The following is a 54554-nucleotide window of genomic DNA, read 5'->3' on the forward strand; positions in this document are numbered from 1 at the left end:
CGGTGGTGCCTTCCATCAGCTTGAGCAGCGCCTGCTGCACGCCCTCGCCCGACACGTCGCGGGTAATCGACGGATTTTCGGCCTTGCGGCTGATCTTGTCGATCTCGTCGATATAGACGATCCCGCGCTGCGCCCGCTCGACATTATAGTCCGACGCCTGGAGCAGCTTGAGGATGATGTTCTCGACATCCTCGCCGACGTAGCCGGCTTCGGTAAGCGTCGTGGCGTCCGCCATGGTGAACGGCACGTCCAGGATGCGCGCCAGCGTCTGCGCGAGCAGCGTCTTGCCGCAGCCGGTGGGGCCGACGAGCAGGATGTTGCTCTTCGCCAGCTCGACATCGGCGCCCTTGGCGCCATGGTTGAGCCGCTTGTAGTGATTGTGCACCGCGACCGAAAGCACGCGCTTGGCCTGCTTCTGCCCGATCACATAATCGTCGAGCACGTCGCAGATTTCCTGCGGCGTCGGCACGCCGCCGTCCTTCTTCGAGACCAGCGCGGACTTGGTCTCCTCACGGATGATGTCGTTGCAGAGCTCGACGCACTCGTCGCAGATGAACACGGTCGGTCCCGCGATCAGCTTGCGGACCTCGTGCTGGCTCTTGCCGCAGAACGAGCAATAGAGCGTGCTCTTCGAATCACCGCCGTGGAGATTAGGCATTCATTCCATCCTTGGCGCCACAGGGACGCGCTAAATCACCCGCCATCCTACACGCGGGGTACCATCCGGCAATCCAAAATCGGGCGCGGTTCGTCCCGCTTTCGGGGGGCGCTGCCGGCCGCGCCCACCCTCCGATAAAAACTAGAGAAAAAGCGTTAAGTTGCCGCTGACGGAGCATCTTCCGCCGGAGTCGGGCGCTTTTCATACACTTCATCGACGATGCCGAAGGCCTTCGCCTCGTCCGCCTGAAGGAAGGTATCGCGATCCATCGCCTTCTCGATCTTCTCCAGCGGCTGGCCGGTGTATTTCGCGTACAGCTCGTTCATCCGCTGGCGGATGCGCAGGATTTCCTTGGCCTGGATCTCGATATCCGACGCCATGCCCTGTGCGCCGCCCGACGGCTGGTGAACCATGATCCGCGCGTTGGTGAGCGCGACTCGCAGGCCGGGCTCGCCCGAAGCGAGCAGGAACGACCCCATCGACGCCGCCTGGCCGATGCAGACCGTGCCGACGCGCGGGCGGATGTACTGCATGGTATCGTGGATCGCCATGCCGGCAGTCACCACGCCGCCCGGCGAGTTGATGTACATCCAGATGTCCTTCTTCGGGTTCTCGGACTCGAGGAAGAGCAGCTGGGCAGTGATGAGCGAGGCCATGTGATCCTCGACCGGACCGGTCACGAACACGATGCGCTCGCGCAGCAGGCGCGAATAGATGTCGAAGCTGCGTTCGCCGCGGCTCGACTGTTCGATGACGATGGGAACGAGAGCGCCGGTCACGGGATCGACGGTCATCTGGCCATTCAGGGGGTGCATTTGGGAATGTCTCGTTTGTTGCTTTTTGCCCGTCCCTTACATCGGCGCTGCGAACGGGGGGCGCAAGGGGGGGCCGCCGCCAAAGAGGGTTGCCGGGCGGAAGCGCGGAAAACCGTCGAAGGTCGCACTAAAGTCGCACCTCAACGCGCACACGCGCCCCTGCGCGCGGAGCCCTCCGCCAGGGAGTGGCGAGGCGCGCGCGTAGAGTGGGGCCGAGACCATAAGCGGGAATATGGCGCACAACGCCCCTGTAGGACAGCGACTTTTTCGAGAGCGGCCGCCTTGAGACTTCACAAGCACGCCTTTCGCACTTGAGAAGATCGAACCACCAGCCGGGTTTCAAATCGATTGCAGCCGATTGCCGCTACGGAAAGCAGATCGCGGCAAAGTTGATTATGCATAAAAAAAAACAGCTTTTATGAGCAATTCTATGTTATGGCTGCTTATCGCCGGCAGACCGAAGCGCGCCGACGACTGAGGGATATTATGTGCTCCCGCGCCACTTCGAGACGGGAGTAAATATTTGCTTAGTCATCCTGTTCTGGAACGCATGGTTCGCAAGATCGAGCGGCGTGCGGTTCTCGACGAGCTCGACAGGAAGGCTCTTGGTTCGCTGAGTTTCAGGAGGAAGCTTTTCGAGGCCGGCGACTATATTGTCCGGGAAGGCGCCCGCACCACCGAAAGCACGCTGATCCTCGAGGGTTTCGCATTCCGGCAAAAGCTGACCCAGGACGGCGCGCGCCAGATCGTGAGCTTTCACGTGCCCGGTGACTTCATCGACCTTGAGGGGTCGCTTCTCAAGGTCGCCGATCACAATGTGCAGACGCTGACCCGCTGCGAAGTCGCCGCGATCCCGATCCGAGAGATCGTCGCATTGATCGAAGCGCATCCGCGCGTGGGACGCGCCCTGTGGATCGATACGCTGATCGACGCCTCGATCTATCGCGAATGGATGATGAACGTGGGCCGGCGCCCCGCCAAGAAGAGGCTTGCCCATCTGCTCTGCGAGTTCGCCAAGCGCCTGAAGCTGGCTGGCCTGGGCGATGAGGAGGGCTACACCCTTCCGATGACCCAGGAACAGCTCGCCGATGCGGCCGGCCTTACCTCGGTTCACGTCAATCGCAGCCTCAGGGCGCTGGAGGAGGAAGGATTGATCGTGCGCGATCGGAAGTTCGTCAGAATCCCCGACTGGGAGCGACTGCGCGCCGAATCCGGGTTCAGCGAGCTTTATCTGCATCTGGATCAGGCCAGCTAGCCGGAGCGAAACGGCGCCCTTCCACCAGGACGGTCCGCACAGTAACCGAATGCGCGGCAGCGGAAGCGCGCCCGCCTAGCGGCCTTCCACCACAGCCAGCACCCCCGGCACCGCCAGATAGGCCAGCCGCCGCATCTCGCGCCGGCCGCGGACGACCGTGTCGAGGATGAGGCCGGTGAACAGATTGAGAAACGCCAGCAGCATCAGTCCGGTGGCAAGGATCGCTGTCGGAAAGCGCGGGACGAGCCCGGTCTCGACATAGGTGAGCACGAGCGGAGCCGCGAGCCCGATCGCCAGCAGCGCCAGCGCCGCCGCGAGCAGCCCGAAGAACAGCATCGGCCGCTCGATCCGGTAGAGAGTGACGATCGTGCGCAGGATGCGCAGCCCGTCGCGCCAGGTGCTGAGCTTTGATTCCGATCCTTCGAGCCGCGCGAAATAGGGCGTTTCGATCTCGCCCACCGGCATCTTGAGCTCGAGCGCGTGGACGCTCATCTCGGTTTCGATTTCGAACCCGGCGGAGAGCACCGGAAAGCTCTTGGCGAAACGGCGCGAGAAGACGCGATAGCCGGAGAAGATATCGGTGAAACTGCGTCCGAACAGCCGCGCGAGGATGCCGGTCATCATCCGGTTGCCGAGCACATGGCCGCGGCGATAGGCCTCCGCCGCTTCGTGGACGCGGGCGCCGACGACCATGTCGAGCCCCTCGCCGAGCAGCCTGGCGACCATCGCGGGTGCCGAGGCGGCGTCATAGGTCGCATCGCCATCGGCCATGACGTAGATGTCCGCATCGACATCGGCGAACATGCGGCGGACAACATTGCCCTTGCCCTGCATCCGTTCGGTGCGGACGATCGCGCCGGCGGCGCGGGCGACCTCGACGGTGCGGTCGCGGCTGTTGTTGTCGAAGACATAGATTGCCGCCTGCGGAAGAGCGGCGCGGAAGCCGGCGATCGTCTGGCCGATCGCCGCTTCCTCATTGTAGCAGGGCAGCAGCACTGCGATGCGCGGGCCTGGACCGGTCATTGCTCCCCCTCGCCCCGAGCCCGTTTGGGCTGAGCCGATCGCGAACCTGCCCTTCCTTGCGGCGCGGCGCCAGAGGAAGAGCGGATCGCGCCCGGCTCAGGGCAAACGGAACTGCCCTATCAGCCCTCGCCCTCGCCCTTCTTCTTGGCGGGAGCCTTCTTCGCCGCGGGCTTCCTGGCGGGCTTTTCCTCGCCCTCAGCCGCGGCCGGCGCCTTCTTGGTGGCGGCCTTCTTCTTCGGCTCCTCGGCCTTCGCTACATCGGCATCGGCCGGAGTCTCCGGAGCCTCGGCGTCCTTGGCGGGAGTCTTCTTCGTCGCGGCCTTCTTCTTGGGCTCGGCCTCGACCAGCTCGGCGTCGCCGTCCGCCTCGGAAGCCTGCGCCTTCTTGGCGGCGGGCTTCTTCTTGGCGGGCTTGTGGTCGTGATCCTGATCGCAGTCCGGCCCGTGGACGTGCGGCACCGCGCCTTCCTCGGATTCGATCGCCGCCTCGAGCTCCTCGCGCGTCACTTCGCGCTCGGTCACTTCGGCCTTCTCGAACAGGAAGTCGACGACCTTGTCCTCGAACAGCGGCGCGCGCAGCTGGGCGGCAGCCATCGGCTCCTGACGGACATAGTTGATGAACTTCTCGCGGTCCTCGGGGCGATACTGCTGCGCGGCCTGGGCGATCAGCCGGTTCATTTCCTGCTGGCTGACCTCGACGCCGTTCGCGTTGCCGATCTCCGACAGCAGCAGGCCGAGGCGCACGCGCCGCTCGGCGATGGCACGGTAATCGTCGCGCTCGGATTCGAGCTCGGCCTTGGCGGCTTCGGGGTCTTCCTCATGCCCGGCTTCGTGCTGGAGCTGGTTCCAGATCTGCTCGAACTCGGCCTCGACCATCGACGGCGGCACCGGGAAGTCGTGCCCGGCGGCGAGCTGATCGAGCAGCTTGCGCTTCATATAGGTGCGGGTGAGGCCGCCATGCTCCTGCTCGATCTGGCCCTTGATGAGCCCGCGGAGCTGCTCGAGGCTCTCGAGCCCCAGGTTCTTGGCGAACGCGTCGTCGATCTTGATCTCGCCCGAGACCTTCACTGCCTTGATCGTGAGATCGAAGGTGGCGGGCTTTCCGGCCAGCGTGTCGACGCCGTAATCCTCGGGGAAGGTGACTTCGATCGTCTTCTCGTCGCCGGCCTTCACGCCGACGATCTGGTCCTCGAAACCGGGGATCAGGCGGCCGCTGCCGATCTCAATCGACATGTCCTCGCCGGTGCCGCCTTCGAACGGCTCGCCATCGACCTTGCCGACGAAATCCATGACGACCAGGTCGCCTTCCTTCGCCTTGCGGGTCTTGGGCGCGTCTTCCCACTGCTTCTGCTGGCTGGCGATCTGCTCGATCTGCGTGTCGATCGCCGATTCGTCAGCGGAGACGATCAGCCGCTCAAGCGTGATGCCCTCGATCGACGGAGTCGGCACGTCCGGGAGCACTTCGAGCTCGACGGTCACTTCGGCGTCCTTGCCGGCCTCATAGCCGTCGCCGAGGCGGATCGACGGCGCCATCGCCGGGCGCAGCTGATTGTCGGCGATCAGCTTCTGCACGCCTTCCTGAATCGAGCTGTTGAGCGCATCCTGCGCCAGCGCCTCGCCATGCATCTTGCGGATCAGATTCGCCGGCACCTTGCCGGGACGGAAGCCGGGCATGCGCACCTGCGGCGCCACTTTCTTCACCTCGGCATCGACCTTTCCGTCGATGTCCTTTGCGGTGATCGTCAGCGTATAGGCGCGCTTGAGGCCCTCGTTCAACGTCTCGACAGTCTGCATTCTCAGGCTTTCTTCAGGAATCTCAAGGGATGGAGTCCGCACTTGCATTGCGCGGCGGCCTGGTGCGGGCGAAGGGACTCGAACCCCCACATCTTGCGATACTGGAACCTAAATCCAGCGCGTCTACCAGTTCCGCCACGCCCGCAGGGGACACCGCCGGTCGGCGGGGTCTATAGCAGCCAGGTGTCACGGAGCAAGCCGCGACGCAACTGCGATGCCTTGGGCGCGTTGGATCGGGGAAGCAAGGAGACCCGAACGCATGCCAGTCGAGCCCCCGATCCCCCCGGAGACGCCCGCCGAGCCCGAGCCGGCGGAGCCGACGCACGCCCCGCCCGAGACGCCGGCGCAGCCTGCCCAGCCCGGCCGACCCGACGCACCCGGCCCCGAAGTCACGCCGCCGACGCCCGATATCGACGTGCCCGCCCCCAATCCAGGCGGCGATCCGGGTCCGGGCATCGCGCCCGGCCAGCCGATCGCCTGAACCGAAAAGGAGAACCCACTATGTCCAACCCGATCAAGGGCCCCGAACGCACCGACGACGACAGCCGCAGCGACCTTAAGCAAGCGGTCGAGAGCCGCTCCGACGCGGCCGATGCCGCAAACGGCGGCGACGACGGATCGCCGCTCGAGCCCACCGGCGTCGACGACGGGGTGAGCGGTACCGCCGGCGTCGTGAAGAACCAGGACAAGACGCAGCAATAGCCTGCGCCGCCCCAAGGGCGCGGTGCCCGAAACGACGAAAGGCCGCCCCCTTGCGGGAGCGGCCTTTCCATTGTCATCCGAAGGCGGCCTCGTCAGGCGCCGCGCAACTCCGTCGCGGAGGTCGCGCTCACCCGATGTGCCGCCAGCGGCATGTGACAATGAGACATTCGACCACCTCCTTTCGCTTGTTGAACCAGACGCCGATATGGGGCTCCGGCAGCTAAGTTCAAGAAACACAAGAACTTGGCTCAGGCATACGTGTTCCTCGCCCAGCCGGCGACGCCGCTCCGACGCGGTGCCGGTCAGGGCTGGAGGCGATGTGCGCGCCGGATCGTGACCGCCGCCTCGGGCACCTGCCCCTTGAATGCGCCGCGCACCGTCTTGTCGGGCGAGACCGGCGCATCGAAGATCGCGAGCACCACGTCCATCCCCTCGACCACCCGGCCGAAGGCGGCGTTGCCCAGCGGCTCATATTCGCGATCGGGATCGGCGTCGAAAGTGGGGCGCTGATCGCCAAGCATAATGAGGAACTCGCCGCGCGCAGTGCCGGGATCGAGTCGCGCGATCGAAAGCGTGCCGTCGAAATGCGACAGCCCGGTCTCGCTGGTCGGCTCGTGCGCGATCGGCGGCAGGATGCGGCTGCCCTCGCCGTTCACACCGAACTGCACGAAGCCGAATCGATCCTGCACCTTCACGACGCGATAGAAGCGCGTCCCGTCGAGCTTGCCGCGATCGACATAGCGCAGAAAATTGTTCGCGGTGACCGGCGCCCTGTCGGTCTCGACCGCCACCACGATCCGCCCGGCCGATGTATCCAGCGCGACGCGGGGCGCATCGGCCGAAAGCGGCGGCGGCGCCTCGGCGGCCTCCTGTGCCAGCGCCGGCGCGGCAAGCAGCGCCAGCACCGGGGCGCAGAGTTTCCAGAATCGCGGCATCATCACTCCTCCAGCTTTCCGGCCGAGCGAAGCAGACGCAGCGGCGCGAGGCAACCGAAGCGGAAGCAGCCCGCGTGCTTCATTCGGTGCGGGGCGGCGCGACCGACGCCCGGTGGATCAGCGTCGACGGGAAGAGCGACGGCTCTTCCACGGCATCGTCGCCGAAAAAGTCGGTCAACAGCTTCAGCGCCGCCGAACGCGCCATCGAGATGATCGGCCAGTGCACCGTCGTCATCGGCGGCCAGATATGCGCGGCGATCGCAGTATCGTCGAAGCCGATGATCGAGAGGTCGTCGGGGATCGTGATCCCGCGCTTGCGCGCCGCGTGCAGCACTCCCGCCGCCATTTCGTCGTTCGAGGCGAAGATCGCAGTAGGACGCGGCGACAGATCGAGCAGCCGGTCGGCGGCGGCGAGCCCCGTTTCGAAGGTGTAATTGCCGTCGGCGATCAGGCTGCGCGGCAGCTTGATTCCCGCCTGCTCGAGCGCGACCTCGAACCCGCGCCGCCGCTCGCGCGCCGAGCGGAAGCCGTGCGGCCCGGCGATCAGCCCGATGCGCCGATGGCCGAGCGAGATCAGATAGCCAACCGCCTCCGCCACCACATCGCAATCGTTCGAGGCGACGGTGTGCTCGGGCGTGTCGAGCGCAGTCGATCCCATGCGCACATAGCGGCAGCCGATTTCGCGGCAGAGCTCGGCCAGCATCTCGTTTTCGGAAACCGGGGGCAGGATCAACACGCCATAGAGCCGCTGGCGCTCGAGGAAGTTGCGGACATCGGCGAGCATGGTCGACGATCCGCGGTCGATCGGCCGCACGATCAGTTCGAATTCGGTGCCCCGAAGCGCCTCCAGAATGCCCGCCTGCACGTTCATCACCATCTGGGCGTTGGGATTGTCGTGCAGCAGGCCGACAAGGAAATTGCGCCGCAGCGCCAGCGCGCGCGCCTGAGAATTCGGGACATAGCCGAGATCGGCGATCACGGCCTCGACCTTCGCGCGCGTCTCCGAATTGAGCAGCGGCGAGCGATTGATCACGCGGCTGACGGTCTTCTTCGAAACGCCCGCGATCCGCGCCACGTCGTTGATCGTCGGCTTACCCTCGCGCATCATCCAGCGGCTATAAGGCCATCCTGGGTCAAACGGAAAGCCCGTCCGTGCGCAACCCGCTGCCTAAGCGATTGCGCCGGCCGAAAACGGCGATATGCTGTCATGGTAACCGGTAGCATAAAAGCCGGACGGTACAGGAGAGGACCATGCGATTTTTCCCGGCGGCCGCCGCACTGGCGTTCGCGCTCGCGGTGGCGACATCCCCCGTTCACGCGCAGACCAGCGCCTTTCCCGGTGCGGTCGGCCCCGCGGCGAGCACGCCCGGGGGACGCGGCGGTCGGATCGTCCGCGTCACCAATCTCGAGGCAAGCGGGCCAGGTTCGCTGCGTTCCGCCCTGGAGGAACAGGGACCTCGCATCATCGTGTTCGAAGTCGGAGGCGTCATCGACCTCGGCCGATCGACGCTCGAAATCCGCGAGCCCTATGTCACCGTCGCCGGCCAGACGGCGCCGTCGCCGGGCATCACCCTCATCCGGGGCGGGATCGATATCCGCACCCATGACGTGATCCTGCGCCACCTGCGCGTCTTCACCGGCGCCGACGGCCAGCCGCGGCGCAGCGGGTGGGAAGCCGACGCGCTCTCCACCGTCGCCGCGCACGACGTGCTGATCGATCACAATAGCTTCCTCTGGGCAGTCGACGAGAATATGTCGGCATCCGGCCCGCGCTTCACCGGCGACACGGTGGAGGAATGGCGCGCGGGCACCAGCCGCAACGTGACCTTCTCCTACAATCTGGCGGCGGAGGGACTTGCCGATTCGAGCCATCCGAAGGGCGAGCACAGCAAAGGCTCGCTGATCCACGACAATGTCACCGGCATCGTCTTCTATCGCAACATCTGGGCACATAATGTCGAGCGATCGCCGCTGCTCAAGGGCGGGTCGCAGGCGCTGATGGTCAACAATCTGATCTACAATCCGCAGCATCGCGCGGTGCATTACAATCTGATGGACCTCGAATGGGCCGGCCACGACTTCGTCACCGGCGAGTTGACCGCAATCGGCAATGCGCTGCGCGGCGGCAACGACACCAACGAGGGACTGCCGTTCCTGATGCTGGGGGGTGAAGGCGACCTCGCCTATTTCGGCCGCGACAACATCGCCGTCGATCGCCATGGAGACGCTCTGCCGATGTTCGGCCGCTACACCACCGGTCGTGCGCGGCTGATAGAGGCCGAGCGCCCGCTGATGCCGCTGGACGGCATCGAGGTGCTGCCGGCCGATCTGGTCGAACGGCATGTCCTGTCGCACGGCGGGGCGCGCCCCTGGGACCGCAGCGCCGAGGAAACCCGCATCCTCTTCTTCATCGCGGAGGGCCGGGGCGACGTGATCGACGACGAAAGCGAAGTCAGCACCTATCCCTCGGTCGCCGAACCGACGCGCGCGCCCTTCGTCGAGGCCGAGTGGAACCTCGACACGATGGAACCGCGCTCGGGCCGCTATCCGGGTCAGACCGCGCCGATGCCGCAGGAGCATCTCACCGCCCGCGACCGGGAAATGCGGGAGGATCGGCGATGATCGCGGCCGCGCTGCTGCTCGCCGCGGCGCTGGTCGCGCAGGACGCGCCGCCGATGGTCGTCGTTCACGAGGACGAGACGATCCGCCACGAGCCACCCCCGCACGGGGCAATCGGCATGAGCACTGCCTATCGCATCAGCGATCATGCGCCCCAGCCGCGCACGATGGAGTTCCGCAAGCGCGTGCTGCATCCCGGCGCGGCGATCGGGCTTCACCCGATCGCGCACGACGAAGTCTATTACGTCGTCTCAGGCGCAGGCGACGTCACTTCGGACGGAGTCACCCAACGCGTGACCGGCGGCATGGCGGCCTATCTCTACGAAGGCGCGACGGTGGGCATTCGCCAGCTCGGCGCAGAGCCGCTGGTGCTGATCATCGCCTACCCCGTCGCGCGGGAATAACGGGAACTCTCAATACGGCGTGGCGAACCAGATCACGTGGCGCGGCCCCTTGCCGTTCGATCGCGCGCGCACCGCCACTTCATCGACCGCGAAGCCCGCCGCCTTCAGCCGCCGCACGAAGGAGGGATCGGGCGCCGCCGACCAGATCGCCAGCACCCCGCCGGGTCGCAGCGCCGCCTTTGCCGCCGCCAGCCCGGCGTGCGAATAGAGCCGGTCGTTTGCCGCACGGACCAGCCCGTCGGGGCCATTGTCGACGTCGAGCAGGATCGCGTCATAGCTGCGTCGCCCTGCGCCGATCACATGCGCCACGTCGCGCTCGATCACGGTGACGCGCGGATCGTCGAGGCACCCGTCGGTCAGCGCCGCCATCGGGCCGCGCGCCCATTCGAGAATCTCCGGCACCAGCTCGGCCACCGTCAGCCGCGCCTCGCTCCCCAGTGCCGCCAGCGCCGCGCGCAGCGTGAAGCCCATTCCATAGCCGCCGATCAGCAGGTGCGGCGCCGCCCGTCCGCGCAGCCGCGCGCAGGTCATCGTCGCCAGCGCCTCCTCGGAGCCGGACATGCGGCTGTTCATCAGTTCGTTGCGATCGAGCAGGATCATGAAATCCTCGCCGCGACGGCAAAGCCGCAGCGGTTCGCCGCCCGGCACCTGCGCAGTCGCGAGTTTCTCCATCGGTTTCATTCGTACAGCGCTCCCGGGCGAATCGGCCCGCCTGTTGCCCAGCCGGGCGGGCGGGCACAAGCGGCACGATGGAGAGACGGCCGACCCGCGCGGCCCGTTCCGCTCGTTTCGTTCGCGATACCGAGGAACCCTCTGATATCCTCGCGGTTCTACAGGGTGGCGGGCGAAGGCCGAGCGCTCCGCCCGCGCGAGCAACCATGGTGGAGGGGGACTATCTCGCTAGCTGTCGCCTATTGCGGACCTGCTCCCGTTCCCGCTGCCCTGCTGGCGCGCTGGAATGACGACCCCTGGCTGATCGCGGTGCTTGGCGCACTGGCGCTGCTCGTCGCCGCCAGGGCCACTCCGCACCAGCGGCTGCCGCTGGGCGCGGCGCTCGCGGTGCTCGTCGTCGCCTTCGTCTCGCCGCTCTGCGCGCTCAGCAGCGCGCTGTTCTCCGCCCGCGCCGTCCATCACGTGCTGCTCGTGGCGGTTGCCGCGCCTTTGGCTGCCGCCGCCCTCCGCGCCGCGCGCGCGCAGGGAGCCGCCCTGCCCTTCGCGCTGGCGACCGCGACGCTCTGGCTGTGGCACGCGCCGCAGCTTTACACCGAGGCGCTGCAAAGCGTCGCGCTGTACTGGCTGATGCAGCTTTCGCTGCTTGGCACCGCTTTCTGGTTCTGGCGCGCAGTCTTCTCTGCCGGGGCAAGCCTGCCGATGGCGTTGTTTACCGTCGCCGCCGCGATCGGCCAGATGGGGCTGCTCGGCGCACTGCTCACCTTCGCCCCGGAGCCGCTCTATCCGCACCATTTCGCGGCGCCGCTCGCCTATGGCCTTTCGCCGTTGCAGGACCAGCAGCTCGCCGGGCTGATCATGTGGGTGCCGGCGATGCTGCCCTATACGATCGCCGCGGCGTGGATCGCCCGGCGCGCGTGGAAGGGCGGATTTCCTGCCGCCGCGCGATGATGCTGGCGATCGCCATCGTGAAGGGGCTGCACATCGCGGGCGTGCTGCTATGGGGTGCCGGGTTGCTCGCGCTGCCGCTGATGCTGGCCGAGCATGACCGCTGCGACGATCAGAACGAATATGCCCGCGTCCGCCGCTTCACCCATTATGGCTACACCCACCTGCTGACTCCGGCCGCGGTGATCGCCGTCGCGGCGGGGACCGCGCTGATCTTCCTGCGCGGCGTGTTCGTGCCCTGGATGTTCGCCAAGCTGGTTCTGGTCGGCGTGCTGGTCGCGCTTCATGCCTGGATCGGCAACACGGTGGTGCGGATGGGCGAGGAGAACAACCGCAGCCAGCCACCGCCCACGCCGCTGCTGGTCGCCTTCGCAGCGATGCTGCTCACCAGCATCGTGCTGCTGGTGCTCGCCAAGCCCGACATTCGCGAGGACGTATTGCCCGATCTGCTGCGCACGCCGCAGCAGCGTCAGCTTCCAGTGCCGGACGTACCGACGTGATAATCGAACACCAGCTTGCCGCCATGCCATCCCGCAAAGCCGGCGAAAATGGCCGAGAGCGTGGAGAGCATCAGGCCATAGGGCAGCAACGCCTCCTCATAGCCGTAGAGCCGATAGCCCCAGTTGGCACCGAGCACCGCGAGCAAGGTCATCGCGACGATGAAATGCGTCCAGCTCGCCGCCCGGGCGCGGATGCCGGGCACGCTCAGCAGCTCGATCGTGCCCGAAAGCCCGGCGAGCAGCCCCATCAGAAACGCCATGCCCGCGCCCCAGAGCGCCGCGCGCGCCCAGAACAACTCTCCGGTCCACCAGTAGAAGAGGTCGGCACCCAGTGCGCAGCCGGTGAGCCCGATCGGAAAGGAGACCAGCATCGCATGCACGGGGTGGCCGGCAAGCGCGACTCGCGACTCGGCGCGGTCGAACCGCGGGTTGCTGCTGATCGGATCGGTCAGCTGGTCTTCGCGTTGTTCGGCACTCGGCATGCTGCTCCCCCTGGGCGACTGGTTCGTGGAGGCATAACGCCCGCCGCGGCGATTCTTTCAACCGGCTGCTCCGGCCCGCTTTCCGCGCTCGATCCGGCGGGGCCGGCGGCGGAGACGATCGGAACGATCTGGTGGGTCATGCTGGCCGGCGCAGCCGCCATCTTCGGACTGGTGATGGTGCTGCTCGCGCTCGCCTTCAGGCGCCGGCAGCGGCGGCCGGTTTCGCCGCGCCTGTGGATCGTCGGGGGTGGCCTCGTCTTCTCGTCGGCGATTCTTGCGGCGCTGCTGTTCTACGGCCTCGTCGCGGGCGAGCGGCTGCTGCCGCGCGACGACCCCCGGCTCGTGCGGGTCGAAGCGGAGAGCAGCCGCTGGCGCTGGACCTTCCGACACGAGACCGAAGCAAGCGCGCCGATCGAGATGCAGGACGTTCTGCACATTCCCGCGGGGCGGCCCGTGGACGTGGTGCTCACCACGCGCGACGTTATCCATGCTTTCTGGGTGCCGCGGCTGGCGGGAAAGATGGACGCGATCCCGGGGCATCGCAACGTGCTGCGCATCGAAGCCGACGAACCCGGCGTCTATCCCGGCGTGTGCGCCGAATATTGCGGCATCGGACACGCCCGCCACAATTTCCGCGTGATCGCGCATGATGCCGAAGGATGGGCACGGTTCCAGGCGGGAGGCGGCGCATGAAGGCGCTGCGGCTGCATCGCGCGTTCGAGGAGATCTGGAGCACGCCGCGCGGCTGGCGCGGCTCGCTCTCCACCGTCAACCACAGCACGCTCGGCATCCGCCTGATGCTGACGGCTTTCGCCTTCTTCCTGATCGGCGGCGTGCTGGCGATGCTGATCCGCGCGCAGCTCGCCACGCCCGGAAGCGCGTTCGTCGGTCCCGAAGTCTACAACCAGCTGTTCACGATGCACGGCAGCATCATGATGTTCCTGTTCGCGATCCCGATGTTCGAGGGGTTTGCGATCTATATGCTGCCCAAGCTGCTCGGCACGCGCGACTTCGCCTTTCCGCGCCTCACCGCCTATGGCTGGTGGTGCTATCTGTTCGGCGGATCGCTGCTGCTCCTGTCGATGCTGCTCGGGGTGGCGCCCGACGCGGGCTGGTTCCTGTACACGCCGCTCTCGTCCAAGCCCTGGTCGCCCGGCATCAATTCCGATTTCTGGCTGCTCGGCATCACCTTCGTCGAAATTTCGGCGATCGTGACCGCGATCGACATCGTCGTGACGATCCTGAAGCTGCGCGCGCCGGGCATGTCGCTCGACAAGATGCCGCTGTTCGCCTGGTACATGCTGGTGACGGCGATGATGATGCTGATCGGCTTTCCGCCGCTGATCCTGGGATCGGTGCTGCTGGAGCTCGAGCGCGCGTTCGGCTGGCCGTTCTTCGACGCCGGTCGCGGCGGGGATTCGCTGCTGTGGCAGCACCTGTTCTGGCTGTTCGGCCATCCCGAGGTCTATATCATCTTCCTGCCCGCAGCCGGCGTCGTCTCGACCATCCTGCCGGTGATGGCGCGCACGAAGATCCTCGGCTATGGCTGGATCGTCGCGGCGGTGATCGCGCTCGGCTTCCTCAGCTTCGGGCTGTGGGTCCACCACATGTTCACGGTGGGCATCCCGCACATGGCGCTCGCCTTCTTCTCGGCGGCCTCGACACTGGTGGCGATCCCGACGGGGGTCCAGATCTTCGCCTGGCTCGGCACGCTCTGGGCCGGACGGCCGCAGATGCGGATGCCGATGCTGTATCTGATCGGCTTCTTCGTTGTCTTCGTGATGGGCGGGCTGACCGGCGTCATGGTCGCGGTCGTGCCCTTCGACTGGCAGGCGCACGACAGCGCCTTCGTGACCGCGCACCTCCACTATGTCCTCGTCGGCGGCTTCGTCTTTCCGATGCTGGCGGCGGCCTATTACTGGCTCGCGCATTTCACCGGGAGGCAGCGGCAATATCGGCTGGGCGTCACGGCCTTCTGGCTGATCTTCGTCGGGTTCAATCTCACTTTCTTCCTGATGCACATCGTCGGGCTGCTCGGGCAGGCACGCCGCATCGAGACCTACCCGGCCGACATCGGCTGGACCGGCTACAACTTCCTGTCCTCGGTCGGTAGCTTCGTACTGGCGTTCGGAATCGCGCTGTTCGTGATCGATTTGTCGCTGCAGTTCTTCCACGCTCCGCGCACCCGCCGGAATCCGTGGAACGCCGGCACGCTCGAATGGGCGATGCTGCTCCCGCCGCCCAGCTACAACATCGCCAGCATTCCCCGGGTCGACGACCGCGACCCGCTCGAGGGCCGCCCGGACCTCGCAGTCGAGCTCGCGCGCGGGGACGGCTATCTCGGCGAACCGCGCAACGGCTGGCGTGAGACGATGGCCGTGGAGACCGCGAGCGGCCGGATCGACCATGTCGTCGTGCTGCCGGGCAACACGCTGCTTCCGATCGTCACCGCCGCCGTCACCGGGGCCTTTTTCGTCGCGATGCTGCTCAAGCTCTACTGGCTCGCGCCGCTGCCGCTGGCCGCGCTGGGGGTGCTCGGCTGGCGCTGGGCGTGGGTGCTGGGGCGCAAACAGGATTTCGGGCGCCTGCCGATCGGCAAGGGCGAAACCGCGCCGCTCCATAGCGAGGCGCAGGATCCGCCGGGATGGTGGGGCAGCGTGTTCCTGCTGGCGGCCGACGCCACCTTCTTCGGATCGCTGCTGTTCGGCTATGCCTATCTCTGGACGGTAGCGCCCGACTGGCCGCCGCCGCGGCTGATCGACGGTACCTGGATCGACCCGGCGCTCGGGATCCTCGGTGCGGCGCTCGCCGGCTGGGGGGCGCGCTCGGCATATGTGCGGCTCCGCCGCGATAGAGCCGCAGCTTCGCCATTGCCGATCGCGGGGCTTTCGCTCGTGCTGCTGGCGCTGCTGACGACGCTCTTGTTCCGCGCACTGCCGCCGACCGAACACGCCTATAACGCCGTGGTGGCGGTGCTGCTCGGCTATGCCCTTTTCCACGTCGCGCTCGCGCTGCTCGGCGAGAGCTTCGCACTGCTGCGCGCCCGCGCGGGCTATCATTCGCAGCGCCGCAGCGCCGAGCGCCGGATCGCCGGGCTATGGACCGGCTATGGCGCCGGCACGGGCATGGTGCTGCTGCTGACCATACACATTCCGGGGTTGCTGGCATGATCGCGCTGCTCCGCGCCGTTTCCGGCCTGATCGTCTGGGCTGTCGCCTTTTCGGCGCTCTACGGCCTTCAGGGCCTCGTCTGCGCAGCGGGCTGGCAGGCGACCGGGCTCGGCCCGCTCAGCCTCGGGCGCGCGATGCTGGTCCTGCTGTGGCTCGGCTTTCTGGCGCTGCTCGCCTGGATGAGCTGGCGCTTCGCACACGGCAGGCGGGACTTTCTGGGGCTGCTGGCAATCGGGCTCGCGCTGGTCGGACTTGTAGCGACTGCCTACACCGGTGCGCCTGTGCTCGCCGGTTCGATCTGCCTCTGATGCCAGCACGCGCCGTCAGCCGCGTACCAGCTCCCACAGCTGCTGGCCGCACAGCGCGACGAACAGCAAGGCGGCGATGGCCAGCACACCGTTGCTCAGCCAGCCGCTGCGCCCCTCGACCGGCATGTCGCGCCGGTTGAGCAGCAACAGCAGCGTCACCGCCAGGAATGGCATGAAGAAGGCGCCGAACGCACCATAGAGGATGACGAGGAAGAAGGGCCGGTCGAGGAACAACAGCGCCATCGGCGGGAAGGTGAGCCAGAGCAGATAGGCACGGAACGGCAGGCTGCCCTCGCCTTCGGCGGACGATGCCGTGCCGCGTGAGTGGGCGACGAAATCGGCGAACATCAGGCTCACCCCGTGCCACACGCCCAGCAGCGAGGAAAAGGCGCTGGCGGCGAAGCCCAGCAGAAAGACTATGGCGATCGGGCGCCCGAACCGCTCGGCGAGGATATCGCCCAGATCAAGCAGCCCGCGATCTCCCGAGGAAAGCGCGACCTGCGCCCCGTACAGCAGCTCGGCACCGACGATCAGCATCGCGATCACGAACAGGCCGGTGACGATATAGGCGACGTGATTGTCGAGCCGCATCACGCCCATCCACGCGGGGCCGCGCCAGCCCTTGGCATCGACCCAATAGCCATAGGCGGCGGTGGTGATCGTGCCGCCGACGCCGCCGATCAGCGCCAGCGTGTAGAAAAGCGATCCCTGCGGCACGCGGGGCGCGAGGCCGGCGATCACTTCTGGCAAGCGCGGCGCGACCAGGATGGCGAGCCCGATCATCACGACGAACATCACCGCGACGAGCAGCTTCATCGCGGCTTCGAACACCAGATAGCGGTTGAACCAGACGAACAGAAAGCCGGTGAGCCCGGCGACAACCGCCCAGCCCCAGAGCGGCAGCACCGGGAACAGCGCGGCGAGCGGCAGCGCCGTCGCACTCATCGCCGTGGCGCCGTAGATGAATCCCCAGACGAGGACATAGGCGCCGAAATACCAGCCGGTCCATCGCCCCAGCGACCGCCAGCCCTGAAACAACGTGCTGCCGGTGGCGAGATGATAGCGCGCCGCCCCTTCCGCCAGCGCGATCTTGACCACGCACCCGATCACCGCCGCCCACAGCAGCGCGTAGCCGAAGCGCGAGCCCGCGATCAGCGTGGCGACGAGATCGCCCGCACCCACTCCGGTGGCAGCGGCGACGATACCGGGGCCGATGTAGCGCCAGCGGGCGGCGGTAGGCGTGTTGGGATCGCGCATGCGATCCGGGTAGCCGAAACCACGCCGCGCGTCGCGGCCTAGCTATGCGGGCGGCTGGAGGCGCGGCGCGGCCGGGCAGCACGGCCGCGCCGATCCTTTCAGCAGATGCCGCGACGCCGGCTTGCGCCCGTCGCGCCGGGGCTGCGCATGGCCGTTGTGATTCCAGAAGGTTATGGTAATATTTCAATAACTTCCCACACTGCATTCTGTCGCAGCGCCAGTCTCCATCTCCGTCGTCGAGGCCATATGGACGTGAACCAGAATGACAGCGCACACGCGAGACTCGCCGAGGCTCGTCGGCAGGTACGCGTGCTGACGAGCGGCGTGTTCGGCATGCAGGGCGATCCCGAACTCTCCCAGATCGTCGAACAGGCCGCGAAGACGACCGACTTTCCATTCGCCGCGGTGTCCATCGTGGATCGGTCGCGGCTGTGGCTCGCGGTCGCCTATGGCTTCGACCCGCGAGAATTTCCTCGGCCGAACAGCTTCTGCGACGCGGCGATCCAGGTTCCGGGCTTTGCCCCGCTGTGCGTCTCCGACGCGTGGTGCGAGCCACGCTTCAAATTCGCTCCCGCGGTGATCGAAATGAACGTGCGCGCCTATTATGCGGTGCCGCTGGTCACCAGCGACGGTTTCGCCCTCGGCACGCTCTGCCTGTTGGACCAGAAGCCGCGGACGGTGGACGCGACGGCGCTGGGGCTGATGACGGCACTTGCAAGCAGCGCCACCGCAGCGATCGATCGCGAACGCAATGCCGTGGCGCACGCCCGATACGCGATCAATGAGCTTTCCACGCGCATCCGCTTCGCCGTTGCCGACGAAGACGATGCGATGGTGGAACTGCTCGACGAGGAGCTTCGCAAGATGGAAGCGAAGCTGCAACCGAGCTGGCAGGCGCAGGCCAGGTAGGCAGTCGATCGGTCGGGGCGGGAGAGCAGCGGCGAAGGCGACGCGCCGGAAGAGCCCCGATCTGGGGGATGACGTGCGGCCGCCTATTCCTCGTCGATCTCGACGATAGTCCGACGCTGTTCGACTTCGGCCTCGAACTTCTCGGACGAGCGCTCCCGCTTGAGATGTACCTCCTCGACCAGCACCAGTTCGCGCACGACCCTGATCCGCTCCTCTACCACGGGCAGCACGGTGGTTCCGCCTTCTTCCCGGATGTCGGGAATCTCGGTGACCACCCTGCCCACCTTGTGCCGCTCGACCGACACAGTCTCACGGCTCAGGGATTCACTCAGCTTCACGGTTTCGGATACGGGCCGCGTGCGCACGGTAACTGTGCTTCCGGCGATCACGCGCTTTTCGATCCGCGCGCGCTCCTCGACGACCGGGATGATCTCTTCCTCGACCACGGCGCCTTCGCCCGTGCTCGTCTGCTTGTCCTTCATGGCGAACCAGATCCTTCCTTTGCAGCCGCGCCCGGTGCTCCGGACACAAGAACGGGGCCGTCCGCGCAGTGCGACCGGCCCCGCCATCAGGTCGTCAGACCCACACTCAGGTCCGGTCGTCGTGCCGGCGGGTACTCTTCTCCACGTCGACATCGGTCTTGCGCACCGTCTCGGTGACACGGTCGACCTTATCCTCGGCAGTCTTGCGAACGACGACCTCGTCGGTGACGACCGCATCCTTCGCGACGACGGCCTCCTCGTCGCGTTCGGTCATCGAGACGGTTCGATCACCCTCGTTCAGCAGAGCCTCGGCCCGTTCGGAACTGACCCGCTCGTTCACCGGGCGCTTCTCGACGCTCACGCTCTCGTCGCGCAGGTGGACATCTTCGCTCACCGTCTCGGCATGAACGCCTTTGTGTACGGTGATGACGTCGCCGCCGCTGGCCACACGCTTGCCGATCGCGACACGCTCTTCGACGACCGGAATGCGCTCTTCCTCGACGACCGCGGCCGAACCATATTGATTGTCCCGAGCGGCGAAGGCGCGCGCCGCTTCGCCATAAACCACGACATTGTCATGAATTTCGAGCGGCTCGACGGCGCAGCAGCGCCCGTCTTCAAGGCGCACCGCCACCACGCGATCATGGTCTGGGCCGACCAGCAGATCGTCGATCACACCAAACTTGCGACCTTCAGGACTGACCAAGGGGTAGCCGCGAATATCCTGCGACTTGTGTTCGAGCTTGTAGTTGGAAAGACTGTCAAGCTTTTCGTAGCGGCGATCATGTCTCATGTTTAGTTCCTCAATTCATTTTGGGGCTGGGCAGGCTATTCTCAGTTGCGCTCCACGATCTCCAGCGAGTCCGCAAAGATGTAGCTGGACATGCCCGAGGGGACGGTTGCATCGACACCGTCCGGCAGCGGCTGGCTCGCAGCCATCACGCGGCCTTGCAGCGCAATCGTCTGGCCCGGATTGATGTCGTACTCGCCTTCGGTCGCGTCGCCCGGCGTGGGTTCCTGATTGAATACGACAAAGGCCTGACGCCCCTGCGATTCACCCATGAACGACATGTCGCCGGTCAGCTCGGTCACGCGGAAATCGTTCAGGTCGACTTGCTGCCCGACGACGAAGGGCTGAACGGCGGCAGTCGTATTGACCTGCTCGACCGCTACGTCTTCGGCGACATAGGGAGTGGCCTCTTCGTCACTGCCGAGCAGCCACCACAGCAGCAATCCGATCAGCAACACAGCCAGCAGGATCCACACCCAACCGGGGATTCCTGATTTCTTCTCAACGGGGATCTCAGCCATCGACTTTCGCTCCTTTGGAATTTTCCGTGGGATAAAAGTCGAAAGGATAGCGACGGCTTTGGTTCCGGAGTTCACGCAAACTAAAATGCGCGATCTAAGTAGTTGCCCTCCAGCGATCTACTTGAAAGCAGTGGTTCCGTTATGGGAACGCACGGATTTGACAGCCGCAACGCCCGCAGATCAACATCCCATTACTCGTTCCGCAGGTGAAACGGGCAAGCAACAACCGCAAATCAGTTGTTCGGGTGCATGCGACGCTTATGCCACGCCGGGATCAATGCGCTTTCCATGCGCGCCGACCATCGAAAGCATAGTATTCCGTCGCCAGCGGATTCGATCCTGACTCCCGGAGGCGACTCGCCATTGTTTCAGTATTTGCCATAGTTGCGCCGGTCGCATCTGATTCGCATACCGGCAAAATAGTGCCGCCGGATGCGATTGGTCACGGAAACGCGATGGGAGGCACCATGAAGAATCTGATACCGCTTTGCTCGGCCCTAGCATTGGCCGGCTGCGCTACGGTTGCACCGCTGCCGCCGGCTGCAATTGGATTTGAAGGCAACTATGTTTCGGTCCGCGACTATCTTCTCCGCAGCGAACCATTGCAGTTCGATCGTACACAGGCCTTCGTCATCCTGGACGATGACGACCGCGGCCGGAACATGAAGATCTGCCGCGCCTTCGAACGCCTGGTGAGCGCCGAGGATGCCGCCCAGATCATGCCCGAGCATGTTCCGGTCGAGACTCACTGGATGCTGAACGCGACACAGGTGCCGTCCGGCGACCTCGACGCGAAATGCGGGGCGATGATCGACCAGTTCGATCGCACACGGGCGAACGCTCTGCTCACCAAATACGGTCTCGAACGCAGTACTGCCTATCTGCTCGCGCTCGACGGGCAGGACCGGGCATTCTACCTCGATATCGACAGCGGTAGTCAGGCGCAGCTCGATGCGGCGATGGCAGAGTGGTTCAGCGCCGCCGCAAAGTCCCCGGATTCCGAGGGAGAGAAGTTGCAGGACATCGCCACCCAGATTGCATCACGCCTCTGCGCCACCAGCGTGCTGAACTGGCTGCCGAACTGGGCGGGTCAGGTCATTGGCCTGATCTGGCGTGACGGCGAGTGCCAGGCGCCGGCAACCGCCCGCCAGACCTGATGCAAACCATCCTGTCGGAGGCGGGCGCAACGTGCAGTCCGCCTCCGGCAAATGCTCTGCCTACCCCAGCGCCTTCTTCAGCAGCTCGTTGACGACCGCCGGGTTCGCCTTGCCGCCCATCGCCTTCATCGTCTGGCCGACGAAGAAGCCGAACAACTTGTCCTTGCCGCCGCGATAGTCGGCGACCTTGTCCGGGTTGGCGTCGAGCACCTTGGCGATCTCGGCCTCGATCGCGCCGGTGTCGCTGGTCTGCTTCATCCCGCGATCTTCGACGATCTTGGCCGGGGCGTCGCCGGTTTCGAGCATGATCTCGAACACCTGCTTGCCCAGCGTGTTCGAAATCGTGCCGTCGGCGATCAGGCCGAGCAGCTCAGCACCCTGTTCGGGGCTGACGGGGCTTTCGTCGATGCTCTTGCCGAGGCGGTTGAGCGCGCCGAACAGGTCGGAGATCAACCAGTTGGAGGCCGCGCGCGCGACTTCGGGCTCGCCCTTCTTCTGGATGCGCGCGCTTTCGGCGAGCAGCGCCTCGAACCAGCGCGCGGTGTCCGCATCCGCCGTCAGCACCGCGGCGTTGTAGGCGCTCAGCCCCATCTCGCTCTCGTAGCGGCGGCGCTTGGCGTCGGGCAGCTCGGGCAGGCTCGCGCGGCATTCCTCAAGGAACGCGTCGTCCAGCTCGAGCGGCAGCAGGTCGGGATCGGGGAAGTAGCGATAGTCGTGCGCATCTTCCTTCGAGCGCATCGACCGCGTCTCGCCCTTGTCGGGATCGAACAGGCGCGTTTCCTGAACGATCTTGCCGCCGCTTTCGAGCACTTCGACCTGGCGGCGCGCTTCGCTTTCGATCGCCTGCATGACGAAGCGGACCGAGTTGACGTTCTTCGTCTCGGTGCGCGTGCCGAATTCGGCGCCGGGCTTGCGCACGCTGACGTTGACGTCGGCACGCATCGATCCCTGGTCCATATTGCCATCGCAGCTGCCGACATAGCGCAGGATCGAGCGCAGCTTGGACAGATACGCCCCCGCCTCGACCGGCGAGCGCATGTCGGGACGGCTGACGATCTCCATCAGCGCGACGCCCGAGCGGTTGAGATCGACATAGGAGCGCGTGGGATGCTGATCGTGCATCAGCTTGCCCGCGTCCTGCTCGACATGGATGCGCTCGATCCCGATCGTCTTGGTGGGCGATTCCGGGTCCTTCTCGTCGAGCTGCACGTCGATCGCGCCTTCGCCGACGATCGGGTGATAGAGCTGGCTGATCTGATAGCCCTGCGGCAGATCGGCGTAGAAGTAGTTCTTGCGGTCGAACCGACTGTATTTGTTGATCGCCGCGCCCAGCGCCATGCCGGTGCGCACCGCCTGGCGGATGCACTCGCGGTTGGGCACGGGCAGCATTCCCGGCATCGCGGCGTCGACCAGCGACACCTGCGTGTTCGGCTCTGCGCCGAATGCGGTCGAGGCGCCCGAGAAGAGCTTGGCGTGCGAGGTGACCTGGGCATGGACCTCGAGGCCGATCACGACCTCCCATTCGCCGGTGTCGCCATGGATGCGGTAGGGTGCGGTTACGTCAGCCATTGTCGGTCTCGGGTGTGATGAGCGTGAGGTCGGGAAAGTAGGTTGCAAAACGCGCTCTGTCGCGGGTGAGCAACGTGGCGGTCAGCGCCGTTGCATGGCCCCCGATCAGAAAATCCGCAAGCATCGCCGTTCGGGCCCCTCCCGCGCGGCGATATTCCAGATGCGCGCGACCGGCGTGGAACGCCGAATCGCCGTCGATCTCCAGCGTCTCGACGCCCAGGCTGGCAAAGAACGAATCCTGCATCTCGCGCGATTCGAACTGGCGCGCGGTTTCGGCGCGAACGATGCAGTTCACCACCAGTCGCGCACCGACGGCATCGACGATCCGGTCCTCTGCCCAGCGGCGCCACCGGCCCTCAGGTTCGACCAGATCGATGACGATATTGCTGTCGAGAAAGATCATCGCTTGCGTATAATCGGCACCGGCTCGCGGACCGCAGCCATATAGTCGTCGCTGGTCATGTCGATGAGCGGCAACGCGAATTTGCGCGCCTCCGCCAGCCGGGCACGCATCGCACTGCGCCTTGCCTCGGTATCGCGCTCGTCGCTCTCGCCCTTGCGCAGATAGACGCGTGCGCCGTCACGCTCGAACGCCACGGCATCCCCGGGCTTTAGGCCCAGCGCATCGCGCACGTCCTTGGGGATGGTCACCTGACCCTTGACGGTGAGGTTACGCTGTTCGGTCATCGCCCGGTATTACCATCCAGCGGTAATACCTGTCTACCACCAAGCCTCCGGCCGCGCGGTGAACCCCGCACGCTGCTCGATTGCGAGGCCCGCATTCAGCACGCCCTGCTCGTCCAGAGGCTTGCCGATGATCTGGAGGCCGAGCGGCAGCCCCTGCTTGTCGAGCCCGCCCGGCACGCTCATCGCGGGCAGCCCGGCGAGGCTGCTCGGCACGGTGAACACGTCGTTCAAGTACATCGCCAGCGGATCGGCCGATTTCTCGCCCAGCGCGAAGGCGGCGCTCGGCGCGGTCGGCGTCAGCAGATAGTCGCACTGCATCCAGCCATTCTCGAAATCGCGCGCGATCAGCGTACGCACCTTCTGCGCCTGGGTGTAATAGGCGTCGTAGAAGCCCGCAGAGAGGACATAGGTGCCGATGAGGATGCGGCGCTTCACTTCGTCGCCGAAGCCGGCGGCGCGCGTGACGGCGTACATTTCCTGCAGGTTCGCGCCCTCGGGCAGCTCGCGCAGCCCGTAGCGCACGCCATCGTAGCGCGCGAGGTTCGACGAGGCCTCGGCCGGGGCGATGATGTAATAGGCCGGCAGCGCGTATTTGGTGTGCGGCAGGCTGACCTCGACGATCTCGGCCCCCGCGTCCTTCATCCAGTCGATACCCTGCTGCCACAGCGCATCGATCTCGGACGGCATGTTCTCGACGCGATATTCCTTCGGAATGCCGATGCGCTTGCCCTTGAGGTCGGCGTTCAGCCCGGCTTCCCACTGCGGCACCGGCAGGTCGAGCGAAGTCGCGTCCTTGGGGTCGAACCCGGACATCGCCTCGAGCAGGATCGCGCAGTCGCGCACGTCGCGTGCCATCGGCCCCGCCTGATCCAGCGACGAGGCGAAGGCCACCACGCCCCAGCGCGAGCAGCGGCCATAGGTGGGCTTGATCCCCGCGATGCCGACGAATGCCGCCGGCTGGCGGATCGAGCCGCCGGTGTCGGTGCCGGTCGCCCCCGGGCAGAGCCGCGCCGCGATCGCCGCCGCGCTGCCGCCCGAGGAACCGCCGGGGGCGAGCGGCGCATTGTCGCCGCCGCCGCGCCGCCAGGGCGAAATGACGTTGCCGAAATAGCTCGTCTCGTTCGACGATCCCATCGCGAACTGATCGAGGTTGAGCTTGCCCAGCATCCCCGCGCCGGCATCCCACAGATGCTGGCTGACGGTGGATTCATAAGGCGGCACGAAGCCCTCGAGAATGTGGCTTGCCGCCGTGGTCTGCACCCCCTTGGTGCAGAACAGGTCCTTCATCCCGATCGGCACGCCGGCAAGCGGCTTGAGCGTCTCGCCCGCGGCGCGCGCGGCGTCGGCGGCCCTGGCGGCGTCGAGCGCATGCTCGGGCGTTTCGACGATGAAGGCGTTGAGCGATTTCGCCTCGGCGACCGCAGCGGTGAACGCCTCCGCGATTTCGACCGCGGAGAAGCTGCCGTCGCGCACCCCGTCGCGGATCGCGGCGATACCCAGATCGGTAAGCTCGGTCATTCGACCACCTTCGGCACGGTGAAGAAGCCATGCTCGCCCTGCGGCGCGTTCGCGAGCACCGCGTCGCGGCGATCACCGTCGGTCACCACGTCGGCGCGCAGGCGCAGCGTGTTGGCAATGACGGCGGTCGTCGGCTCGACGGCGGAGGTATCCACCTCGCCCAGCTGCTCGACCCAGCCGAGGATGTTGTTCAGCTCCGGAGTCAGCCGCTCGGCCTCCTCGTCGGTGATGGCGATGCGCGCGAGGCTGGCCACCTTGCGCACGGTGTTCTGATCGACGGACATGCCCGCGCGGCTAGCACCCCGCGCGCGCCCCGCGCAATTCTATTCGAACGCCTTGCCCACCGGCTGGCCGCCGACGAAAAGCTGGCGGCGTGTCACGGTGCGCACCTCGATGTCACCGCGCGCATAGCCCTGCGCACGTGCCGCCTGGGCCGCGGGGCTCGCGTCCGTCGCATCGGCGGGGTTCGTCACCTGCCAGTTCCCCTCGCGCAAGGCGAAGTGGCGCGGTGCCGCGCAATCCGCAAGCGGCGCTATGCTGTGGAGGCGGGACTTCACCGGGCTCGCCTCAGCGCGTTCCGGTTCGGGACGCGCGTAGCAGGACTCGAGCAGGACCATCGCACGTTCGGCTCCCGCCTCGTACAGCAGCGTGCAGCGTTGCTCCGTGTTCCGTCCACAGGCATCCCAGCCGGCAAGTGCCTCCGCCAATCCCTCCGGCAGCGGCACTTCGCGCGGCAGGATCCGGATTCGCGATTCGATCGATTGCGCCGCCAGCTCGGCTGCCTGATCCTCGGCGAAAAGCCAGCGATTGTCCGATTCCAGCGCCGCCTGCGCCCGCTCGCGGGCCTCAGCGGGACCCTGGGCAGCGATCCGCTCCAGCGCGGCACGTCCCGGCCGGCCGAAATCATAGGCGAGCGCCGCCCAGTCGAACTTCTCCGGCGGAATCGCTCCCGCTTCGAGCCGCGCAATCTGGTCGCGCGTGGCGAGCAGGTTGAAGCTCACGAGCGGAGTCGCGAGCAGCAGCGCAAGCGCGCATACGCCGAGTGCCAGCCGGAGATTCGCCGGGCGCAGATGGCCCGCCCAGCCTCCGCGCCCGCGCACCAGCGCCGACAGATAGGCGAGGCCATAGGCGGTCGCGATCGCCACGAACGTGACTGCCCACAGCCGCTCGGGCGTGAGGCCATATTGGCCGATGCGCAGCCCGGTCGCGATCGCGGCGAGCACCGCCAGCGGCAGCATCGCCACTCCCAGTGCCATCGCGCCCCAGCGCAACGGTCGCGCACGCGACTCTTCCTCGGGCGCGTTGCCGATCACGGCATTCACCAGCACCAGCGCGCCGATCACGCAGGTGAGCAGGATCGCCGTCGGCACCCGCGTCGCGTCCCACAGCGCGCCCAGGCCAGTGAACGGCAGCGCGGCGAGAAACAGGAGCAGGCCGATCCCAAGGACCGGCGCGAGCACCGCCAGCACCGTCGCGACCACGCGCTGGAGGAGATGCACCGTCCGGTCGCTCTCGCGCAGGACGCCGAGTGCGGTTCCGAACGCCAGCCCGACCAGCGCGCGCCAGACGATCGCCTCGCCGGTCAGGTCGCCGATCCATTCGATGCCGATCAGCCGGAAGAGCTGATCGAGGAGGAGCAGGAGCAGGAAGACGACGCCGACGAAAGCCCAGGCGGCGCACCACAGCACTACATTGGTCCAGGCGTGATCGTGCACCGACGCATAGGGAAAGCGCCAGCCGCCCGAGTCGCGTGCCGCCTGAAACAGCGGCGCCGCGATCGCGACTGCAAGCGCCAGGCTGATCATCCGCCACGCCTCACCCGCTTCCCAGCCGGTCGGCGCGCCGTTCCACCACGTCACCAGCGCCGCGACCACCGCCGTCGCGAATGCGAACAGCAGCGCGGCGATCCAGGACCGCCGCTCCAGCGTGAATCCGATCAGCCCGGCGAAACCGACGATGAAGACCGTGGCGGCAGCTTCGATCCGGCCAATGCCCGGCTCCGGTGCATCGCCGAGCACGAGATGGCACAGAATTCCAGCGACCAGTCCGATCGCCGCCAGGATCAGCGGCCGGGCGGGCCAATCGCGTTCATCCCGTATCGGAGTCGAATCGTCCATGTTCGCGCGTCCTCCCCAATCGTGGCATCGGGCCGGAGCGTGTCTCGGTCAATCATGGTTGCGCTGCCAGCAATCGGCGGGCACGGGAACGAAGTTGCACCCGCATCGGTTTTTGTTGCATTGCACAATGGAGAGTGCCGGTTGGCCCGGAAGTTCCTCTACGGGATAGCGATCCTGATCATGCTCGCACTCGCCGCCGCCTTCACCTACCGCTATTGGGGCATGCAGATCATGCGCCAGGCAATGGTGCCGAGCGCCGAATTCACGCCGCTGCCGGAGGCGCCGCCCAGCGCCTATGCGCGCGCCGAGATGTGGATCGCGCGGCCCGACAAGCCGGGCAATCCCGCGCTCTGGACCCCCGAGGGCTTCCAGCCCGCCGGCGATCCGGCGGCAGCCGTGTTCTTCCTGCATCCGACGTCGTTCCTCGACCGCAGCCGCTGGAATGCGCCGCTCGACGATGCCCGGGCCAACAATTATGCCGAGATCTTCCTGCGCGGACAGGCAAGCGCCTTCAACGAAGTGGGCGCGATCTGGGCTCCGCGCTATCGCCAGGCGACCTTCGGCGCGTTCCTGACGAGCAAGCAGCAGGCGCAGCAGGCGCTCGACTTCGCCTATCGCGACGTGCTCGCCGCCTTCGAGCAGTTCCTCGACGAGGCGGGCGAACGGCCGATCGTCCTCGCCGGGCACAGCCAGGGCGCGCTGCACCTCTCCCGGCTGCTGGCGGAGCGAATCGCGGGCACGCCGCTCGCCGACCGCATCGTCGCGGCCTATGTCGTCGGCTGGCCGGTTTCGGCCACTGCCGATCTTCCGGCGATGGGGCTTCCGGCCTGCGAAGGGCCGGACCAGGCAGGGTGCATCCTTTCGTGGCAGAGCTTTTCGGAGCCGGCGGACCCCTCGCTGATCTTCGACACCTTCGACGCGACGACCGGTTTCACCGGCGCCTCGCGGGCGGGCACGCCGCTGGTGTGCACCAATCCCGTCACCGGGCGCGCCGGCGACAGCGCGCCCGCGCAAGCCAATCTGGGCACGTTGATCCCCGATTCGCGGCTCGCCAACGCGACCATGGTTCCCGGGCGGATTCCCGCGCGCTGCGACGGGCGCGGCATCCTGTTGATCGGCAGCGACGTGCCGGAAATGGGCCCCTATGTGCTCCAGCCGGGCAACAATTATCACGTCTATGACTATAGCCTCTTCTGGGCGAACATCCGCGCGGATGCGGCGCGGCGGCTGGCCGCGTTCGGCGCCTAGCCGCGATCCAGCGCGATCATGGCCGCCTTTGCCCCCACCACGCATGCTTCGGCCTTTCGCGCCGCGCTTCCCGGCGGGGGGCGGCTGCTGGGGCTGGACCTCGGCACCAAGACGATCGGCACCGCCCTGTGCGACGCGGGGTGGAGCTTCGCCAGCCCGGCCCCGCTCATCCGCCGGGCGAAGTTCAGCAAGGACAAGGCGGCGCTTGGCGAACTGATCGGCAAGCAGGCGGTGCAAGGCATCGTCCTGGGCCTGCCGCTCAATCTCGACGGAAGCGAGAGCCCGCGCTCGCAATCGACTCGTGCCTTTGCGCGAAACCTCGCCGAGCTCGAATTGCCGATCCTGTTGTGGGACGAGCGCTGGTCCACCGTCGCCGCCGAGCGCACGCTGATCGAACAGGACGCCAGCCGCGCCAGACGCGCCGAACGGATCGACTCGGTCGCTGCGGCGATCATCCTGCAAGCGGCGATCGATGCACTTGTGCAGTTATGAAGAAATGAGGCTTCCGCTCGATCGAACAGCCTGAAAGACTATTGCCGATCGCATCCTTGTACAAGCTTGTCTTTGCGCGCCCTAACGGGGAAAGATTCGACGACTGCCATCGGTGGTCACCGAGGCGCAAGGGGGGAAGCACATGCGGATCAGGGGAATTCTCGTCGCGGTGGCGGGCATTGCGCTCGTCGCGGCCGGACAGGCTCAGGCACAGCGCTATCGCTGGCATCACGCGGGCAACAACGCCGTAGGCTATGGCGTGCCCCGTACCGACGATCGCGCGCTGCTCGTCTCGTGCGACGAGATGGGCAAGGTATCGATCGTCGGCCCGTGGGAAACGCGCATGTCGCGCCCGATGAGCCGAGTGACGGTGTGGACCGACATCGGCGGGCGGCGCAGCAGCTATTTCGGCGATAGCATGGAGGGCGGCAACGGCTGGCAGTTTCACATCACGCCGCGCCATAACGACAAGCTGTTGCAAGCGCTGGTAAACGGCGAACGCATCAAGATCGGCGAAATGTTCAACATGACCCATGTGGACGCGCGCGGCGGCGAGCGGATGCTGGCGGACGTGATCGCACGCTGCTCGCCCGGGGGTCGCCTTGCCTGGACACCCACTGCGGGGCCCGCGCCGATGCCCGAGCCCAAGCGCGGCTATCCGCGCCGCCCGGGCCGCCCCCGCTGGGCGCAGAACGAACCGCAGCGGCCCGAGCCGACGCAGGGCGGCGTCGACTATGTCTGGTACCAGGAACCGGGCACGAACAATGTGAGCTACGGCTTTCCCCAAACCGACGACCGACTGATGCGCGCCCAATGCGTTGCGCCCGGCACGGTGCAGTTCACCATGCCCGCGCTCGGCGATGCACGCCCCGGCGACCGCTTCACCATCCTGATGGGAATGGAGGGTTTGGAGGAATATCCGGCGCGCGTCGTCGAGACCGGCAACGGGTTCGAGATGGCGGTGCGGCTGGATTGGGAAGACGTATTCTTCTCCCGACTCGGGCCGCAGGACGTCATCACCATCCGCCGCGGCGAGGACGTGATGGAAGTGCCGGTGGGCCGCGCGCACCAGATGCTTCCCGGGCTGGCATACGACTGCCGCCGCTGAACACGAATACCGGGCTTGGAACGGCGGCGGCGACCAGCCATTGAGGCTGCATGATCGCCGCCGTCCTTCCCGTTCGCGCCTTGCTCGTCGCGATCCTGATGCTGATGGCCGGCGGCGGCTTTCTGGCGACCGAGCTGAGCATCCGGCTGGAAACGGGCGGCAGCCGCGCACTGATGATCGGCGCGGTCGGCATGTCCTATTTCGCCGGACTGACGACCGGATCGCTGCTGATCGCGCGGCTGATCGAGCGGGTGGGACATATCCGGACCTTCGCGGCGGTCGCGTCGCTGTTCGCGGCGACGACGCTCGCCTTCGCGCTGTTGCCGGGCGGCCTCGCGTGGATGCCGCTGCGCTTCGTCAACGGATTCTGCGCGGCAGGCGTGTTCATCTGCCTCGAGAGCTGGCTGAACGAGCGGGCCGAGCCATCGAGCCGCGGATCGATGCTCGCCGGCTATATGATCGCACTCTATTCGGGCCAGGCGATCGGACAGATGCTGCTGACGCTGGACCTGGGCGCGGAGTCGCCGGCCCTCCCCTTCGTGCTGGCGGCGATGCTCATCACCCTCGCCGCGGTCCCGGTGGCGCTGACCCGCATGCCCGCGCCGACGCTCACAAAGGCACGGCCGCTGCCGATTTCGGCGCTGTACGCGGTGTCCCCGCTGGGCGTGGTGGGAACGGTCGCGACGGGCCTGATGTTCGGATCCTTCTATGCATTGGGCGCGGTCTATGTGCTGCGCCAGGGAGCCGATATCGCCCAGGCCGCCTGGTTCATGACCGCAGTGATCCTGGGCGGAGTCGCGCTGCAATGGCCGCTCGGCAAGCTGTCGGACCGGTTCGACCGGCGCAAAGTGATCGTCGCGCTCTATGGCAGCACGGTCCTGACGAGCCTCGCGCTCGGCTTCGGCGGCGGGATCGAGGGGCTGCTGCTGCCGCTCGGCGCCGCATTCGGCGGGCTGGGCTTCGCGCTGTATCCGATGTGCGTCGCGCATACGAACGACCATCTCCAGCCCGAGCAACGGGTGAGCGCCAGCGGCGGGCTGGTGCTCCTCTATTCGATGGGGGCCGCAGTCGGGCCCTTCGCGGCGGGCGGCGCGATGCAGCTTCTGGGCCCCGAGGGGCTGTTCGGCTTCATCGCGCTGTGCGCGGCCGGAACCTCCGGCTTCGGAGTCTGGCGCCAGTGGCATGCCGCTCCCGTTCCCGCCGAAGACCAGCAGCGGTTCCGGATGCTGCCGCGCACCACTCCGATGGTCGCGACGCTGGACCGGGCCGGCGACGAGGAGCGCGCGGCCTGACCATGCTTGCCATGACACCGGGGCACGGCTAGGCGGCAGCTTTAATGCAAGCTTCGGATCATCGCCCCGGCGCCGTGCTTTCCGGCAGCGACGCCTTTCCGCACCGTCATCTGACGGGAATCGCGGGACTTCAGCCGCACGAGATCATGTTCCTGCTCGACGAGGCGGAACAATGGGTGGAGGCGAACCGCACTCGGGCGAAGAGCGACCACCGCCTCGACGGTCTCACCCAGATCAATGCCTTTTTCGAGAATTCGACTCGTACGCTGCTGAGCTTCGAGATCGCGGGCAAGCGGCTTGGCGCCGATGTCGTCAACATGCACGCCGCGCAATCGAGCGTGAAGAAGGGCGAGACGCTGATCGACACGGCTGTCACGCTGAACGCGATGCGCGCCGACGTGATCGTCATCCGCCACGGCAGCTCGGGCGCGGTTCAGCTCATCTCTTCGAAGGTCGACTGCCCGGTGCTGAACGCCGGTGACGGCTGGCACGAGCACCCTACCCAGGCGCTGCTCGACGCACTCACGATCCGCCGGCGGCGCGGGAGCATCGCGGGACAGCGCGTAGTGATCTGTGGCGACCTGCTCCACAGCCGGGTCGCGCGGTCGAACATTCTGGCGCTGACCGCGCTGGCCGCCGAGGTCCGGGTGGTCGCACCCTCGACGCTGATGCCTCCCGCGATCGAGAAGATGGGCGTCACGCCCTTCATCGATTTCGATGCGGCTCTGGAGGGCGCCGATGTCGTCATGATGCTGCGTGTCCAGAACGAGCGCATGTCGGGTGGCTTCATCCCCTCCACTCGGGAGTATCACATGCGCTACGGCCTCACTCCGGAGCGGCTTGAACGCGCGCGTCCCGATGCGCTGGTGATGCACCCGGGGCCGATGAACCGGGGAGTCGAGATCGATTCGAGCGTTGCCGACGATCCCACGCGCTCGGCGATCACCGAGCAGGTGTCGATGGGCGTGGCGGTGCGCATGGCCTGCCTCGACGTGCTGACGCGGCGCGCACGCGGCATCGAGGGCTGGGCATGATCCGCGCCTTCACGAACGGGCGGCTGATCTGTCCGCGAGACGGCGTCCGAACCGGCACGCTGATCGTCGACGGCGACACCATCTCGGCAGCGCAGGAGATCCCCGAGGGCGCCGAGGTGATCGACCTCAAGGGCAAGCTGCTCGCGCCGGCGATCGTCGATCTCGGCGCCTTCGCGATGGACAAGGCGGCGTGCCGAGCGGGGGGGATCGTGCGGCTGGCGCTGATGCCCGATCAATCGCCGGTGCTCGACGCCCCCGGAATCGTCCAGCGGGCCAGCGCGATGGGCAAGCCCGAGTTGTGGGTCCATCCGATCGCGGCGGCGACTCGCGGGTTGGAAGGCACGGATCTGGCCGAAATGGCGATCACCGCCGAAGCCGGCGCGCGGGCGGTCGCGACCGGCCGCAGCTGGATCGCCGACAGCCGGCTGATGCGCAAAATACTGGGCTATGCGCGCGGGTGTGGCCTTACCGTGATCGCCCATGCCGAGGATGGCGGGCTGACGCGGGGCGCCGTCGCCACCGAGGGAGAGACCGCGACTCGGCTCGGGCTTCCCGCGGCGCCGGCGATGGCCGAGGCGCTGGCGATCACGCGCGACCTGATGCTGGCCGAGGAAACCGGCGCGCGCATCCACTTCCGTCAGGTCACCACCGCCGCCGGCTTTGACCTGGTTCGCGCGGCAAAGGCGCGGGGCGTCCGCGTGACGTGCGGCATCACGCCGGCGCATCTGCTGCTGTCAGACATTGCAATGACCGACTTCCGCACCTTCGCGCATCTTTCGCCGCCGCTGCGCGACGAGCAGGACCGACGCGCGGCGCTGGACGCCGTCGTGGACGGAACGATCGATGTGCTATGTTCGGGGCATGACCCGCGCGGGCCGGAGGAAAAGCGCCTGCCCTTCGCCGATTCGGCGCCGGGCATGGCAGGCGCGGAAACTTTGCTCGCGCTGTCGCTTCAGCTGGTGCGCGACGCTATCGTCCCGTTCGAACGCCTGTTCGCGATGCTCGCAGCCAATCCGGCCGAGGTGCTGGGGCTGGAAACCGGACTGCTGGAGCCGGGAATGCCGGCCGATCTGATCGTGATCGACCCGGACTCGCCGTGGCGGATCAGTGCCGAGTCGCTGGTTGCCAAGGCGGGCAACACGCCGTTCGACGGCCTGCCGGTGCAGGGCCAGGTACTGCGCGTATTCAAGGGCGGCGCGGAAATCCTCTGAACGCCGCCCTGCGCTTTACTCAGCGCGAAGCGACCTGCGTATCGCTGCGCACCCAGCTCGCCACCTGGTCACCGGCATGGGCGCGAACGAAGCACGCGCCGCCCGACGACTTGATCTGGCGGCACATCGCCTCGGCTTCGGCGCGCGCGAAGCCGCCGACCGACAGCCGATAGAAGCTGCCGCGGCGATTCGAAACCTGCATTCCCGAAGGCTCCGCCCCGCCGAGCACCGAGTAGCGGCCGGAAGCCTGCCGCCAGGCAGTGCGCGCGGCGCCGGCGTTTCGGAACGCGCCAAGCTGGACGTAGTAATTGCCGCTCGCCCGCGCGGACACCGCTGCGGCAGAGGTCTGCCGAGCGGGAGCGGGAGCCGAAGCCGGCTGCTGTGTGGCCGCGAGCGCGACATCGCGGCGCGGTGAGGAAGGAAGCGCCTGCACGATCTCTTCGCGCGGGCCGAACACCACGCGCTGGCCGCCGCTGCTTGGATGCGACGCCAGCACCTGCTCGTCGCGGCCAAGAATCTCCGGCGATACGCCGAGATCCTGGGCGATCTCGACCGCCTGCTCGGGAACCCGCGGCATATAGGCATCGATCGGATCGACCGTCTGCGACACCGCCGCCACTTGAGTCATGCTCTGCGCAAGCGCAAGCTGCTGCGGCTGACCGGCATCCTCGATGGCGCGGACGCCGAGCAGCGTCGCGACCTGATCATAGGCGTTGGTCGGGCGCGCGAAGCTGGCCCAGTCCATGATTCGCTGGTCGAGCTGGTCGGGCGGCACATCCACCGCCGCGATTGCCTTTGCTTCCTGCCAGCGGCCGGCGAGCGCCAGGCTGAGTGCGAGATTCTGGCGCGTCTTGGCATCGGCCTCCGGGCCGCGGGCGGCAGGAGTGAGGATCTCGACCGCAGTGACCGGATCTCCGGCAAGCGCGAAGGCAAGCCCGCGATCGCCGTCGGGGATCGTCGCCGAATGCGCCTCGAGCGTCGTCCGCGCCTCCGCCCACTGGCCCTGCGCGATCTCGGCGAGCGCGAGGTTCAGCGCGACGCGGCCGTTCGCCGGATCGAGCGAAAGCGCATCGGTGAGTGCCTGTCCGGCCGACACGAAGCGGCCGGCCATCAGATAGGACTGGCCGAGCAGCGCGCGATATTCGGGGTTGCGCGGATCATATTGAACCGCAGCCTCGGCGTGGCGGACCGCGCGATCGGCCTTGCCGTCGGCGAGGTCCTCGCGCGCCTCGCGCGCTTCGCCGGCGGCGCGGCGCGCGTCTGCGGTCTGCGAAGGCGTGGCGGCGGTGGCGAGCATGGCGCTGCCCGAAATCACTGCGCTTCCCAGTGCGAGGGCCGAAAGCCCGTACAGAATGCTGCGGCTTTTCATCATCGTTCCTTTCGTCAGCGGCCGTCGCTCGAGCCGAGCTGGCGGACCAGCTCCTCGACGCCGGGCTGCGTCTCGAGGAAGGCGTCGAGCGCCTCGGTAACCAGTTGCTGCGCCGAACGGTTGGAGACCGCCGATGCGAGGCGCAGTCGCAGGTGGCGGTCGGAATCGAGGCGCAAGGTGAAGGCGGTACGGCTCTTCTTGCGGCGCACCTCACGCTGGACGCGCGCGAGCGTGCCCGGTGTCAGCCGGGCCGAATCCGGTGCGGCCGTGGGTTCGGGTGCGGACGGAGAAATCGCCAGTTCGCGGTCGAGCGCCTCGCGCTGGCGCAGCACCGGCGGCTTCTGTGATGCCACAGGCTCCGGCGCAGGCTCCGGTACAGTATCCTCGCCCATGTCGTTCCAGCCGAGATCCTCGGCAGCGTTGGGGCCGAGCCCGACAAAGCCTTGCGGACGCATCGCCGGGCGCGCCTGTCCCTTCCGGGCAAGCAATCCCGACGAGAGCGACGCCGCCGACTTGGGAGTGCCGAACATCGCCACCGCCCTCAGCTCACCACACGGCGGCCAAAGCCGCCCGCAGGTCGGGCAGCCGCGAAACCAGGCGCCGCAGCCGGCGCATTGAAGACGGTGCGCCGGAAATTCTTCTCGAGCCGATCGGAGACATAGGTCCACAGCGCCTCGACCTCGCGCGACGACTTGCTGTTGGAATCGATCTCCATGACCGTGCGGCCGTCGATCATCGACGAAGCGAAATCGGTGCGATGATGGATCGTCACCGGCGCGACCGTGCCGTGCTGCGACAGCGCGACGGCCGCTTCCGACGTGATCCGCGCCTTGGGGGTGGCGGCGTTGACGACGAACACGAGCGGCTTGCCCGCGCGATCGCACAGATCGACGGTCGCGCCGACGGCACGCAGATCGTGCGGGCTGGGCCGGGTGGGGATCACGATCAGCTCGGCGACGGCGATCACGCTCTGGATCGCCATGGTGATGGCGGGCGGCGTATCGATCACCGCCAGCTTGAAGCCCTGCTGCCGCAACACTTCGAGGTCCGACGCAAGCCGTGCCACGGTCGTCTGGGCAAAGGCGGGAAACTCGGTTTCGCGCTCGTTCCACCAGTCGGAAAGCGAGCCCTGCGGATCGATGTCGATCAGCACCACCGGGCCGCACCCCGCCCGCTGCGCCTGCACCGCCAGGTGCCCGCTGAGCGTGGTCTTGCCGGACCCGCCCTTCTGCGATGCCATCGCCAGAACGCGCATGAACCCCTCGAAATCCCCGTAATCCAGCCTGCCGATTGCCACGGCGAGGGATAAGAACGGGTTAACAGGGCCGTGCCGGGACACTTCCGCGTCCAGCGACCATTAAGGAATTCTTTCACAAAGCCTGGTTAACTGCCATTATCCATAAGGCGCGAAGATACGGGAATGGGAATGAAGTCAGTCTGGATCGCCGCGGCTGCGAGCGCCGCTGCCCTGATCGCGCCTGCCGTCGCGCAGGTGGCCGAAGATCCCGTGCGCGAAGGCGTCGAAGCCTGGTCGCGCGGCGACTATTGGGCTGCGGTGGAAAAGTGGCGGGCCCCGGCGGTGGCCGGAAATCCCGATGCGCAGTTCAATCTGGGCCAAGCCTACAAGCTCGGCCGCGGCGTCGATGCCGATCTGGCCGCGGCGGAGGATTGGTATCGCCGGGCGGCGCTGCAGGGGCACCCGCAGGCGGAGGACAATTACGGCCTCGCTCTCTTCCAGAACGGCAAGCGCGGCGAGGCCGTGCAGTGGCTTCAGCGTTCGGCCAGCCGCGGCGAGCCACGCGCGCAGTTCGTGCTGGGCACCATGTATTTCAACGGCGACGAAGTCGAGCGCGACTGGGTGCGCGCCTATGCGCTGATCGTCCGCTCCTCGCAGGCGGGACTGCCGCAGGCGAACCAGGCACTGGCGCAGATGGACCGCTATATCTCGCTTCAGGAGCGGCAGGAGGGTCTCGCGCTTGCCCGCCGCTACGAGGAAGAGGCCGGGCGGCCTGAGTTCCCGACCGAATTTGCCGGACCCGTATCGCCTCCTGCGCGCGGATCGGTGCAGCCGGTGCAGGTGCCGCCCTCGTCGGCTGCGAACCGCCCCTCCTCGCCCGCTCCGGATCAGCTCGCCCAGCGGCCGGAGCCGGTGCCGATTCAGGCGCCGCCCCCGCCCGCCCCGCCGCAACCGGCGATCCGCGACGGCGGCTGGCGCATCCAGCTCGGCGCGTTCAGCCAGCCGGGGAATGCCCGCGCGATGTGGAGCAATGTCTCCGGCCTCTCGGCGCTTTCCGGCCGTCAGCCCTATTATGTCCGCTCGGGCAGGCTGACGAAGCTGCTCATCGGACCCTATGCCAGCCGCGCCGATGCGAACCGCGGCTGCGCGGCGATGCGCAGCGCCGGCCGCGACTGTCTGGTGGTGGCGCCCTGACGGCGGCCGAGGTCTGAGTCAGTCGACCCAATCGGCGCGCGCAATTCCCTGCGCATAGAGGAGCGCCGTCAGATCGGCGTGGTCGATCCGCGCACCCGCCGCCGCCGCGACGACCGGCTTCGCCCGATAGGCGACGCCCAGCCCCGCCTCACGGATCATCGACAGGTCGTTGGCGCCGTCGCCGACCGCCAGCGTCGCCTCGACGGGCAACGCGCATTCGGCGCGTGCCTCCAGCAGGGTGCGCTGCTTGGTGCCGCTGTCGACGATCGGCTTGGCCACGGTGCCTGTCAGCCGCGCCTCGGCAATCTCCAGACGATTGGCAATGACTCGCTCGAAGCCCAGCGCCGCGCCGACCGGTTCGGCAAAGCGCGTGAAGCCGCCCGAAACGAGAATGGTCAGCGCGCCGCGCGCGCGCATCGTCTTCACCAGCGTCTCGGCGCCAGGCGAGTGCTTCACCCGCTCGGCGAGGCAGCGGTCGATCGCCGATTCCTCGAGATTCTCGAGCAGTGCCACGCGCGCATCGAGCGCTTCGGCGAAGTCGAGCTCGCCGCGCATCGCGCGCTCGGTGACTTCGGCGATCTGCGGCTTGATGCCGGCATAATCCGCCAGCTCGTCGATGCACTCGACCGTGATCATCGTCGAATCCATGTCGGCGACCAGCAGCTTCTTCTCGCGGTGCGCGGCCGGCTGGACGACCGCGTCGGTGCCTGCGATCACGCCTTCGAGCGCAGCCCGCGCCGCCGCGGGGTCCGCGGCGAACGCCAGGTCAGCCGCCTTCTCCGCCTCCAGCCAGACCGTCTCGCGGGGGTCGCAGCCCGCGACCGCCAGACGGTCAGACGCTGCGGAAATGTCGCCTGCGTTCAGGCGATCGGCTGCTATCAGCGTGGCGATGTACACTGTCGTTCGATCTCCGCTCGTGTCGCTCCGCCGCGCTCGCCCTCAGTCGCCGCGCCCTGCTGCTGCGAAGCGCCAGGCCCGCCCGGGAGGAAACTGATGCAGGAAGCGAAGCCGCCCGTCGCGCTCATCGCAGGGCCGACGGCCAGCGGCAAGTCGGCGCTTGCACTCGCCCTTGCGGAAGCGCGCGACGGCACCATCATCAACGCCGATTCGGCGCAGGTCTATGCCGACCTGCGCGTGCTTTCCGCCCGCCCTTCGCCCGAGGAGGAGGCACGAGCGCCGCACCGGCTGTTCGGCCATGTCGATGGGGCGGACTCCTGCTCCGCGCCACGCTGGGCCGCCGATGCCCGCGCGGCGATCGCAGAAGCGCATCGGGCCGGGCGGCTGCCGATCCTGGTCGGCGGAACCGGGCTCTATCTGCGCACCTTGCTCGACGGGATCGCGCCCGTGCCCGAGATCGATCCTGAGGTCCGCGCCGAGGTGCGCGCACTGCCGGTCGCGGAGGCGCATGCGGCGCTTGGCGAGAGCGATCCCGAGGCAGCGGCCCGGCTGAGGCCGAGCGATACGACCCGCGTTGCTCGCGCGCTCGAGGTCGTCCGGTCGACCGGGCGCCCGCTGGCGGCATGGCAAGCCGAGCGCACCGGCGGAATCGGCGATCGCGTCCGCCTGATGCCGCTGATCCTGCTGCCGGATCGCGACTGGCTCACTAAGCGCATCGACGCCCGGTTCGAAACGATGCTGGAGAGCGGCGCCGCCGAGGAGGTCGGCACCCTGCTCGCCCGCAGCGACATCGGCGAGAACGCTCCCGTTCGGCGCGCGATCGGCGTGCGCGAGATCGGCGACTGGCTCGCCGGACAGAGTACGCGCGAGACGGCCGTCGCCCGCGCGCAGGCCGCAAGCCGGCAATATGCCAAGCGGCAGTACACCTGGTTCCGCCGCCAACCACCGCCCGAATGGCCCCGCACCGCCGAGACAGATATGAACACAAATCTGCTACAATTTGAAATCTAATTACGCAAACCGCGCTTGACCTGTAGCTTTTGTGCGATTAGCAGCCCTGCTCCGGCAATGCTATTGCGCATGCGAAGGAGGGAATGGTCGTGACCGAGAAGAGCGGAGCGGACATACTGATCGAGACGCTCGAGGCGCTCGGTGTGGATGTCGTGTTCGGCTATCCCGGCGGCGCGGTCCTGCCGATCTACGACGCGCTGTTCGAGCACCAGTCGATCCGGCACATCCTCGTTCGCCACGAACAGGCAGCGACGCACGCCGCAGAGGGCTATGCGCGCGCCACCGGCAAGCCGGGCGTGGTGCTCGTCACATCCGGGCCCGGCGCGACCAATGCCGTCACGGGCATCACCGATGCACTGATGGATTCGATTCCGATGGTGGTCATCACCGGCCAGGTGCCCACCGGCCTGATCGGCACCGATGCGTTCCAGGAAGCGGATACGATCGGCATCACCCGCCACTGCACCAAGCATAATTATCTGGTGAAGGATCCGGCGAAGCTCGCCGCGACCGTGCGCGAGGCGTTTCACATCGCCACCAGCGGTCGCCCCGGCCCCGTCGTCGTCGACATCCCCAAGAATGTTCAGGTGGCGACCGCGCCCCATGCCGCACCCGATCCGGCGGCGCCGGTCGCACGCGCCACCTATCGCCCGCAGACCAAGCCCGACCCCGCGCTGATCGACACCGCGATCGAGATGCTCGCGGCGGCCGAGCGTCCGATCCTCTACACCGGCGGCGGGATCATCAATTCGGGTCCCGAGGCCTCGCGGCTGCTGCGCGCCTTCGCCGATGCGACCGGCGCGCCCGTCACTTCGACGCTGATGGGGCTCGGCGCCTTCCCGGCGACGTCGGAGCAGTGGCTGGGCATGCTTGGCATGCACGGCACCTACGAAGCCAATATGGCGATGAACCGGGCCGACCTGATCGTCGCGATCGGCGCGCGGTTCGACGATCGGGTGACGGGGCGGCTCGACGCATTCAGCCCGGAATCGAAGAAGATCCACATCGATATCGACCGATCGAGCGTGAACAAGAACGTGCGCGTCGACTTGCCGATCATCGGCGACGCCGGCGTCGCGATCGCCGACCTGCTCGAACGCTGGCACGCGCGAAAGGCCGCAGCGCCCGACCTCGCCGAATGGTGGCGACGCATCCAGGGTTGGCGCGCCACCCGCTGCCTCGACTTCGACGAGCCCGAAGGCGCGATCATGCCACAGCGTGCGATCCGGGCGCTGTGGGAAGCGACGCGCGACCGCGCCCCGATCATCACCACTGAAGTCGGCCAGCACCAGATGTGGGCCGCGCAGCACTTCGGCTTCGAGGCGCCCAACAAATGGCTCACTTCGGGCGGGCTCGGCACGATGGGCTATGGCCTTCCCGCTGCGATCGGTGCGCAGCTGGGCCATCCCGATGCGCTGGTGATCGACATCGCCGGCGAGGCGAGCATTCAGATGAACATCCAGGAGCTGGCGACCGCCACGCAATATCGGCTGCCGGTGAAGATCTTCATCCTCAACAACGAGTTCATGGGGATGGTGCGTCAGTGGCAGGAACTCACCTATTCGAGCCGCTATTCGGAAAGCTACAGCGACGCGCTGCCCGATTTCGTGAAGCTGGCCGAGGCCTATGGCTGGAAGGGGCTGCGCATCGAGGGGCGGCAGGAACTGGAGCCGGGCATCGCCGAGATGCTGGCGCATGACGGCCCTGTGCTGGTCGATTGCCGGGTGGCGAAGCTCGCGAACTGTTTCCCGATGATCCCGTCGGGCGCGGCGCATACCGAGATGCTGCTCCAGGCTGCCGAGGTTTCGGGCACAATGGACGACGAAGCGAAGGCGCTGGTGTGATGACTGAGCGACCCTCCTTTCCCTTCGTCCCGAGCGCAGGCTCTGCTGAGCGAGGCCGAGGCATCGAGGGACGTGCCACCAGTGCACAGCCAGCGTGTCTCGACTTCGCTCGACATGAATGGATCTTCTGAGGCCTGCATGCACATCACCGAAGAAACCCGCGAGCGGCACACGCTCGCCGTGATCGTCGACAACGAGCCGGGCATCCTTGCGCGGATCGCGGGTCTGTTCACGGCGCGCGGCTACAATATCGAATCGCTGACGGTGACCGACATCAGCGACGATGACCTGGTCAGCCGCATCACCATCGTCACCTCTGCCTCGGCGCATGTGATGGAACAGATCATCGCCCAGCTCGAGCGGCTGGTGCCGGTGCACAAGGTGACCGACCTCACCACCCACGGCCCGCACGTCGAGCGCGAGCTGGCGCTGGTGAAGGTGGCGGGCACCGGCGATCACCGGATCGAGGCGCTGCGGCTGGCCGAAGTGTATCGCGCCCATGTCGTCGATGCGACGATCGGCAGCTTCGTATTCGAACTGACCGGCGGATCGGAGAAGATCGACGCCTTCGTCGCGCTGATGAAGGAAGTGGGGCTGGTCGAAGTCGCACGGACCGGCGTCGTCGCCATCTCGCGCGGAAGCGAGGCAGCCTGAATTTCGCACGCGGCGCGAACGTGTCTCGACTTCGCTCGGCACGAATGGCTTGTTGAGCCGCACCATTTCCGTTCGTCCCGAGCGAAGTCGAGGGACGTTTCACGAAGGGGACCGAAGAATGCGTGTCTATTACGATCGCGACGCCGATCTGAACCTGATCACCGGCAAGAAGATCGCGATCATCGGCTATGGCAGTCAGGGCCATGCCCACGCCCAGAACCTGCGCGATTCGGGTGTGAAGGAGGTCGCCATCGCGCTGCGCGAAGGATCGGCGACGCGCAAGAAGGCCGAAGCCGCCGGCTTCAAGGTGCTGACCAACCGCGAAGCCGCCGAATGGGCCGACATCATCATGATGGTCGCCCCCGACGAGCATCAGGCCGCGATCTATTCCGAGGATCTGCACGCCAACATGAAGCAGGGTGCCGCCCTCGCCTTCGCCCACGGGCTCAACGTGCACTTCGGGCTGATCGAGCCGCGCGGCGACCTCGACGTCATCATGATCGCGCCGAAGGGCCCCGGGCACACGGTGCGTTCCGAATATGTCCGCGGCGGCGGCGTGCCATGCCTGATCGCAGTCGCGCAGGACAGCTCGGGCAATGCGCACGACATCGCGCTCGCCTATGCCAGCGGCGTCGGCGGCGGCCGATCGGGTGTGATCGAGACGAATTTCAAGGAAGAGTGCGAAACCGACCTGTTCGGTGAGCAGGTGGTGCTGTGCGGCGGCCTCACGAACCTCATCATGGGCGGGTTCGAGACGCTGGTCGAGGCGGGCTATGCCCCCGAGATGGCCTATTTCGAGTGTCTTCACGAAGTGAAGCTGATCGTCGACCTGCTCTATGAGGGCGGCATCGCCAACATGCGCTATTCGATCTCCAACACCGCCGAATATGGCGACTATCACACCGGCCCGCGGATCATCACCGACGAAACCAAGGCGGAGATGAAGCGCGTGCTGGACGACATTCAGCGCGGCAAGTTCGTCGGGCGCTTCATCGCCGACAATCGCGCGGGCAATCCGGAGATGAAGGCGGCGCGCAAGCTCCAGGCCGAGCATCCGATCGAGAAGGTCGGCGCCGAACTGCGGGCGATGATGCCCTGGATCGGCGCGGGCAAGCTGGTGGACAAGGAGAAGAACTGACGCCGGCGTTCGCCGGAAACGCAGCGTTGCGCATCGGGGATTTGACGCCCCTGCCTCGCTTGAGGGACAAGGCACCTCCCCAACAGGAGGAGTTTCCCCGATGCGCCTCGTTTTCGCCAGTATCGCCCTGGTCGCGGCCGCGCCGCTGATCGCCGCTCCCGCCGTGCAGGACATGCCCGGCTCGCACGACGTCTCCGCTGTCGAGGGCGGCAGCTATGAAGTCGACGGCAACCACAGCTACGTCACCTGGACCGTCAATCACATGGGCTTCACGCCGCTGACCGGCCAGATCGGCGGAACCAGCGGCACGCTGATGCTCGATCCAGCCAATCCCGAAGCGGCGCAGGTCGACGTGACGTTCGATCTCACTGCGATCTCGCACCCGGTCGACGCCTTCGTGCGCCACCTCAAGAGCGACGATTTCTTCGCGGTGGAACAGCACCCCACTGCCCGCTTCGTTTCGACCGAAGTCGATGTGAACGGCACGCAGGCGACCATCACCGGCAATCTGACGATCAAGGGGATCACGCGGCCGGTCACACTGGAGGCGGAGTTCTTCGGCGCCGGAGTCAATCCGATGAGCGAGAAGCGCAACATCGGCTTCACCGGCACGACGACGATCAACCGCAGCGACTTCGGCCTCGGCTATGCCACGCCGGTCGTTTCGGACGAGGTGAAGCTCGCGATCGACGCCGCTTTCGTGAAATCCTGACCGGCGCCGTTCCGCACAAGAAAAAGGCCGGGAGCAGCGCTGCTCCCGGCCATTTCTTTGGCTGTCGTGCGTGCGGCGATCAGAAGCCGAAGCGCGCCCGGACGCCGTAGAAGCGCGGCGTACCCGGATAGCCCGCATAGGTCCCGGTCTGCTCGGGAACGGCGAAGCCGGTGATGTGGTAATATTCGTTGGTCAGATTCTCGACGTAGAATTCGCCGCGGATCTTGCCGTCGTCGGTCTGGAGCCCGATCCGGGCGCTTACCAGCGGATAGCCTTCGTTGCGCACCAGACCGCGATCCGGATTGATCGGATCGCGACCCGCGATCTCGACCGCGCTCTGATAGCGCATGTCGACATGGAACAGGCCGTTCAGACGGTTGGTGATCGGCGGGGTCCAGCTGAGCGCCGCGTTGACGACATTCTGCGGCTGGTTCTGGATCTGCCGCCCTTCGAGCCCCGCCAGCGGAGTGCCGGTGAAATCGTTGCTCGAGTCGTACTGCGCATCGAGATAGGTGTAGCCGAAGCGCACCACGAGTTCCTGGATCGGCTGGATGATCGCTTCGGCCTCGATGCCCTTCGACGTCGAGGAATCGATGTTCTGGACGACGAAATTCGAGCCGCTGAAGACCAGCGACTGGAGATCGTTGTACTTGGCGTAGAAACCGGCGACGTTCAGCGTGAAGCTGTTGCTGAAGCTTGTCTTGATGCCGATCTCGTAGGAATCGACCGTTTCGGCGCCGAATTCGAGGTCGCTGCCCTGCGGGCCGTCGCCGCCGAGAAGCACCGTGTCGAACGCCGCCTGATCGAGGTTGTAGCCGCCCGACTTGTAGCCGCGGTCGTAGCTCGCATAGGCAAGCACGCGCGGCGAGAATTCATAGGCGAGCTTCACCGTGCCGGTGATCTCGTTCTCTTCACGGTCGTGGCTGTAGTCGCCGTTGAATTCGGTGTTCAGCGCCGGATTGCAGCTCAGCAGGAAGAAGTTGGCGAACAACTCCGGATTCGCAGCCTGGATCGCCTGGCGATAGGCGACCGCGCGCGGGTCCTGGCTGTAGAAGAAGCCGCACGTCGCCGTATTGTTGTTGATGCTGGCGTCGAGCTTCTTGCTCTCATGGTTCCAACGCGCGCCGAGCGTCAGCGAAAGCTGATCGGTGACGTTGATGATGTTATGCGTGAACAGCGCGATCGCGTCGGTCTTCACGCGGAAGTCGTCGTTATTGTTCCCCTGCCCGGCAGTGAAGCCCGCGAGCGGCGTGTTCAGATAGTTGAACAGCGGCGACCCGGGAGGCGCTGCGGCCTGCAGCGCGGGGCTGCCGGCATAGAGAACCTGGCCGAAGAGCGGTATCGACCCCGCAGGCAGCGGAGCGAGGCCGCGCAGCGCCGCAACGACCTGCGGGAAGCTGGGCACTGCGTAGCTGCCATAGAATTGCGCCGGGATGCCGATGCCGCCGGCCGACGGCGGTGCGCCCAGAATGCCTGCGAACAGCGTATCGACATAGGCATTGGCATCGTTTCCGACGCGCACCGTGTCGCGCAGTTCGAGCGTCTCGTTGAGATAAAAGCCGCCGACCAGCCAGTCGAGCACGCCGCCGAACGCGGAGCCCTGCAGCCGCACTTCCTGAGTGAAGTCGGTCAGATCGACGCGGTAGTCGTCACGATAGGCGCGGTCGATGCCCGAGAAATCGATGTCTTGGTCACGCAGCGCGCGCCAGTCGCGATAGGCAGTGATCGAGGTCAGCGAGACGTCGCCGATATCGACGTTGAACTCGCCCGACACGCCCCAGTCGCGCACCCGCTCCGAATAGTCGCGGTTCGGCGAAATCGCCTGGATGCGGTCCGACGGCGGGCCGGTATAGATACCGACCAGCCCCTGCGCCGCCGCAACCGCATTGATCGCCGGCACCGTCCGTCCGGCCACCACGTTCACGGCGCCGCAGCAGACTTCGTCGGTCTCGGCATAATCGGCGATCAGCCGGAAAGTCATCGTACCCGTATCGAGCAGCGCCTGTCCGCGGACATTCCAGCGATCGATATTGTTGATGCGACGATCGGTGTTCGCGTCCTCGATATAGCCGTCACGCTGGCGATAGCCGCCGTCGAAGCGGAGCGCGATCGCCTCCGTCACCGGACCGGTGACTGCGCCTTCGACTTGCCAAGCATCGTAATTGCCGTAGCTGCCTTCGATATAGCCGCCGAACTCATATTCCGGCTGAGCAGTGAAGATGCTGAGCGCACCTGCCGAGGTGTTGCGGCCGAACAGCGTTCCCTGCGGACCGCGCAGCACCTCGACTCGCTCCAGCTCGGGAAGCTCGGCGAGCGCCACGCCCGCGCGCGAGCGGAACACGCCGTCGATGAACACGCCGACCGCCGGCTCGAAGCCCGGATTGTCGCCGCCGGTGCCGATCCCGCGAATCGAAAGCGAGGTGCCGGTCGCGGCCGACTGGCCCGTGGTCGCCTGAAGGCTGGGGGCAAGCTGCTCGAGACCGCGGATGTCCTCGACGCCCGCATTTTCCAGCAGTTCGCCGCCGACGGCGGTGATCGCCACCGGAACGTCCTGCACCGTCTCGTTGCGGCGCGTCGCGGTCACGACGATGTCGTTGGCGCCCTGATACTCCTGGATCACAGGAGCGGCTTCAGTCGTGGTTGCGTCCTGCGCGAAGGCAGGCGAGGTGACCAGCACCGACAGCGCGGTCGCGGCGAGCAGTTCGACTCTCTTCATGGAAACGCATCCCTCCCCTGGTGCCCGGCGATAGTCTTGCCGTGACGTTGCTTTTCTCTGTGTGCCAACTAACGCTGCATTTTCGAAGCCGTCAACGGGAATGAATGGCGGAACCCTGCGGCTTTGCGCCATTTGGTTCCAAGGCGATACACGATAGCCACAGCGCTTCACCCGCGATGCTCGGGTGCCGTAGCGTCAAGCGGATAAGGAGGTTTTTGCGGATGCACGACGATCACGACGGACCGGAAGACGGCGACATCGTTTCGGCGATGCCGAAGATTCCCGTGCCCGACGAAGTCGCCGATGCGATCCGGACGCTGATCCGCTGGGCCGGCGACGATCCCGAGCGCGAGGGGCTGCTCGATACGCCCAAGCGCGTCGCGCGCGCCTGGAAGGAATATTGCCAGGGCTATGGCGAGGATCCGGCGCACCATCTCAGCCGCGTGTTCGAGGAAGTGGGCGGCTATGACGAGATCGTTCTGCTCAACGGAATTCCCTTCCAGTCGCATTGCGAGCACCATATGGCTCCGATCGTCGGCAAGGCGTCGATCGCCTATCTCCCGCGCGACCATGTCGTCGGCATTTCGAAGCTGGCGCGCGTGCTCCACGGCTATGCCCGCCGGCTCCAGGTCCAGGAGCGGCTCACCGCCGAAGTCGCCGACTGCATTTGGCAGCATCTCAATCCCGTCGGGGTCGCAGTGGTGATCGAGGCGACTCATGCTTGTATGACCGCGCGCGGCGTGCGTACGCCCGGCGTCGGCATGGTGACGAGCCGGATGATGGGCGTCTTCCGCGAAGACGCGCGCAGCCGCGAGGAAGTGCTCAAGCTGATGGGCTATTGAGAGCGGCGATGCCGGAAACCGTGCTCGTCACCGGCGCCTCGCGCCGCATCGGCGCGGCGATCGCGCGCCATCTCGGCCGGGCCGGTTGGTCGGTCGCGATCCATCACCACGGCTCGCCCGATGAAGCAGGTGCCGTCGCCGCCGAGATCCGCGCGGCCGGCGGCCGGGCGACCACCCTGGCGGGCGAGCTTGAGGACCCCGCCACCCCGGCAGCGCTGGTGGAAGGCGCCCGCGCGGCGTTCGAGATGCCGCTTCGCGCGCTGGTCAACAATGCGTCGCTGTTCAGCTGGGACAGCCATCGCCTCGCCGACTATGCGCTGCTCGACACGCATATGCGCGTGAACCTGGGCGCGCCCGTCGCGCTGGCCGCCGCGCTCGCCGCGCAGACCGACCTCGACGAGGGGGCGGTGGTGAACCTGCTCGACCAGAAGGTCGGCAACCTCAATCCGGATTTCTTCACCTACAGCTGCTCGAAAGTGGCGCTCGCTGGCGCGACAGAGATGCTTGCGCAGGCGCTCGCGCCGCGCATCCGCGTCAACGCCGTGTCCCCGGGCCTCACTCTTCCCAGCCTCGATCAGAGCGAGGAGGAGTTCGCGCAGACCTGCGGCGAGAATCTGTTGCGCCGCCGGGTCGCGCTCGACGACATCGCCGCCACCGTCGCGCACCTCCTGTCGGCGCGCAGCATCACCGGCCAGAACGTCTATGTCGATTGCGGCCAGCATCTGGTACGCGCCGACGGTGACGTGATGTTCACGACGCGCGAGCGGCCCGATGCCTGACATGGCTCCGGCACCCGCCCCCGGCCGCTACGTCACCATCCTCGAGGGGCTCGAAGTGACGATGGGCCTCGGCATCCATGCGCATGAGCGCGCGGCGCCGCAGCGCGTGCTGCTATCGGTCTGGCTGAGCTGCGACTATGGCGCGCGCCCGGACGACCGGATCAACGCGGTGGTCGACTATGATTTCCTGCGCGAGGGCATCCACCGGCTCGTCGCGAAAGGCCATATCGAACTTCAGGAAACGCTCTGCGAGGAAGTCGCCGAGCTGGCATTCGGCGATCCGCGAGTCACCGAGGTACGGGTGCGCTCGATGAAACCCGACGTGTATCCGGATGCCGCGGTCGGCTGCGAAATCGTGCGCGGCCGCTGACTCAGAACCAGAAGCTGATCGCCACGCAGGCCGTCAGACCGACGACAACGTTCATCGGCAGCCCGATCTTGAGGAAGTCGGTGAACCGATAGTTGGTCGCGCCATAGACGAGCGTATTCGTCTGATAACCGATCGGCGTTGCGAAGCTTGCGCTGGCGCCGAACATCACCGCGACGATCATCTCGCGGGGATCGACGCCCAGCGCTTCGGCAAGACCGATCACGATCGGAGTCATGATCACTGCGACGGCGTTGTTGGTCACCGTTTCGGTCAGCAGGCTGGTGAGCGCATAGACGCCGATCAGCAGCATCAGCGGCGAGGCGTTGGCGAGCAGCGGCTCCACCCATGAAACGAGCAGCTCCACCGTGCCGGCATTCTGGAGCCCCAGCCCGAACGCCAGCATCCCGAAGATCAGCACGAGCGTGTTGCCGTCGATCGCTCCCCACGCCTCCTCCGGCTCGACGCAGCGCGTCACCAGCACGACCGCCACCCCGGCCAGCGCCAGCGCCTCGATCGGAAAACCGAACAGTGCTGCGAAGCCGACGACACCGGCGAGCGTGAGGATCGCGATCGGCGCCTTGCTGCGCTTGAACGCACGCGCAGGCGCTTGCGTGACCTGCGCGAGATTGGTGTTGCGCTGAAGTGCCGTCGCGGCGTCGGCGCCGGCGGCGATGAGCAGCCGGTCGCCCGCGCGCACACGTACTTCGGCAAGATCGGGGCCGGCCACGTGCCGCGGGCGCGCAAGGCCGAGCACGCGCAGTTTCAGCCGCGAGAGGAACGGAATCTCCGCCAGCCGCCGCCCGATGATCGGATGCGAGGGCGATACGACCGCCTCGATCAGCTGGGCATCCGGGTCGCGCATCGGGCCGGCCATGGTGATCCCGCCCCCCACGCCGGTGAGGCCCACCCGGAAATCGTTCGATTCGGCGAGCGATGCGAGTTCGGCCGGGCTCGCCGCCACGACCAGCTGGTCGCCCGGCTGCAGCACCATCGCCTCGAAATCCTTGCGATAGAGCGTCAGCCCGCGCTGCATGGCCAGCACTCGGATGCCCTGCCGCCGCTCCAGTGCGCTTTCGTCGATCCGCTCGCCGACGAAGGCGCTGTCCGCATTCAGCACGAGGTGCGAGAGATAGCTGTCGCTCTCGCCCTGTTCCGCCAGCGGCAGCGCCTCGCGGTCGGGCAAGAGCAGCGGTCCGGCGATCGCCAGGAACACGGTTCCGGCCAATGCGACCACCAGCCCCACCCCGGTTATCTCGAACACACCGAACGCGGGCTGCCCCTGACCCGCAGCGACACCCGCGACCAGCAGGTTGGTCGACGTTCCGATCAGCGTCAGCGTGCCGCCGAGGATCGAGACGTAGGAAAGCGGGATCAGCAATCGCGTCGCCGAAATGCGCAGCAGCCGTGCGAGCCGCTTGATGATCGGGATCATCACGATCACCACCGGCGTGTTGTTCATGAACGCCGACGCCACCATCGTACCGAGGCCGATCTCACCCAGGGCGAGGCGCGGCCGACGCTGGGTGCGGCGAATGACCCAGCCGGAAACCTCCTCGAGCGTGCCGGTCCGCAGCAGCGCGCCGGAGATCACGAACATTGCCGCGATGGTGATCGGCGCCGGATTGCCGAACACGCGCAGCAGTTCCTCGGCGTCGAGAAATCCGAGCGCCATCATCGCCACGCCGCCCGCGACCGCCAGCACGACCGGGGGCAAGCGTTCGAGCGCGAACAGCACAAAAAGCCCAAACAGCAGGATCAGGCCGATGACGTCGCCATGGCCCTCGATCAGCGGGGCAAAGGGATTACTCATTCACACGATCGTCCGCGCCGAGCCCGGCCCCGCGCCATTGCGGGAACTTGATCCTTAGCGGCATCGCCGCACGATCGCGAGCAGTACCGAAGGCGCGGGAACATGAGGCTGCGTTGGGGCTATCACTCCGCGCCTGCGCGGTTGGCCGCGCTCAGCACCGCTCGGACGCTGGCGGTCGCGACGTCGGCATCCAGCCCCACGCCGAACACCGTCCGGCCATCGGGCGTGCGGCACTCGACATAGGCCGCAGCCTGGGCATCGGCGCCGGTGCCGATCGCATGTTCGCTGTAATCGACCACGTCGAGCGCGGGGCCGGTCGAACTCTCCAGCGCCGCGATCACGCCCGAGATCAGGCCGTTGCCACGGCCGCTGATCGACTTCTCTGCGCCGTCCACCTGCACCCGGCCGACGAACACCCGCGCTCCGGGCGCGCCATGCTCCTCATAGTCGAGCAATGCGAAGCGATCGCGCTCTCCCGGCAGATAGACGGCGTCGAACAAGGCGCCGATATCGGCCGCGTTGAGCTCGCGGCTGGTCTCATCGGCGAGGCGCTGGACGTGGCGGCTGAAATCGGCCTGCATCCGCTTGGGCAGCTTCAGCCCGCGGTCCTGCTCGAGCACCCAGGCAACGCCGCCCTTCCCGCTCTGCGAGTTCACTCGGATCACCGCTTCGTAGCTGCGGCCGAGATCCGCGGGATCGATCGGCAGATAGGGGACGTCCCAATGCGTGTCGTTGCGCGCCGCCTGGGCTGCGAAGCCCTTCTTGATCGCGTCCTGATGACTGCCGGAAAAGGCAGTGAAGACGAGATCGCCGGCATAGGGATGCCGCGGATGGACCGGCAGCGCGTTGCAATATTCGACGGTGCGGATCACGTCGTCGATGTTCGAGAAATCGAGCTTCGGATCGATCCCCTGGGTGTAGAGATTGAGCCCCAGCGTCACCAGATCGACATTGCCGGTGCGCTCGCCGTTGCCGAACAGGCAACCTTCCACTCGATCGGCGCCCGCGAGCAGCCCCAACTCCGACGCGGCGACGCCGGTGCCGCGATCATTGTGGGTGTGCAGGCTGATGACAACGCTCTCGCGGTTCGGCACGTTGCGGCAGAACCATTCGACCTGATCGGCATAGACGTTCGGCATCGCCGCTTCGACGGTGGCGGGCAGATTGAGGATCAGCGGCTTCTCCGGCGTAGGCCGCAGGATCTCCATCACCGCCGCGCAGACCTCGACCGAGAAATCGAGCTCGGCAGTCGAGAAGGTCTCGGGGCTATACTCGAAATGCCAGTCGGTGCCGGGCTGCTTCGCCGCCTCGTCGCGCAGCACCTTGGCGCCCGCGACCGCGATCTCGCGCACTTCGTCGCGCCCCATGTTGAAAACGATGCGCCGCCATGCCGGCGAGACAGCATTATAGAGGTGAACGATCGCGCGCGGCGCGCCGCGCAGGCTTTCGAAGCTGCGCTCGATCAAATCGCGGCGCGATTGCGTCAGCACCTGCACCGTCACGTCATCGGGAATCCGGCCCGAGCGGACGAGGCCCGAGATGAAGTCGAATTCGGTCTGTCCTGCCGAGGGGAAGCCTACTTCGATCTCCTTGAGGCCCACCTTCACCAGCAAGTCGAAGAAGCGAGTCTTCTTCTCCCCGTCCATCGGATCGATCAGCGCCTGATTGCCGTCGCGCAAATCGGTGGAGAGCCAGCGCGGCGCATGCGTGACGGTGCGGCTCGGCCACTGACGATCGGGCAAGTCGATCTGCGGAAAGGGACGGTATTTGGAGGAAGGATCGCGCAACATGAGAACACCTCTGACAGGGCGGGTCCGCGCGAACTCTGCCGCGACGAACGGGTCACTCTGGGTCGAATTTGCCCTTAGAGGCGCACGGCAAGCGGACACGCCCCTAAGGGCGGATAAGTCGTAGCGTCCGGAGGTGCGCGATGCTCATGGAGCGAACATGCCCAAGCGCGAAGGCGTTGTCCACAGCCAAACGCCCGTCAGGTTGCGCCGGACCGAGCACTCGTTTCACGTCAATCGCGCCATAATGGATGGTGGCAGGTGAAAAGAAAGGGAAGTTCAGGATGTTGCAGCTCGTGTACGTCAGCAGCGCCCGGCCCACAGGCGGCGCGGTGAACGCTGCCGCGATCCTCAACGCATCGCGCCGCAACAACCGCCGCGACGGCATCACCGGGCTGCTCTATTCCGACGGCCGACGGTTTCTCCAGGCGCTCGAAGGCCCCGAGGACGCGGTGCAGCAGACGTTCGAGCGGATCCAGGGGGATTCCCGCCATCGCGCAATCGTCGTCCTCTCCCGCCGCCACATCGAGGCACGCGAATTCGGCGCGTGGGATATGGCGCATCTCGACGAAGCGGCCGAGACCGACTCGTTCATGCGCCGCATCTCGAAGCTCGCGGCCGGCGCGTCACCGGATGTCCGGGCGACGTTCGAAGGCTTTGCCGAGGTGCGCCGGCAGGCGTGAGCTTCGCTGCGGATCGCCCGCTCCTGCTCGCCCGGCGGCCACCTGGCCGGAGCCGATCGCCTTCAGGGCGTCGGCGTGGCAGCGGCTGCGTTGTCTGGAGTGGCAACGATCTCCGCCACCGGTGGTGGATCGGAATAGTTCGTACCGGTGGTTCCACCGTCGCCGCCGCATCCCGCGAGCAATATCAACACCGACACCGCCACTGCGCGCATCGCCGCTCCTCCCTCACCCCAATCGCGGCACGCTAGCATGAGCGCAGCGAGTGCGACAGGCTAGCGACCATAGATGCGATCGAGCACCGCGGCGACCCGGACCAGTTCCTGTGCAGTCGGATCGAACCGCTCGCCCGCCACCAGCCGCTGCGCCCAATCGACCGCAGCGCGTCCGCCCCAGGCATCCGGCGGCGACGCAAGCATCTCCCGCGCGGTGCCACGGAAATGCTCGGCAGTGAAATCGTAGAAGGAGCCGTTCACGTTGCGCAGCGCCGCGCCGCCTTCGGTGCCGTGGAAGTCGGCGGCGATCACGGCGTCCTGCCCGGCATCGAGCCGCCACGAACAGGCAAGCCGCACCGAGGCGCCACCTGCGAGCGTGAGCTGCGCAACGGCATAATCCTCGACACGCGCGTCGCCGGGCTTCAGCGGATCGCCTTTCGCATAGAGCCGGGAAGAGACCTCCGACACATCCTCGCCGAACAGCCACAGCGCGAGATCGACCAGATGAACACCTAGGTCCATCACGCAGCCACCACCGGATTGCGCCGCGTCATAGAACCAGGGTTTGTCGGGCCCATAGGCGTTGTGGAACACCAAATCGGCTGCGTAGAGCCGCCCCAGATCGCCGCCGCGCACCAGTTCGGCGATACGGCGCATCCCCTCGGTGTAGCGATAGGAGAAGTCGACGGCGAGCAGCCGGTCGGCGGTCCGCGCCGCCTCCACTACCGCCTTCGCCTCCCCTGCCGTCCGGCCGAGCGGCTTCTGGCAGAACACCGCGAGGCCGCGCTCCAGCGCCGCGATCGACTGATCCGCATGGAGCGCGCTGGGTGTCGCAATGGCGATGCCGTCCGGCTCGAGCGCCAGCAGCGCGGCGAGACCGTCGACCACCTGGGCGTGGGGCGCGAGCTGCGCCGCCTGCTGTGCCATTTCCGGCGAGGGATCGGCGATGCCGATCGCCTCGATCGCCGCGCTTTCCAGCATCGCCTCCATGCGATGCCGCCCGATCCAGCCGGTGCCGAGGAATCCGATCCGAGGCTTCATGCGTAGGTCACCAGCGCCTTGACGAAGCCATCCGGCTTATCCCGTGTCGCGTCGAGCGCCTGATCGAGTTGATCGAGCCGAAAGCGGTGGGTGTAGAGCGGCGTCGGATCGAGACGGCCGCTGGCCACGGCATCGACCGCTTCGCGGATGCCCTGGAGCGACACCTCGGGATCGCGCTCGTGCGCGTTCACCACGTCGATTCCCTTCCAGTTCCACATCTGCATGTTCACCTGACGCGGCCCGTCCTGATGATAGCCGGCGACGATCAGCTTCCCGCCGAAGCCGACCAGTTCGCCCGAAAGGTCGAGCGGCCATTGCTTGCCGACGCATTCGATCACGCGCTCGCACAGCGCCTCGCCCGTTAGTTCCTTCACCCGTTCGATGATCGCCCAATGATCGTCCATCACGATCGTCTCGGCGGCGCCATAGTGGCGCGCGAGATCGAGCGACGATTGCCGCCGCGAGATGGCGATCACGCGCGCGCCGGCCTCGCTCGCCAGCCGCGTGAGCACCGCCCCCAGAAATCCGATGCCGACGATCGCCACCGTCTGGCCCGCGCGAATGTCGCTGCGACGAAAGATATTG

At 66.8% G+C, this 54554-nt stretch carries 55 protein-coding genes and 1 tRNA gene (2 of these 56 only partly in view); 28 read left to right on the top strand and 28 right to left on the bottom strand.

The genetic code is table 11. The features are described from left to right. Both clpX and H7V21_RS04535 read right to left on the bottom strand, forming a co-directional pair. A protein-coding gene (gene clpX / locus H7V21_RS04530; protein ID WP_188055675.1) for an ATP-dependent Clp protease ATP-binding subunit ClpX crosses the window boundary here: on the bottom strand, positions 1-658 show its 5' portion. It extends 608 nt beyond the left edge of the window; 658 of the gene's 1266 nt are visible here — the first part of the coding sequence; it begins with the start codon at positions 656-658; its stop codon lies beyond the left edge, outside the window. A 155-nt stretch (positions 659-813) separates the two neighbouring features. Beyond that, complete coding sequence (locus tag H7V21_RS04535; RefSeq protein ID WP_262504007.1) at positions 814-1473, bottom strand: ATP-dependent Clp protease proteolytic subunit; 660 nt, start codon at positions 1471-1473, stop codon at positions 814-816. 550 nt (positions 1474-2023) lie between these two features. On the opposite strand from H7V21_RS04535, the gene H7V21_RS04540 reads away from it, so the two are divergent. Then, positions 2024-2728: a Crp/Fnr family transcriptional regulator gene (locus tag H7V21_RS04540; RefSeq protein ID WP_188055677.1), complete on the top strand. Its 705-nt coding sequence runs from the start codon at positions 2024-2026 to the stop codon at positions 2726-2728. A 75-nt stretch (positions 2729-2803) separates the two neighbouring features. Here the strand turns inward: H7V21_RS04540 and H7V21_RS04545 are convergent, their stop codons facing one another. The 3 genes from H7V21_RS04545 to H7V21_RS04555 all read right to left on the bottom strand — a co-directional run bounded on the left by H7V21_RS04545 (position 2804) and on the right by H7V21_RS04555 (position 5689). Further along, positions 2804-3751 carry a glycosyltransferase family 2 protein gene (locus tag H7V21_RS04545; RefSeq protein WP_188055679.1) on the bottom strand — a complete coding sequence of 316 codons (948 nt, stop codon included), beginning with the start codon at positions 3749-3751 and terminating at the stop codon, positions 2804-2806. Positions 3752-3870: 119 nt separating this feature from the next. Next, complete coding sequence (gene tig, locus H7V21_RS04550) at positions 3871-5544, bottom strand: trigger factor (RefSeq protein ID WP_188055681.1); 1674 nt, start codon at positions 5542-5544, stop codon at positions 3871-3873. Positions 5545-5604: 60 nt separating this feature from the next. Then, a tRNA-Leu gene (locus H7V21_RS04555) sits at positions 5605-5689 on the bottom strand. 114 nt (positions 5690-5803) lie between these two features. Between H7V21_RS04555 and H7V21_RS04560 the strand changes: the two genes are divergently transcribed. Together H7V21_RS04560 and H7V21_RS04565 are read left to right on the top strand one after the other, a co-directional pair. Then, positions 5804-6025, top strand: a complete 222-nt coding sequence (locus tag H7V21_RS04560) for a hypothetical protein (protein ID WP_262504008.1) — start codon at positions 5804-5806, stop codon at positions 6023-6025. 20 nt (positions 6026-6045) lie between these two features. Further along, entirely contained in the window at positions 6046-6246 is a 201-nt protein-coding gene (locus H7V21_RS04565; protein WP_188055683.1) for a hypothetical protein, read from the top strand. 302 nt (positions 6247-6548) lie between these two features. Here the strand turns inward: H7V21_RS04565 and H7V21_RS04570 are convergent, their stop codons facing one another. Continuing rightward, positions 6549-7184, bottom strand: a complete 636-nt coding sequence (locus H7V21_RS04570) for a peptidylprolyl isomerase (protein WP_316715496.1) — start codon at positions 7182-7184, stop codon at positions 6549-6551. Between the two features lie 76 nt (positions 7185-7260). After that, entirely contained in the window at positions 7261-8289 is a 1029-nt protein-coding gene (locus tag H7V21_RS04575) for a LacI family DNA-binding transcriptional regulator (protein ID WP_188055684.1), read from the bottom strand. A gap of 143 nt (positions 8290-8432) precedes the next feature. Between H7V21_RS04575 and H7V21_RS04580 the strand changes: the two genes are divergently transcribed. Next, the gene (locus H7V21_RS04580; RefSeq protein ID WP_188055686.1) at positions 8433-9803 is read left to right on the top strand and encodes a polysaccharide lyase family 1 protein; all 1371 of its coding nucleotides are present in this window, start codon (positions 8433-8435) and stop codon (positions 9801-9803) included. Further along, on the top strand, positions 9800-10204 hold the full coding sequence (locus H7V21_RS04585; RefSeq protein ID WP_223177044.1) for a cupin domain-containing protein: 405 nt from the start codon (positions 9800-9802) through the stop codon (positions 10202-10204). The genes H7V21_RS04580 and H7V21_RS04585 overlap by 4 nt, the downstream gene beginning before the upstream one ends. 9 nt (positions 10205-10213) lie before the next feature. On the opposite strand, the gene H7V21_RS04590 is transcribed toward H7V21_RS04585, so the two are convergent. Then, positions 10214-10885, bottom strand: coding sequence for a spermidine synthase (locus H7V21_RS04590; protein WP_188055688.1), 672 nt, complete (start codon positions 10883-10885; stop codon positions 10214-10216). Between the two features lie 156 nt (positions 10886-11041). Between H7V21_RS04590 and H7V21_RS04595 the strand changes: the two genes are divergently transcribed. Next, positions 11042-11824 (top strand): cytochrome c oxidase assembly protein, encoded by a 783-nt coding sequence (locus H7V21_RS04595; protein ID WP_223177045.1) that lies wholly within the window; start codon positions 11042-11044, stop codon positions 11822-11824. Next, a complete protein-coding gene (locus H7V21_RS04600) occupies positions 11821-12321 on the top strand; it encodes a CopD family protein (RefSeq protein ID WP_188055690.1) in 501 nt (166 codons plus the stop codon). The genes H7V21_RS04595 and H7V21_RS04600 overlap by 4 nt, the downstream gene beginning before the upstream one ends. Here the strand turns inward: H7V21_RS04600 and H7V21_RS04605 are convergent. Further along, positions 12291-12803, bottom strand: a complete 513-nt coding sequence (locus H7V21_RS04605) for a DUF2231 domain-containing protein (protein WP_188055692.1) — start codon at positions 12801-12803, stop codon at positions 12291-12293. The genes H7V21_RS04600 and H7V21_RS04605 overlap by 31 nt on opposite strands. 138 nt (positions 12804-12941) lie before the next feature. Between H7V21_RS04605 and H7V21_RS04610 the strand changes: the two genes are divergently transcribed. From H7V21_RS04610 to H7V21_RS04620, 3 genes are read left to right on the top strand one after another with little or no spacing between them, the layout of a single operon-like run. Further along, the gene (locus tag H7V21_RS04610) at positions 12942-13496 is read left to right on the top strand and encodes a cytochrome c oxidase subunit II (protein ID WP_223177046.1); all 555 of its coding nucleotides are present in this window, start codon (positions 12942-12944) and stop codon (positions 13494-13496) included. Beyond that, on the top strand, positions 13493-15973 hold the full coding sequence (ctaD, locus tag H7V21_RS04615) for a cytochrome c oxidase subunit I (RefSeq protein ID WP_188055696.1): 2481 nt from the start codon (positions 13493-13495) through the stop codon (positions 15971-15973). The genes H7V21_RS04610 and ctaD overlap by 4 nt, the downstream gene beginning before the upstream one ends. After that, entirely contained in the window at positions 15970-16281 is a 312-nt protein-coding gene (locus H7V21_RS04620; RefSeq protein WP_188055699.1) for a hypothetical protein, read from the top strand. The genes ctaD and H7V21_RS04620 overlap by 4 nt, the downstream gene beginning before the upstream one ends. Before the next feature lie 15 nt (positions 16282-16296). On the opposite strand, the gene H7V21_RS04625 is transcribed toward H7V21_RS04620, so the two are convergent. Beyond that, on the bottom strand, positions 16297-17538 hold the full coding sequence (locus H7V21_RS04625) for an Nramp family divalent metal transporter (RefSeq protein WP_188055700.1): 1242 nt from the start codon (positions 17536-17538) through the stop codon (positions 16297-16299). Positions 17539-17685: 147 nt separating this feature from the next. Between H7V21_RS04625 and H7V21_RS04630 the strand changes: the two genes are divergently transcribed. Next, a complete protein-coding gene (locus H7V21_RS04630; RefSeq protein WP_188055701.1) occupies positions 17686-18447 on the top strand; it encodes a GAF domain-containing protein in 762 nt (253 codons plus the stop codon). 83 nt (positions 18448-18530) lie between these two features. Here H7V21_RS04630 and H7V21_RS04635 read toward each other — a convergent pair whose 3' ends face one another. The 3 genes from H7V21_RS04635 to H7V21_RS04645 form a co-directional block, all read right to left on the bottom strand. Next, on the bottom strand, positions 18531-18929 hold the full coding sequence (locus tag H7V21_RS04635) for a DUF2382 domain-containing protein (RefSeq protein ID WP_188055702.1): 399 nt from the start codon (positions 18927-18929) through the stop codon (positions 18531-18533). Positions 18930-19035: 106 nt separating this feature from the next. Beyond that, on the bottom strand, positions 19036-19722 hold the full coding sequence (locus tag H7V21_RS04640) for a YsnF/AvaK domain-containing protein (protein ID WP_188055703.1): 687 nt from the start codon (positions 19720-19722) through the stop codon (positions 19036-19038). Positions 19723-19763: 41 nt separating this feature from the next. Further along, positions 19764-20240, bottom strand: a complete 477-nt coding sequence (locus tag H7V21_RS04645) for a hypothetical protein (protein ID WP_188055704.1) — start codon at positions 20238-20240, stop codon at positions 19764-19766. Between the two features lie 455 nt (positions 20241-20695). On the opposite strand from H7V21_RS04645, the gene H7V21_RS04650 reads away from it, so the two are divergent. Beyond that, complete coding sequence (locus H7V21_RS04650; RefSeq protein WP_188055705.1) at positions 20696-21397, top strand: hypothetical protein; 702 nt, start codon at positions 20696-20698, stop codon at positions 21395-21397. A 60-nt stretch (positions 21398-21457) separates the two neighbouring features. Here H7V21_RS04650 and gatB read toward each other — a convergent pair whose 3' ends face one another. Genes gatB through H7V21_RS04680 form a run of 6 tightly spaced genes read right to left on the bottom strand, consistent with a single transcriptional unit; the run spans position 21458 to position 27288 of the window. Next, positions 21458-22966 carry an Asp-tRNA(Asn)/Glu-tRNA(Gln) amidotransferase subunit GatB gene (gene gatB, locus H7V21_RS04655; protein ID WP_188055706.1) on the bottom strand — a complete coding sequence of 503 codons (1509 nt, stop codon included), beginning with the start codon at positions 22964-22966 and terminating at the stop codon, positions 21458-21460. Beyond that, positions 22959-23369 (bottom strand): type II toxin-antitoxin system VapC family toxin, encoded by a 411-nt coding sequence (locus tag H7V21_RS04660; protein ID WP_188055707.1) that lies wholly within the window; start codon positions 23367-23369, stop codon positions 22959-22961. Before H7V21_RS04660 ends, gatB begins: the two co-directional genes overlap by 8 nt. Beyond that, positions 23366-23653 (bottom strand): AbrB/MazE/SpoVT family DNA-binding domain-containing protein, encoded by a 288-nt coding sequence (locus tag H7V21_RS04665; protein ID WP_188055708.1) that lies wholly within the window; start codon positions 23651-23653, stop codon positions 23366-23368. Before H7V21_RS04665 ends, H7V21_RS04660 begins: the two co-directional genes overlap by 4 nt. A gap of 33 nt (positions 23654-23686) precedes the next feature. Beyond that, a complete protein-coding gene (gene gatA, locus H7V21_RS04670) occupies positions 23687-25171 on the bottom strand; it encodes an Asp-tRNA(Asn)/Glu-tRNA(Gln) amidotransferase subunit GatA (RefSeq protein ID WP_188055709.1) in 1485 nt (494 codons plus the stop codon). Then, on the bottom strand, positions 25168-25455 hold the full coding sequence (gene gatC, locus H7V21_RS04675) for an Asp-tRNA(Asn)/Glu-tRNA(Gln) amidotransferase subunit GatC (protein WP_188055710.1): 288 nt from the start codon (positions 25453-25455) through the stop codon (positions 25168-25170). Before gatC ends, gatA begins: the two co-directional genes overlap by 4 nt. A gap of 39 nt (positions 25456-25494) precedes the next feature. Then, positions 25495-27288, bottom strand: a complete 1794-nt coding sequence (locus tag H7V21_RS04680; RefSeq protein ID WP_188055711.1) for a DUF4153 domain-containing protein — start codon at positions 27286-27288, stop codon at positions 25495-25497. 141 nt (positions 27289-27429) lie between these two features. Here H7V21_RS04680 and H7V21_RS04685 point away from each other — a divergent pair, with 141 nt between their 5' ends. The 6 genes from H7V21_RS04685 (at position 27430) to H7V21_RS04710 (ending at position 33673) form a co-directional block, all read left to right on the top strand. Further along, positions 27430-28536: a DUF3089 domain-containing protein gene (locus H7V21_RS04685; protein WP_188055712.1), complete on the top strand. Its 1107-nt coding sequence runs from the start codon at positions 27430-27432 to the stop codon at positions 28534-28536. 18 nt (positions 28537-28554) lie between these two features. After that, positions 28555-29028: a Holliday junction resolvase RuvX gene (gene ruvX / locus H7V21_RS04690; RefSeq protein WP_188055713.1), complete on the top strand. Its 474-nt coding sequence runs from the start codon at positions 28555-28557 to the stop codon at positions 29026-29028. A 142-nt stretch (positions 29029-29170) separates the two neighbouring features. Then, positions 29171-30136: a hypothetical protein gene (locus H7V21_RS04695; protein ID WP_188055714.1), complete on the top strand. Its 966-nt coding sequence runs from the start codon at positions 29171-29173 to the stop codon at positions 30134-30136. Positions 30137-30186: 50 nt separating this feature from the next. Further along, positions 30187-31428 (top strand): MFS transporter, encoded by a 1242-nt coding sequence (locus tag H7V21_RS04700; protein ID WP_188055715.1) that lies wholly within the window; start codon positions 30187-30189, stop codon positions 31426-31428. Positions 31429-31472: 44 nt separating this feature from the next. Beyond that, entirely contained in the window at positions 31473-32462 is a 990-nt protein-coding gene (locus H7V21_RS04705; RefSeq protein ID WP_188055716.1) for an aspartate carbamoyltransferase catalytic subunit, read from the top strand. After that, entirely contained in the window at positions 32459-33673 is a 1215-nt protein-coding gene (locus H7V21_RS04710; protein WP_188055717.1) for a dihydroorotase, read from the top strand. Before H7V21_RS04705 ends, H7V21_RS04710 begins: the two co-directional genes overlap by 4 nt. Before the next feature lie 19 nt (positions 33674-33692). On the opposite strand, the gene H7V21_RS04715 is transcribed toward H7V21_RS04710, so the two are convergent. The 3 genes from H7V21_RS04715 to H7V21_RS04725 are packed head-to-tail and all read right to left on the bottom strand — an operon-like array spanning position 33693 to position 36297. Continuing rightward, on the bottom strand, positions 33693-35042 hold the full coding sequence (locus H7V21_RS04715; RefSeq protein ID WP_188055718.1) for a tetratricopeptide repeat protein: 1350 nt from the start codon (positions 35040-35042) through the stop codon (positions 33693-33695). 14 nt (positions 35043-35056) lie between these two features. Then, complete coding sequence (locus H7V21_RS04720; protein ID WP_188055719.1) at positions 35057-35572, bottom strand: hypothetical protein; 516 nt, start codon at positions 35570-35572, stop codon at positions 35057-35059. A gap of 11 nt (positions 35573-35583) precedes the next feature. Continuing rightward, positions 35584-36297 (bottom strand): ParA family protein, encoded by a 714-nt coding sequence (locus tag H7V21_RS04725; protein WP_188056360.1) that lies wholly within the window; start codon positions 36295-36297, stop codon positions 35584-35586. Between the two features lie 171 nt (positions 36298-36468). On the opposite strand from H7V21_RS04725, the gene H7V21_RS04730 reads away from it, so the two are divergent. Beyond that, positions 36469-37473, top strand: coding sequence for an SPOR domain-containing protein (locus H7V21_RS04730; protein ID WP_188055720.1), 1005 nt, complete (start codon positions 36469-36471; stop codon positions 37471-37473). Positions 37474-37491: 18 nt separating this feature from the next. On the opposite strand, the gene serB is transcribed toward H7V21_RS04730, so the two are convergent. Continuing rightward, positions 37492-38370 carry a phosphoserine phosphatase SerB gene (serB, locus tag H7V21_RS04735; RefSeq protein ID WP_188055721.1) on the bottom strand — a complete coding sequence of 293 codons (879 nt, stop codon included), beginning with the start codon at positions 38368-38370 and terminating at the stop codon, positions 37492-37494. 96 nt (positions 38371-38466) lie between these two features. Between serB and miaA the strand changes: the two genes are divergently transcribed. The 5 genes from miaA to H7V21_RS04760 all read left to right on the top strand — a co-directional run bounded on the left by miaA (position 38467) and on the right by H7V21_RS04760 (position 43729). Then, positions 38467-39381, top strand: coding sequence for a tRNA (adenosine(37)-N6)-dimethylallyltransferase MiaA (gene miaA, locus H7V21_RS04740; protein ID WP_188055722.1), 915 nt, complete (start codon positions 38467-38469; stop codon positions 39379-39381). An 89-nt stretch (positions 39382-39470) separates the two neighbouring features. Then, a complete protein-coding gene (ilvB, locus tag H7V21_RS04745) occupies positions 39471-41225 on the top strand; it encodes a biosynthetic-type acetolactate synthase large subunit (RefSeq protein ID WP_188055723.1) in 1755 nt (584 codons plus the stop codon). 138 nt (positions 41226-41363) lie between these two features. Beyond that, positions 41364-41879, top strand: a complete 516-nt coding sequence (gene ilvN, locus H7V21_RS04750) for an acetolactate synthase small subunit (protein WP_188055724.1) — start codon at positions 41364-41366, stop codon at positions 41877-41879. A gap of 118 nt (positions 41880-41997) precedes the next feature. Further along, the gene (ilvC, locus tag H7V21_RS04755) at positions 41998-43017 is read left to right on the top strand and encodes a ketol-acid reductoisomerase (RefSeq protein ID WP_188055725.1); all 1020 of its coding nucleotides are present in this window, start codon (positions 41998-42000) and stop codon (positions 43015-43017) included. Between the two features lie 100 nt (positions 43018-43117). Continuing rightward, complete coding sequence (locus H7V21_RS04760) at positions 43118-43729, top strand: YceI family protein (protein ID WP_188055726.1); 612 nt, start codon at positions 43118-43120, stop codon at positions 43727-43729. A gap of 79 nt (positions 43730-43808) precedes the next feature. On the opposite strand, the gene H7V21_RS04765 is transcribed toward H7V21_RS04760, so the two are convergent. After that, complete coding sequence (locus H7V21_RS04765) at positions 43809-46445, bottom strand: TonB-dependent receptor (RefSeq protein ID WP_188055727.1); 2637 nt, start codon at positions 46443-46445, stop codon at positions 43809-43811. A 221-nt stretch (positions 46446-46666) separates the two neighbouring features. Here H7V21_RS04765 and folE point away from each other — a divergent pair, with 221 nt between their 5' ends. From folE to H7V21_RS04780, 3 genes are read left to right on the top strand one after another with little or no spacing between them, the layout of a single operon-like run. Next, the gene (folE, locus tag H7V21_RS04770) at positions 46667-47287 is read left to right on the top strand and encodes a GTP cyclohydrolase I FolE (RefSeq protein WP_188055728.1); all 621 of its coding nucleotides are present in this window, start codon (positions 46667-46669) and stop codon (positions 47285-47287) included. An 8-nt stretch (positions 47288-47295) separates the two neighbouring features. Continuing rightward, on the top strand, positions 47296-48066 hold the full coding sequence (locus H7V21_RS04775; protein WP_188055729.1) for an SDR family oxidoreductase: 771 nt from the start codon (positions 47296-47298) through the stop codon (positions 48064-48066). A gap of 1 nt (position 48067) precedes the next feature. Then, entirely contained in the window at positions 48068-48436 is a 369-nt protein-coding gene (locus tag H7V21_RS04780) for a dihydroneopterin aldolase (protein ID WP_188055730.1), read from the top strand. Position 48437: 1 nt separating this feature from the next. Here H7V21_RS04780 and H7V21_RS04785 read toward each other — a convergent pair whose 3' ends face one another. Together H7V21_RS04785 and leuA are read right to left on the bottom strand one after the other, a co-directional pair. Beyond that, complete coding sequence (locus H7V21_RS04785) at positions 48438-50246, bottom strand: SLC13 family permease (RefSeq protein ID WP_188055731.1); 1809 nt, start codon at positions 50244-50246, stop codon at positions 48438-48440. A gap of 122 nt (positions 50247-50368) precedes the next feature. Beyond that, positions 50369-52036, bottom strand: coding sequence for a 2-isopropylmalate synthase (gene leuA / locus H7V21_RS04790; protein ID WP_188055732.1), 1668 nt, complete (start codon positions 52034-52036; stop codon positions 50369-50371). Between the two features lie 281 nt (positions 52037-52317). Between leuA and H7V21_RS04795 the strand changes: the two genes are divergently transcribed. Then, a complete protein-coding gene (locus H7V21_RS04795; RefSeq protein WP_188055733.1) occupies positions 52318-52716 on the top strand; it encodes a BLUF domain-containing protein in 399 nt (132 codons plus the stop codon). Positions 52717-52988: 272 nt separating this feature from the next. Here the strand turns inward: H7V21_RS04795 and H7V21_RS04800 are convergent, their stop codons facing one another. Together H7V21_RS04800 and H7V21_RS04805 are read right to left on the bottom strand one after the other, a co-directional pair. Beyond that, complete coding sequence (locus H7V21_RS04800) at positions 52989-53969, bottom strand: Gfo/Idh/MocA family protein (protein ID WP_188055734.1); 981 nt, start codon at positions 53967-53969, stop codon at positions 52989-52991. Continuing rightward, positions 53966-54554, bottom strand: the 3' portion of a protein-coding gene (locus H7V21_RS04805) for an MDR/zinc-dependent alcohol dehydrogenase-like family protein (protein ID WP_223177047.1). It continues 377 nt past the right edge of the window; only the last 589 of its 966 coding nucleotides appear in the window; the start codon falls outside the window, past its right edge; it ends in the stop codon at positions 53966-53968. The genes H7V21_RS04800 and H7V21_RS04805 overlap by 4 nt, the downstream gene beginning before the upstream one ends.

The organism is Sphingosinithalassobacter sp. CS137 (assembly GCF_014334115.1).
In the GTDB taxonomy this organism is placed as follows: Bacteria; Pseudomonadota; Alphaproteobacteria; order Sphingomonadales; family Sphingomonadaceae; genus Sphingomonas.

Bases quoted from the DNA above. Each gene is read 5' to 3' on its own strand.
- miaA (WP_188055722.1), top strand. From the start codon at position 38,467: ATGCAGGAAGCGAAGCCGCCCGTCGCGCTCATCGCAGGGCCGACGGCC.
- leuA (WP_188055732.1), bottom strand. From the start codon at position 52,036: ATGTTGCGCGATCCTTCCTCCAAATACCGTCCCTTTCCGCAGATCGAC.
- ruvX (WP_188055713.1), top strand. From the start codon at position 28,555: ATGGCCGCCTTTGCCCCCACCACGCATGCTTCGGCCTTTCGCGCCGCG.
- H7V21_RS04620 (WP_188055699.1), top strand. From the start codon at position 15,970: ATGATCGCGCTGCTCCGCGCCGTTTCCGGCCTGATCGTCTGGGCTGTC.
- H7V21_RS04730 (WP_188055720.1), top strand. From the start codon at position 36,469: ATGAAGTCAGTCTGGATCGCCGCGGCTGCGAGCGCCGCTGCCCTGATC.
- H7V21_RS04585 (WP_223177044.1), top strand. From the start codon at position 9,800: ATGATCGCGGCCGCGCTGCTGCTCGCCGCGGCGCTGGTCGCGCAGGAC.
- H7V21_RS04800 (WP_188055734.1), bottom strand. From the start codon at position 53,969: ATGAAGCCTCGGATCGGATTCCTCGGCACCGGCTGGATCGGGCGGCAT.
- H7V21_RS04765 (WP_188055727.1), bottom strand. From the start codon at position 46,445: ATGAAGAGAGTCGAACTGCTCGCCGCGACCGCGCTGTCGGTGCTGGTC.
- H7V21_RS04780 (WP_188055730.1), top strand. From the start codon at position 48,068: ATGGCTCCGGCACCCGCCCCCGGCCGCTACGTCACCATCCTCGAGGGG.
- H7V21_RS04775 (WP_188055729.1), top strand. From the start codon at position 47,296: ATGCCGGAAACCGTGCTCGTCACCGGCGCCTCGCGCCGCATCGGCGCG.
- H7V21_RS04575 (WP_188055684.1), bottom strand. From the start codon at position 8,289: ATGATGCGCGAGGGTAAGCCGACGATCAACGACGTGGCGCGGATCGCG.
- gatC (WP_188055710.1), bottom strand. From the start codon at position 25,455: ATGTCCGTCGATCAGAACACCGTGCGCAAGGTGGCCAGCCTCGCGCGC.
- H7V21_RS04540 (WP_188055677.1), top strand. From the start codon at position 2,024: ATGGTTCGCAAGATCGAGCGGCGTGCGGTTCTCGACGAGCTCGACAGG.
- H7V21_RS04535 (WP_262504007.1), bottom strand. From the start codon at position 1,473: ATGCACCCCCTGAATGGCCAGATGACCGTCGATCCCGTGACCGGCGCT.
- H7V21_RS04565 (WP_188055683.1), top strand. From the start codon at position 6,046: ATGTCCAACCCGATCAAGGGCCCCGAACGCACCGACGACGACAGCCGC.
- H7V21_RS04785 (WP_188055731.1), bottom strand. From the start codon at position 50,246: ATGAGTAATCCCTTTGCCCCGCTGATCGAGGGCCATGGCGACGTCATC.
- H7V21_RS04570 (WP_316715496.1), bottom strand. From the start codon at position 7,184: ATGATGCCGCGATTCTGGAAACTCTGCGCCCCGGTGCTGGCGCTGCTT.
- H7V21_RS04710 (WP_188055717.1), top strand. From the start codon at position 32,459: ATGATCCGCGCCTTCACGAACGGGCGGCTGATCTGTCCGCGAGACGGC.
- H7V21_RS04720 (WP_188055719.1), bottom strand. From the start codon at position 35,572: ATGTTCGGCACTCCCAAGTCGGCGGCGTCGCTCTCGTCGGGATTGCTT.
- H7V21_RS04700 (WP_188055715.1), top strand. From the start codon at position 30,187: ATGATCGCCGCCGTCCTTCCCGTTCGCGCCTTGCTCGTCGCGATCCTG.
- H7V21_RS04660 (WP_188055707.1), bottom strand. From the start codon at position 23,369: ATGATCTTTCTCGACAGCAATATCGTCATCGATCTGGTCGAACCTGAG.
- gatA (WP_188055709.1), bottom strand. From the start codon at position 25,171: ATGACCGAGCTTACCGATCTGGGTATCGCCGCGATCCGCGACGGGGTG.
- H7V21_RS04635 (WP_188055702.1), bottom strand. From the start codon at position 18,929: ATGAAGGACAAGCAGACGAGCACGGGCGAAGGCGCCGTGGTCGAGGAA.
- H7V21_RS04605 (WP_188055692.1), bottom strand. From the start codon at position 12,803: ATGCCGAGTGCCGAACAACGCGAAGACCAGCTGACCGATCCGATCAGC.
- H7V21_RS04625 (WP_188055700.1), bottom strand. From the start codon at position 17,538: ATGCGCGATCCCAACACGCCTACCGCCGCCCGCTGGCGCTACATCGGC.
- H7V21_RS04560 (WP_262504008.1), top strand. From the start codon at position 5,804: ATGCCAGTCGAGCCCCCGATCCCCCCGGAGACGCCCGCCGAGCCCGAG.
- H7V21_RS04630 (WP_188055701.1), top strand. From the start codon at position 17,686: ATGGCCGTTGTGATTCCAGAAGGTTATGGTAATATTTCAATAACTTCC.
- gatB (WP_188055706.1), bottom strand. From the start codon at position 22,966: ATGGCTGACGTAACCGCACCCTACCGCATCCATGGCGACACCGGCGAA.
- H7V21_RS04650 (WP_188055705.1), top strand. From the start codon at position 20,696: ATGGGAGGCACCATGAAGAATCTGATACCGCTTTGCTCGGCCCTAGCA.
- H7V21_RS04680 (WP_188055711.1), bottom strand. From the start codon at position 27,288: ATGGACGATTCGACTCCGATACGGGATGAACGCGATTGGCCCGCCCGG.
- H7V21_RS04580 (WP_188055686.1), top strand. From the start codon at position 8,433: ATGCGATTTTTCCCGGCGGCCGCCGCACTGGCGTTCGCGCTCGCGGTG.
- H7V21_RS04705 (WP_188055716.1), top strand. From the start codon at position 31,473: ATGCAAGCTTCGGATCATCGCCCCGGCGCCGTGCTTTCCGGCAGCGAC.
- H7V21_RS04645 (WP_188055704.1), bottom strand. From the start codon at position 20,240: ATGGCTGAGATCCCCGTTGAGAAGAAATCAGGAATCCCCGGTTGGGTG.
- H7V21_RS04695 (WP_188055714.1), top strand. From the start codon at position 29,171: ATGCGGATCAGGGGAATTCTCGTCGCGGTGGCGGGCATTGCGCTCGTC.
- H7V21_RS04725 (WP_188056360.1), bottom strand. From the start codon at position 36,297: ATGCGCGTTCTGGCGATGGCATCGCAGAAGGGCGGGTCCGGCAAGACC.
- H7V21_RS04590 (WP_188055688.1), bottom strand. From the start codon at position 10,885: ATGAAACCGATGGAGAAACTCGCGACTGCGCAGGTGCCGGGCGGCGAA.
- H7V21_RS04545 (WP_188055679.1), bottom strand. From the start codon at position 3,751: ATGACCGGTCCAGGCCCGCGCATCGCAGTGCTGCTGCCCTGCTACAAT.
- tig (WP_188055681.1), bottom strand. From the start codon at position 5,544: ATGCAGACTGTCGAGACGTTGAACGAGGGCCTCAAGCGCGCCTATACG.
- H7V21_RS04640 (WP_188055703.1), bottom strand. From the start codon at position 19,722: ATGAGACATGATCGCCGCTACGAAAAGCTTGACAGTCTTTCCAACTAC.
- H7V21_RS04760 (WP_188055726.1), top strand. From the start codon at position 43,118: ATGCGCCTCGTTTTCGCCAGTATCGCCCTGGTCGCGGCCGCGCCGCTG.
- H7V21_RS04600 (WP_188055690.1), top strand. From the start codon at position 11,821: ATGATGCTGGCGATCGCCATCGTGAAGGGGCTGCACATCGCGGGCGTG.
- ilvN (WP_188055724.1), top strand. From the start codon at position 41,364: ATGCACATCACCGAAGAAACCCGCGAGCGGCACACGCTCGCCGTGATC.
- folE (WP_188055728.1), top strand. From the start codon at position 46,667: ATGCACGACGATCACGACGGACCGGAAGACGGCGACATCGTTTCGGCG.
- H7V21_RS04665 (WP_188055708.1), bottom strand. From the start codon at position 23,653: ATGACCGAACAGCGTAACCTCACCGTCAAGGGTCAGGTGACCATCCCC.
- H7V21_RS04715 (WP_188055718.1), bottom strand. From the start codon at position 35,042: ATGAAAAGCCGCAGCATTCTGTACGGGCTTTCGGCCCTCGCACTGGGA.
- ctaD (WP_188055696.1), top strand. From the start codon at position 13,493: ATGAAGGCGCTGCGGCTGCATCGCGCGTTCGAGGAGATCTGGAGCACG.
- H7V21_RS04795 (WP_188055733.1), top strand. From the start codon at position 52,318: ATGTTGCAGCTCGTGTACGTCAGCAGCGCCCGGCCCACAGGCGGCGCG.
- ilvC (WP_188055725.1), top strand. From the start codon at position 41,998: ATGCGTGTCTATTACGATCGCGACGCCGATCTGAACCTGATCACCGGC.
- H7V21_RS04610 (WP_223177046.1), top strand. From the start codon at position 12,942: ATGCTGGCCGGCGCAGCCGCCATCTTCGGACTGGTGATGGTGCTGCTC.